This is a genomic window from Pseudonocardia humida (assembly GCF_023898865.1).
In the GTDB taxonomy this organism is placed as follows: domain Bacteria; phylum Actinomycetota; class Actinomycetes; order Mycobacteriales; family Pseudonocardiaceae; genus Pseudonocardia; species Pseudonocardia humida.
In genome coordinates this window covers 1-55,743 of record NZ_JAGSOV010000086.1, presented here as the reverse complement: position 1 = coordinate 55,743, position 55,743 = coordinate 1, and the positions used below count along the sequence as shown (strand labels likewise).

Here is a 55,743-nt window from a genome sequence, read left to right as displayed (position 1 = left end):
TCGCCTCCTACGCCGTCCTGGAGGGCGTCGCGGCCATCTCCTTCGGGTTGCGCGCCCGCGGCAGCCACCCGCACTGGGGCTGGTCGGTCGTCGAGGGCGTGATCTCCGTCCTGGCCGGGGTCGTCGCGCTGTTCTGGCCCGGCCAGACCGCGCTCACCCTGCTGGTCGTCGTGGCGCTGTGGGCGATCGTGCTGGGCGTGGCCGGGGTCGGCGAGGCGTTCGCGGCCCGCGGGCGCGGCGACCGCAGCTGGGGCTGGACGCTGGTCGGCGCCGCGCTGAACATCGTCGTCGGCATCCTGCTGCTGGTCTGGCCCGGCAGCGGGATCCTGACGCTGCTCTGGCTGGTCGGGGCGTTCGCGCTGGCGTCCGGGCTGGCCGGGATCGGCCGCGCGTTCCGGGTCCGCGCCGCGGGCACCGCCGGCTGACCGGGCCCACCGGCTAGGGACCGGTCGCCGCGGGCACCTCCGACGCCGCGCCCGCCCACGCCACGTGCCCGTCCGGGCGGACCAGCACCGCCTCGACCCCGGTCCACTCCGGGCGCCCACCCGTGGACTCCACGCGGCGCACCGGGTGGCCACGGCCGTCGCGGACCTCGCCGGTCAGGTCGAGCAGCCGGAACCCGCCCGAGCGCAGCGCGGCGAGCACCCGGTCGCCGCCGGTCAGCGCCAGGTCGGGGACGCGGGCGCCGACCAGCGGGTGCGCGTCCGGCGGGGCGGGGTAGCGCACGCGTAGCCCGGAGAGCCGCTCGGCCAGGCCGGTGGCCAGGCCCGGGTCCTCCCGGATCAGCTCGGTCAGCAGGGCGCGCAGCTCGCGGCCGTCGGGCGAGAAGTCGGTCATCAGCGCGGTCTGGGCCTGGGTGCTGCGCAGCAGGTCGCGCCCGACCGGCCAGCGCTCGGCGTGGTAGGTGTCGAGCAGCTCCTCCGGGGCCGTCCCGCCGACCACCGCACCGAGCTTCCACCCGAGGTTCATCGCGTCCTGGATGCCGACGTTCATGCCCACCCCGCCGGCGGGCATGTGCTGGTGGGCGGCGTCCCCGGCGAGCAGCACGCGGCCGGCGCGGTACCGCTCGGCCTGCCGCGCGGCGTTGCCGAAGCGCGACAGCCAGGCCGGTGAGTGCGCCCCCCAGTCGCGGCCGGCGACGGCGGTGGTCTTCGCCCGGACCTCGTCGAGGGTGAGCTCGTCCGGCCGGTCCCGCCGCACGTCGTCGGGGGCGATGCCGACCAGCCGGTGGTGGCCGTCGGGCAGCGGCACGCCCAGCAACTGGCCCCCGGCGCCCCAGGAGCTGAAGACCGGCGGGTCGGGGCGCTCGGCGAGCCGGACGTCGGCCAACCAGCCCACGCAGGTCTGCTCGGTGCCGGGGAAGCCGATCCCGGCGGCCGCCCGGACCGTGCTGCGCACCCCGTCGCAGCCGACGACCCGGGCGGCCGCCCGCGATCCCCCGTCGGCGGTCCGCACCACGACCGCGTCCTCGCCGACCTCCAGGTCGGTCACCCGCACGCCGCGGCGGACGTCGGCGCCGAGGTCGCGGGCGTGCTCCTCGAGCAGCTCCTCGGTGCGCCCCTGCAGCAGCGCGAGGGTGAACGGGTAGGGCGTGTCGAGCGCGGCGAAGTCGAGCCGGCTGTCGAGCACGGCGAAGTGCCCGCTGGGCACGCGCATCCCCTCGCGCAGCAGCACGTCGGCCGCGCCGCGCGAGTCGAGCACCTCGATGGTGCGCGGGTGCACGGTGAGCGCCTTGGAGTGCGGGTCGCGCTCGGTGCGCTCCTCCAGGACGGTGACCGCGGCCCCGGCCACGCGCAGCTCCGCGGCGAGCCACAGCCCCACCGGGCCGGCACCGATCACGACGACGTCGGTGGTCCCGAACGTGGTCATCTCACTCCTCCAGCAGGTCGGGCTGGGCGTGCACGATGTCGTCCCAGAGGACCTCGAAGCTGAAGCGGGCCAGCCGCGGGCTGCCGAACTGCGCGTGCGCGATGCGGGCCTGCTCGTCGTCGAGGTAGGCCGGGGTGCCGGCCGCCTCGGCCAGCAGCTGGACCTGGGCGGAGCGGTCGAAGCTGACGAACCAGTAGGCCGCCTCCTCGATGCTGGCGCCGACGGTGATGATCCCGTGGTTCGCCAGCACGACGGCCCGGTGCTCGCCGAGCGCCTCGGCCATCCGCCTGCCCTCGTCCTCCTCCAGCGCCAGGCCGTTGTACTCGGTGTAGCGGCCCTGGTCCTCGAAGAAGGCGCAGGCCTCCTGCACGACCGGGCGCAGCGGCGCGCCGAGGGCGGCCAGCGCCCGGCCGTGGATGGAGTGCGCGTGGGCGGCGGCGGCGACGTCGGGGCGCCGGTCGTGGATCGCGCCGTGGATGACGAAGGCGCCGCGGTTGACCGACCGGGTGCCGGTGACGACCTCGCCGTGGCGGTCGACCAGGACGAGGTCGCGCACGCTGATCCGGCCGAACGACACGCCGAACGGGTTGACCCAGAACGTGTCCGGGTCGCCCGGGTCGCGCACCGTGATGTGCCCGGCGACGCCCTCGTCGTAGCCGAGCCGCCCGAAGATCCGCAGCGCGCCGGCCAGCCGCTGCTTGCGGTGGCGCCGCTCGTCCTCGACGGAGTCGAACGTGGGCGCGGGCGGGACGCCCAGCGCGCGGCCCGTGGTCCCGGTCATCCGGTTCCTCCCTGGTCTCCTCGTCCGCCGAGCGCCAGCAGCAGCTCGGCGGTGCGCTGCGGGAACTGCAGCGGCAGGTGGTGGCCGGCGTCCTCCCACCGCAGGACGGTCGCGCCGGCGGCGGCCGCTTCGTCCGCGGTGGCGGCGAACAGCGGCAGCGCCGCGCCCAGCACGTAGGTCGTCGGGACCTCGACCGGGGCGGACGGTGGTGGGAGCGGCTCGGTGTGCGTCGCGGTGGGCATCGGCGTGGCCCGCCGGAGCAGCCAGTCGACCTCGTCCGGGGCGGTGGTCCCGAGCAGCGCCGGGTCGAGCGGGCCCCACCCCCACGGGTGCTCGGCGGGTGGCTCGCCGAACAGCCGCGGCAGGTCGGGCAGCACGTCGAACGCCGACTGGCCCGGCTCCGGCCGGAACGCGTCGAGGTAGACCAGGTGCGCGAGGCGCTGCGGGAGCCGCCCGGCGACCCCGGTGATCACCATGCCGCCGTAGCTGTGCCCGACGAGCACGACCTCGTCGAGGGCCTCCCACGTCAGCAGCCGCACGATGTCCTCGATGTGGGTGCCGAGCCCGACGTCGGGGCCGGCGAGGTGGCCGCGATCGGCCAGGCCGGTCAGGCTCGGGGCCAGGACCCGGTGCCCGGCCGACTCCAGCGCCGGCCGCACCGCCTCCCAGCTCCAGCCACCCAGCCAGGAGCCGTGGACGAGCACGTAGTCGGTCATGTCGCTCTCCTGTCCGTCGGCGGGTCCGGCTCAGCCGGCGACCGCGAGCGCGTCGATCTCGATCAGCCACTCGGGCAGGCCCAGCGCGGCCACCCCGAGCCAGGTGCTCGGCACGAGCGGGAACTCCTCGCCGAACACCCGCCGTGCGGCGGCGAAGACCGGCTCGATCAGCGCGGGCGAGCTGTCGACGACGTGGATCGTGTACTTGAGCAGGTCGGCCGGGCGGCAGCCGGCGCCTTCGAGCGCGCGGCGGAGGTTGGCGAAGGCCTGCTCGGCCTGCGCGGCGTGGTCGCCGGGACCGACGAGGACGCCGTCGCGGTCGAGCGCGACCTGCCCCGCGACGGCGACCACGCGCCCGCCGGGCGGGCCGATGGCGAGGTGGGCGTAGAGGTCCTGCACGGGTGGGGCGAGGGTGGGCGGGTTGAGGCGCTGCACGGTCACGAGGGCTCCTGTTCGCCGGTCCCCGGAGTGCCGGGGCAGCCGCGGCGCGGCGACGGCGGTCAGTGTTGGGCGCCGATCCGCCCCGCGTCAACCCCACAGACAACTTCTTTTGCCTATTAGACAACGTACGTCGGACTACAGCCCAGCTCAGCTGCCTGTGTGTTGCCCATGAGACGAAGCTGTTCGCCTCAGGGATCGAGCCTCGGCGTGTACGGTGGGCGCGTGCCCGCCGATGCCGACATCGACCTGCGCGTCGCCCAGCGCCTGCGCGAGCTGCGCACCGAGCGCAGCGCCACGCTGAGCTCGGTCGCCGAGCTCACCGGGATCTCGACCGCCCACCTGTCGCGCCTGGAGAAGGGCGAGCGCCAGCCCTCGATCGGGACGCTGCTGCAGCTGGCCCGCGTCTACGGGACCACCGTGGGCGACCTCGTCGAGGACGTCCAGGCCCGCGGCCACCACCTCGTCCGAGCCGGCGAGGCGGCCGTCACCCGGGGCCGCGAGGGCGAGTACGCCGTGCTCAGCGGCCCCCGCACCAACATCCTCGCGGTGAGCGTGCGCATCGGCGCCGGGCAGTCCACCCTCGACGCCCGCCACCCCGGCGAGGAATGGCTGCGCGTGCTCACCGGACGCGCGGCGCTGCGCCTGGACGGCGAGGACATCGCGCTCTTCCCCGGCGACTGCGTGCACTTCGACGCGGCGCGCCCGCACCGGCTCTCCGCGCCGACCGACGACGCCACCGAGATCCTGGTGGTCTCGGCCGCCGGACGGGTGCCCGCGCACCACCCGCTCCCCCGGCCACCGCGCCACTAGGGAGCGACCTCAGCGCCGCCCCCGCGCGCGACCAGGTCGATCACACCCGGCGTGGGCGCCGCGGTCGGGCGGGCGCGGTCACGCTGCGACCCGCAGCACCGACAGGGTGCGCGAGCCGTGGCTGGTGACGTAGACGTGCGCCCCGTCGAGGGTCCGGAGGATGAACCGCGTGCTGTCCCCGACCCGGACGGGTGCTTCCGTCCGGCCGGTGGCGGCGTCCACTGTGGTCACCGTGCCCTCCAGCACGTTCACCACGTACAGGTACCGGCCGTCGACCGACCAGGTCAGGTTCTGCGGGTGCGGGCCGGCCGGGAAGGTCCGGGCGACGGTGTTGTCGTCGGTCGAGATGATCGACACCGTGGCGGCGTCGTAATTGACGCTGGCGACCTCGCGACCGTCCGGCGAGACCGCCACGCTGTGCGGGGCGGCGTCGACCGCGACGGAGACGACCACCTCCCCGCTGGTGGTGTCGATCACCGACACCTTGTTCGACTCGTGGTTGGCGGAGTAGGCGATGTCCCCCGCCGGGGAGAACGCGACCGCGTGCGGGTTCGGCGGCACCCTGACCTCGGTGAGGACGGTCAGATCGTCCGGATTCAGCACCGAGATCTTCGCCTCCCCGTGGATGGGCACCCACAGCCGCCCGTCCGGGGCGGTGACCAGGGCGTACGGCTTCGGTCCGGTGGGCGTGAACCCCACGGGGGTCCCCGACGGCATGGCGAACGCCGCGACACCGCTGCCGGAGCCGTCGTCGTCGAACACCGCCACGAACACCCGCCCGCCGTCCCGGGAGACGGCCACGTACCGGGGCACCCCCGGCACCTCGACGGTCTGGCGCTCGACAGGAGTGGCACCGCCGGTGTCGAGCACGACCAGTGTGCGGGAGGTGGAGTCGGCCACGTAGAGGGATCGCCCGTCGGGCGCCAGCGCGGCACCCTGCGGTCCGCCGGCCAACGGCACCGCCGTCTCGATCGTCGGCGTCGCCGTGGCCACCAAGGCGGTCGGGGTCGGCGGCGCCGGCGGGGTCGTGGTGGCGGCGGTCGGCCCGGGCGGCGCCGCCTCGTCGGTCTCCCAGCGCGGCAGCGCCACGACCAGGAAGCAGACGAGGGCGACGGCCAGCGCGCCGACGACGGCGGCGATGATCCGGGATCGTCCCGACCGCGGCTCCTCGGGACCGCCGTCCGGGGACGAGGTGGTGACGCCGGTCGGAGCGGCGAGGACCTCCTCGGCGCGGGCGCGCTCCACCCCGGGCAGGGGGACGGAGGACCAGGCCACGTCGATGTCGGCCGTCTCGTCCGCCGGCCCGCGGTCGCCGCTGCGGGCGGGCGTCGGGTCCTCGATCCCGGCCTCCGGCACCGCGCCGTCGCCGGTCTCGGCGGTCTCGCCGATCTCGCCGGTGTCATCGGTCTCAGCGGTCTCAGCGGTCTCAGCGGTCTCAGCGGTCTCAGCGGTCTCAGCGGTCTCAGCGGTCTCAGCGGTCTCAGCGGTCTCAGCGGTCTCGCCGGCGGACAGCGCGGCGGCCGACTTCTCGAGCGGCACGGTCGCCGGCTCGTCGACGTCCTCCGCCGCAGGCTCCTCGGCCGGGCGTGCGGCCGGCTCATCGTTCGAGCTCGCGGCGAACTCCTCGGTCGGCACGTCGACGCGCCCGTCCGCCGATCCCCCGACATCCTCCGCAGCGGGCTCGGGGGAGGCCACCTCGTTCTCGTCGGTGTCCGGCTCCTCCCGCAGCTCGTGGCGGGACTTCGCGAGCTCGCGCTGCTGCTGCTCCCGGTGGCGCAGGACGAGCGTGAGCTCCTCGGTCCGGGCGTCGGTCCGGGCGTCGTCGTCGGTGGTGACCGCACCGGCCACGATCGCACCCCCGGGCCCCGCCGTGACCAGGACGGCCCGTGCGGCCCTGGCGAGCTCGACGGTCGAGGCGAAGCGCTCCTCCATGCGCTTGGCCATGCCCCGCCGGATCACCTCGTCGAACTCCTCCGGCAGCTCCGGGCGCAGGTCGGTGGGCGAAGGCGGCGGGATGTGCAGGTGCGCGTGCATCAGCGCCGGCAGGTTGCTGCCGCGGTAGGGCTTGTGGCCGGTCAGGAGCTCGAACAGGACGCAGGTCAACGAGTAGATGTCCACCCGCGGATCGGTGACCCCGTCGAACTGCTCGGGAGCCATGTAGTCCAGGCTGCCCATCACCGCACCGCTGCGGGTCAGGGTGTGGCTGCGCGTCGAGGTGGTCGAGCGGCTGATCCCGAAGTCGGCCAGGTACACGAACCCGTCGGCCAGGTCCGCCGACTCCCGGTCGATCAGCAGGTTCGACGGCTTGACGTCGCGGTGGACCAGCCCGGCCGCGTGCGCGGTCGCCAGCGCGCTCGCCGCCTGCTCCACGATGGACACCGCCCGGCCGGGGTCGACGGCGCCGATCGCGTCGATCAGGTCGCCGGCGTCGAACCCCTCCACGTAGCGCATGTCGATGTAGAGGTGACCGTCGATCTCCCCGTACCGGTGGATCGGGATGACGTGCGGGTTGCGCAGCCGCGCGGCCAGCCGCGCCTCCCTGCGGAAGCGCTCCTGGAACTCCTCGTCGTCGGCGAGGTGGGCGTTCAACCGCTTGACCGCCACCAGCCTGTGGTGCTCGGTGTCGAACGCGCGGAAGACCTCACCCATCCCACCGCGACCGAGCAACCGCTCCAACCGGTAGGGGCCGAACTCCTCCGGCACGGGCCCTCCCGAGGAGCTCGGGTCCCGGCCGTTCTCCCGATCGGCGACCATCAGGCGCCCACGACCCTGCGTCGAGCGGAGTACGGCAGAGGAGGCCGAGCAGCTCTGGGCCCGGCACCCGACCGGTGCGCCGTGCGGCGGATCACCTCGTGCTCCGCGACGAGGTTCCGAGGCCGATCGAGGTCATGCCGCTGACCTCGCGGCTGCGGGCGGCGCTGTTACCGAGGATGACGAACCGGCCCCGTTCGGCGACGGTGCTCCGGCGCGGCAGTAGGCCCGATCGTGTCGGCTGCCGGCCCCCGCAGCCGCCGCGCCACCCGGCTCACCGCCGCCTCGTTCGTCCTGGCCGCCGGCATCGCCGTCGCCGCCGCCCAACCCGCCGCGGCGCAGGTCATGGTCGTCGTACCGCCCGGGTGCGGCAGCGCATCGGGCACGCTGGTCCCGGCCAACAGGCTCGACGACCACAGCGGCGACGCCGGTCCGCTCGGGACCGCCGCGGCGCCCTACGTGGCCGACCCGACCTTCGACATGATCACCGTCGGCACCGCCTTCAACGACCACGTCCAGGGCAACAACGGCGGGAACGACACCCTCTGCGGCCTGGCCGGCGGCGACCACCTCTACGGCGAAGGCGGTCTCGACAACGTCTTCGGCGGCAACGGGGCCGACGTCATCGAAGGCGACGCCGATGCCGACAACCTGCACGGCGGGAAGGGCACCGACGCCATCTACGGCGACAACGCCACCGACTCCAACGGCGCCCTCGACGGTGCCGACCTGATCGCGGGCGGGGACGACGGCGACACGCTGCGCGGCGGCGCGCGCACCGACGACATCCGCGGCGGCGCCGGCTTCGACTTCGCCGAGGCCCAGGGCGGCGGCGGCACCTGCGTCGACGTCGAGGGCGTCGACCCGACGGCGGCGGTGGCCGCACCGGCCAACCCGCCCGCCTGCTGACCGGCGTGGAGCCGACCCGACGAGGTCGGCTCCACCGGCACGGGGGGGGCGTGCGGGTGGGTCGGCATCCGCCACCAGCGCCACCAGCCGATGGGCACCACTAGCCGACCCCGTGGTCACTCACTGTCCTGAGAACCTCTTCGCGAGATCCCGGAGTCGTTGCACAGCCTCGGCCAACTGATCGCCGGTGATGTTCGCGCCAGGCATCGGGTCCAGGCGCTCGAACTGGTCGGCGAAGCGCAGGTACTCCCGGTGAGCGTGTTCCCGGCAGGCGAGGCAGGTCACGCTTTCCGGACGGGGCGAGGTCATGGCGTAGGTCACCCGAAGGCCGCAACCGGTGGTGACGACGCTCGGCGCGTCGGTGACGCGGCCCAGCATCGACGAGATCAGGTTGCGGACAGTGGGGCCGGCCTCCAGCACCTTCTGCTCGACGTGGATGTGCGGATCGGTCTCGCTCATCTGCCCGCACCTCCATCGGGGTCGTTCCCGCACCAGGCTACTGTCCGGCATGCCGCCGACCCGGTGAACGTTCGTGGGTCACCGCACTAGTGGTCGCGGTCGGAGGTTCGTCTGGGGTATCGGGGATGCAGCTTCTCGCTGGGCGTGCCGGCGGGCAGCCCTCGTACCTGGTCGTACTCGGGTTGTCCGCCGGTGCGTCCAGCGAGAAGCCGGGCCGCCGTGACCTCGGGCGAACCTCCGATCGGGGCCACTAACTCGCGGCCCGGGCGGTGAACGGCGCGTAGCGCTCGTCGACGGGCAGGTGCAGCCCCGCGCGCACCTGACGCGCGGTCTCGTCGGCGAGGACCTCCGACGCGCCCGCCTCCAGGCCGTCCAGCACCTGCCGGACGACGTCCGCGGGCGCGGACTTGGGTGCGTCGACCCCGCTCGCCATGTCGGTGTCGACGTAGCCCATGTAGACCCCGACCACCTGGACGCCGCGCGGGGCGAGGTCGACGCGCATCGAGTCGGTGGCGCTCCACAGCGCCGCCTTGGCCACGCCGTAGCTGGCGCCGATCCCGATCCAGGACAGGACCGAGGCCAGGTTGACCACCGCACCGGAGCGCTCGGCGAGCCGGTCGGCGAAGGCCGAGGTGACCGCGAGCGGACCGAACAGGTTGACCTCCAGCTCCCGGCGCAGGTTCGTCGTGTCGGCGCTGAGCACCGGGGTCGGGGTCGACAGGCCGGCGTTGTTGATCACGATGTCGACATCGTGGGCGGCCTCGGCGGACCGGGCGACGGAGTCGGGGTCGGTGACGTCGAGCTGCAGCGCGACGACCCGCGGATCGTCGCCGGCGATGGTCGCGGGGTTGCGCGCGGCGGCGTACACCTTCGCGGCGCCGCGACCCAGCAGCTGCGCGACGAACTCGCGACCCAGCCCGCGGTTCGCTCCGGTGACCAGGACGGTCCGGCCGGTCAGTGCGGTCATGACTGTTCTCCTCGGGTGGGTGTCATCGGGACGACCTCGCCCTCGACCCGGCCGGAGGGCCGTGGTCCGGAGCGTGCGCCGATCCCCGGTCCGTCGCGGACCCGCGCAGGCCGAGCTGCGCCAGCGCGATGTCCGCACCGCGCTCCAGGAGCTCGTCCGAGAGCCGCCGGTCGGTGATGGCCCGGGCCGTCTGCAGCGTCCCGAACATCCCGGTGAGCACCGCGAGCACCTGGACCCGGACCGAGGCGGGATCACCCGGCTCGAGCCGGGCGGCGATGGCGTCGACGACCCCGAGCAGCCCCGCGGTGTACGCCTGCCGGACGGTCTCGCCGCTGTGCGCGATCTCGCTGAGCAGCGCCGCCGACGTGCAGCCCTCGGCCGGGTGATCGCGGTGCTCGGCCGACAGGTAGGCCCGCACCACCCGCTCGATGTCCGCATCGGCGATGCGGTCGCGCTGCGCACCCAGCTGGTCGGCGATCACGCCGGCGACGAGGTCGTCCTTCGAGGCGAAGTGCCCGTAGAAGGCGCCGTTGGTGAGCCCGGCGTCGGCCATCAGCGCCGCCACGCCGGAACCGGCCAGCCCACCGGCCTTGAACCGCCGCCCCGACGTCTCCACGATCCGCCGGCGCGTGCGCTCCTTGTGCTCCGCCCCGTACCGGGCCACGACCCGCCTCCCCCGTCGATCCGCAATTACATTACGACCATACTCCAATCCGGCGGACGCGGTGGCCCCGATCGGTGAGAAGCGCACCGGTAGTTCGCGCCGAGGTGCAGCGTCGGGTCCCCGATCTCGTCGGGCACCCGGCCTACGGCGTGCTCACGGGCGGCGGCCGATCCACACCGACCGGGTCGCGCGGACGACGAGGTCGTCGCGGTCGCCCACGGTGGTCGCGAGCGCGTCGAGCGCCGCGACGTCGTCGGAGCTGAGGCGGTCGGCGAGGCCGTGGCGGACGCGTTGCAGGCTGACCTGTGCGTAGCGGGCGGCCCGCGGGGGCAGCGGGGGACGCAGCTCGATGTCGAACCGCCGCTCGCCCTTCACCTCGAACCCTGCGGCCGTCAGGCGGACCCCCCAGTCCTCGCCCATGTGCATGCCGTGCTCGTGCCGCATGCGGGCGAGCTCGGCGTGGAAGCGGTCCTCGAGCGCGGCACCGGCCGGGTCGGGGAGGAACCGCGGGAACGAGTCCAGCTCGACGATCACGAGGAAGCCGCCGGCGCGCAGCGCGGTGCGCACCTCGGCGAGCGTGCGGGCCGGGTCGGCCAGGTGGTGCATCGAGGCGGACGCCCACACGAGATCGGCCGGGGCGCCGAGATCCGGCCAGGCGAGATCGAGATCGGCGCGGACCGTGCGGACGCGGTCGGCGACGCCGGCCGCGACGGCTCGTTCGCGCAGGTGTTCGAGGAGGTCCTCGTCCTTGTCCAGTGCGGTCACCCGGGCGTCGGGCAGGTGCCGGGCCAGGGCCAGCGTGCCGGTTCCGCTACCGGCTCCGAGGTCGACGATGCGCGGCCGGTCCGGGGCGAGCGAACCGGCCCAGTTGATCACGTCGCGGTGGAAGTCGTGCAGGACGTCGGCGTCGAGATCGAGCATCTCGGCCATGTGATCGTGCGGCATGACGCGAAGCTACCCGCGGATGTGCACTATTGGCATATCATCTTGCGCATGACGCAAGACGGAGAACTGGACGCGCTGGTCCGCCAACGCATCCGCGGCCTGCGGGTCGCGCGCGGATGGTCGCTGGACGAGCTCGCGACCCGCAGCCACCTGAGCCCGTCCACCCTGAGCCGGATCGAGACGGGCCACCGGCGCATCGCCCTGGACCAGCTGGCCCCGATCGCCCGGGCCCTGGGCACCACGCTGGACCAGCTGGTCGAGTCGGGCCGGGACGAGGACGTGGTCATCCGTCCCCACCACGACGACGAGCGCGGCACCACCACCTGGCTGCTCTCGCACGAGCACGGCACGGCGGGCACGACGGTGGCCAAGATCCGCCTGAGCCGCCGGGCCCCCACCGACCTGCGCGTGCACCCCGGCCGCGACTGGTTCACCGTGCTGTCCGGCACGGCGGTGCTGCGACTGGCCGAACGCACCATCATGGTCCGCACCGGAGAGGCCGCCGCGTTCTCCACGATGGTGCCGCACGCGTTCGGCTCGACCGGCGGGCCGGCCGAGATCCTCTGCATCCTCGACCACGACGGCCGGCGCACGCACCTGGGACCGCGGTGACGATCCGTCCGGCGTGAACTCCGCATCCCGCATCCCGACCGCACCGACCCCACCGTCCGCACTCGCACGCTCAGCGCCCGCACGCTCACGCTCGGCGCGTACTGCCACCCCCGTGGGTGAACCCGGGTCTGGTGTGGCCGCACCGGCAAGGGCGTGGATGGTGCGGCCGGACGGATCACTTCGTCGCGCGGAAAGAGTGGGCCGACGTGACCGACCCGTCTGCCGACCCCCTGACCGGAACCGGGGTCGACAGCTCCGTTCCGCACTCGGCGCGGATCTGGAACCACTGGCTCGGCGGCAAGGACACCACCCGGTCGACCGGGAGGCCGGCGACGCGTGGGCCGCCACCCAGCCCGACATCGTCAAGATCACCCGGCCGGTCGCGCGTTCCTCGACCGGGCGGTCACCCACCTGGCCGGCGAGGTCGGCATCCGCCAGTTCCTCGACGTCGGTACCGGTCTGCCGACCGCGAACAACACCCACGAGGTCGCCCAGAGCGTCGCCCCGACGCGCGCATCCTCTACGTCGACAACGACCCGCCAGTGCTCGCGCACGCCCGCGCCCTGCTGACGAGCACCCCGAGGGCGCCACGCTCTACCTCGACGCCGACATGAACGACAGCGAGAAGCTCGTCCACGACGCCTCGAAGGTCCTGGACTTCACCGCGCCGGTCGCGGTGTTCCTCATGGGCGTGCTCGGCCACATCGCCGACCTGTCCCAGGCCCACGCCCTGGTGTGGCGGCTGATGGAGCGGGTGCCGTCGGGCAGCCACTTCGGCGGCGTCGCGCGCGAGGCGTAGGGACCCGCGCAGCGCGGTCGAGCGGCGGGCTACCGTCCGTCGCGTGCGGTTCGGGTTGCTGCTGCTGTCGGCCCAGTTCCCCGGCCGGTCCCACTCCGCCGTGCTCGACGCGACGGTGGCCACCGCGGTGGCCGCCGAGGAGGCGGGCTTCGACGACGTGTGGGTGGCCGAGCACCACTTCATGTCCTACGGCGTGTGCCCGTCGGCGCTGACCCTGGCCGGCTACCTCCTCGGCGCCACCCGCCGGATCACCGTCGGCACCGCGGTCACCGTGCTCAGCACCCAGCACCCGGTCGCCGTGGCCGAGCAGGCGCTGCTGCTCGACCAGGTCTCCGGCGGGCGCTTCCGGCTCGGCGTCGGGCGCGGCGGCCCCTGGGTCGACCTGCTCGTGTTCGGCTCCGGCCCGGAGCGCCGCGGCTCGGGCTTCCCCGAGTCGCTCGACCTGCTGCTGGCCGCGCTGCACGGCGGGCCGGTCCGCGGCGCCGGCCCGCTGTTCACCTTCCCCGAGGTCGACGTGGTGCCCCGGCCGCGCAGCGGGCCGCGACCCGACGTCGTCGTCGCGGCCACGACCACCGCGACGGTGCGGCTGGCGGCGCGGCGCGGGCTGCCGCTGCTGCTGGGCATGCACGCCGACGACGCCGAGAAGGCCGCGGCGGTCGCCGACTGGGAGCGGATCGCGGGCCCGGCCGCGGGGCACGTCAGCGTCGGGATCGCCCACGTCGCCGACACCGACGCCGACGCGGGCGCCGAGCTGTGCGAGACCCTGCCGCGCTGGCTCGGGCCCGGCCTGGCCGGCTACCGCCGCGCCGACGGCGCCCCGCACCGCACCCGCGACCCGCACGCCTACGCCGAGCACCTGTGCCGCATCCACCCCGTCGGCTCCCCCGCGACCTGCCGCGAACGCCTCACCCGTACGGCGGCCGCCACCGGCGTCGACCACGTCGTGCTCATGGTCGAGGGCACGGGCGAGCCGGACCGCACCGCCGAGACCATCCGCCGGCTCGGCGCGGAGGTGCTGCCCCACCTGGGGGTCACCCCGACCGGCTGACCACGCTGACGTGACCCGGCACCGTCCCGGTTCGAGCCGAAGCGCTGCCGCGATCACGGCACCGCCGCCGCCGTGCTGGGCTGGGCACCGGGCTGGGCACCGACGTCCGGCCACCCGCGCAGAGTCAGTTGCGGGCCGCGGCGCCCTGCAGCGCGGTCAGCCGGGCCGGCAGCGCGGCGGGGTCGAAGCGGCCCGCGCGCAGCCAGTCCCGCACCGCGGCGACGTCCTCGGCGGTGCGCACCGGGCCGATCCGCACCGCGGCCCCCGACGGCCGGCGGTCCGCGTCGCAGGGCTGCACCACGACGACCGGCCCGGCCGGGCGCAGGCGGCACCCGGTCGGGCCCATCGTGCACCCGGCCACCACCAGCACGCCCATGGCGCTGCCGACGACGCAGTCGCGCAGGACGGCGCGCAGGACGTCGGCCGGCTCGCCGCGGCACGGGACCGCCGCGCACGCGACGACGGTGTAGCCGGCCACCGCGGGCGCGCTCACCGCGGTACCGCGCCGTCACACCCGCTCTCCGCGGGCTCGCGGCCGGTCAGCCGGCAGCGGCGCGACATCAGCGCTCCTCGCGGAACTCGACGTGGCGGCGCAGCACCGGGTCGTACTTGCGCAGCACCATCCGGTCCGGGTCGCTGCGCCGGTTCTTGCGGGTCACGTAGGTGGTCCCGGTCCCGGCGGTCGATCGCAGCCGCACGATCGGCCGCAGCTCGTTCCTGGCCATCGACACCCCTCGCCATAGTGAAAATGATTGTCATTTACCGCTACGAGCGTACCAAGTGACGCAAGGGGCGGATGACCGACGCGGAGCGGACCGAGCTGGTCGCCGATCGGCCTCGACGGCCGCCGGCACCTGGTCCCCCCGGCGCTTCGTGCGGGCCCACCAGCGCGGCTACCCGCCCCCGCCGCTACGGCGGCGGTCAGAACTCGTAGGGGTCGGCCGGGGCCGGTACGGCCCGGGCCTCGCCGACGACCACGGTCGGCACCACGTCCGCCCGGCCGGCCGCCGAACCCGGTTCGACCGTGCCGCGCACCTCCAACCACGTGTCCGGGGGCAGTGCGGCCAGTGCGGTGGCCGGGGCGCCGGTCAGCTCCACGACGTTGACCCGGGCATCGGCGGCGCAGCAGAAGATGCTCAACCGCGCCAGCTCCACCCCGCCCGCCTCGCCGGGCACGGTGAACCCCACCAGCACGACCTCCCGCCCGTCCATCGAGCCCCGCTCCCACACGGCCCGCTTGACCAGCTCCGCCACCGACATCGTCGCCGGCCCGTCGGGCAGCGGCTCCAGCCCGGGGACGCCTCCGGCCGGGGGGCTCGCCGGCGCGCTCACCCCGCCCTGGGCCACCGCGTCCGCGCCCAGCGCCGGTGGCGCCACCAGGGCCAGCACCAGCACCGGCGCCAGCAGCAGCCACGGGACGTGCCGCTCCACGGCGCCGTGAGCGTGCCCGTCGCCGTGCCCGTGCGCGTCGGGCGAGGAGCGGACGTCGCGGAGCACCGCCACCGCGGCCAGCACCACCATCACCGCTCCGGCGCCGATCAGCAGCCAGCGGTGCCCGGGGCGGACGTAGCGCAGGTAGGTGTCGTCGGCCGCGATGCGCAGCAGGGCCGCGCCGAGCAGGAACAGCAGCGCGTGCTGCGTCGTGCGGCCCATCACCGCGCCCCGATCACGAGCAGCCCCGCGCCCACCGCGCACAGCACCGCCACGACGAAGGTCGCCGGGGCGAACCGGGCGGCGAACCCCCGCCCGAACGCCCCCGCCTGCAGGGCGATCAGCTTGACGTCCACCGCCGGCCCGACGACCAGGAACACCAGCCGGGGCAGCAGCGGCAGCACCGAAAGCGAGGCCGCCACGAACGCGTCGGCCTCGCTGCACAGCGCGAGCAGCACCGCCAGCACGGCCAGCACCAGCACGGCCAGGACCAGCTGCCCGGCCAGCGCGTCCAGCCACGCCGGCGGCACCAGCACCGAGAGGACCGCCGCCACCAGTGCTCCGACGACGAGGAACCCGCCCGCGGAGACCAGGTCGTGCCGGGCGGTCTCGGCCAGCACGGCCCACCGCCCACCGCCCACGGCCGGCTCGACCGCGCGCCGGGCCCGGTCCGCGATCCACTCCGCCCGTCCGACCCGCTGCCACAGCCAGCCCATCACGCACGCCGTGGCCAACGACCCCAGCCCCCGCGCCACCACCATCCCCGGCTCGCCCGGGAACGCCACCGCCGTCGCCACCAGCACCACCGGGTTGACCGCCGGCGCAGCCAGCAGGAACGTCAGCGCGACCGCGTCCGGCACGCCCTGCCCGATCAGGCGCCGGGCCACCGGCACCGACGCGCACTCGCAGCCCGGCAGCGCCATGCCCGCCACCCCCGCGACCGGCACCGCCCGGCCGGGACGGTCCGGCAGCACCCGGCGCAGCACCGCGGGCGAGACGAACGCCGCGATCGCCCCGGACAGCAGCACCCCGAGCACCAGGAACGGCAGCGCCTGCACGCACACCGCCACGAACACCGTCGCCGCCGTGCGCACCACCGGCGCCAGCAGCACCTGCTCCAACCACGGCCGGGCCAGGATCGCGACCACCAGCACCAGGCAGAAGACGTGCAGCGACGTCACCCCGGTGCGGCGCACGACTGTGGTCACGGGCGCGGATCCTGCCACCGCACCCGGCCCCGCCGGGCCCGAACCGCGCAACAGGGCGGTGGGAGCACGACCACCGGACGACGGGCGTTCACGGGCTTCTCCGGGGAGTCGGGCAGGACGTCCTGCTGCACAAACGACAACCGTTATCGTTGCAGCCTAGCCCGCGGACCTTCCCATGCCGCGCGGCGCCACCCGTCGTGCCGACCCGGGGGCGTCAGGCGATCTGCGGGAGGACGACGACCTTCCCGGACAGCGCGCCCGCCGCGGCCTCCTCGTGCACCCCCGGGCAGCTCGGCCAGTGGCACCCGTCGACCGACGTCGACGCGCAGCTCACCGCGGTCGACCATCGCCACCAGGTGGGACAGCTGCTCGGGGTCGCTGCGGACGAAGACGTCGACGCCGCGCACCCCGCGCTCCTCGTCGGCGGGCGCGGGCATCCAGACCGTCGTGTTCACCACGACACCGCCCGGGCGGACCAGGGCGGCCAACGCCGTCAGGTCCGCCCGATCGACGGGGCGAGATTGAGCACGACATCGACCGGCTCGGTCACCGCCGCGGCGACCGAGGTGGTGGCGTGGTCGACGACCGCGTCGGCACCGGCCGACCTGGCGCGCTCGCTGCTGCGCGGACCGGCCGTGGCGATCACGTACGCACCGGCCCCCTTGGCCAGCTGCACGGCGTACCCGCCGACCCCTCCGCCCGCGCCGTTGATCAGCACGCGCTGCCCGGCCGTCAGCTTCGCGTCGGGCTGCTCCACATCCTCGTAGCGCAGGACGCGCGGATCGCCGTACTCGTGGAAACGCACTGCCTTCATCGGGGCCTCGTCATCGGTAGGGTCCGGTGCTGCACAGAAGTGCTTCGAAGTCGAAGCAAGGAGACCTCGGTCATGCACCACCCACCGGAGTCGGTCGACCCCGTCCGGCTCGGCGCCTACTTCGCCCTCATCGAGGTGACCAGCCTGCTGCGCCACGCGATCGAGCAGCAGCTGCGCGAGGCGGCCGACCTCAGCTTCGTCCAGTTCCAGATCCTGGCCCGCCTCGATCTGCACTCGCCGACGGGCAGCCACCGGATGACCGACCTGGCCGACGCCATCGTCCACAGCCGCAGCGGCCTGACCTACCAGGCCGGCCTGCTCGAGAAGGCGGGGCTGGTCACGCGCACCCCGACCCCGGACGACGAGCGCGGCACGACGGTCACCATCACCGACGCCGGACGCGCGCTGCTCGCGGAGATCATGCCCGGGCACACCGAGGTCGTCAGCCGCCTGCTCTTCGAGCCGCTCTCGCACACCGACGCCGAGACCCTCGCCGCCCTGCTGGCGCCGGTGCGCGACCACATGCGCTCGACGCCGCCGCGCTCAGCGGCGCCTCGTCGGCGCAGAGGCGCGCGCCCGAGCAGGTGACACCCGCCACGCTCATCCGCCTTCCAGGAGTGCGCTGATCCGGCGGATGACGTCCCGCTGAGCCGGGTTGTAGAGCTCCTGGATGGCGGCGACCGCCGTCTCGGTGACGAACCGCGGGCCGCGCGGGGCGGTGGTGTCCGGCGCCATCAGGTCCGGGTGCGCGGCCCGCATCCGGCGGACGTGCGGGGCCATGCGTTCGGCCAGGTCCTGGCGCACCCCGTCGTCGGCGTCGGCGGGCAGGGAGTCGAACACGTCGTCGGTCGGGTCGCTCGGCGCGGTGCGCAGCATCTCGGCGTAGGCGCCGACGTGCTCGGGCCCCATCACCCGGATCATGACGGCCACGAGCGACCGGTCGGCCTCCGACAGCCCCCGCCGCGCCGGCCACCGCAACGATGTCGGGTGGCAGATCGGCCGGCGCGTGGTGGCGCAGGATCAGACCGAGCTCGACGCGCGCCCGCCGCAACCGCTCGATGCCATCTGGCCATCCCACACCGTGCCGCAACGGCATGGTCAAGGATCGGTGGTCGCCGAGCGGGAGCACCCCGCGGTCAGCGCCGCTCGCGCAGCCGGACGAGCACGACCATGCCGATGGTGACGGCGACGAGGATCAGCAGGGACGCGTCGCCGGTGTCGGTGGAGCGGTCGAGCGGGAAGGCCCCGCCCCCCGCCATCAGCGTGTTGACGGTCGTCGTCAGGACGTTGTTGGCGATGTGGAACGCGACCGGCGCCTCGACGCCGCGGCTGATGATGGCCATCAGCCCGGTGCAGACGCCGATCACGACGTAGTACCCGAACAGCCACGGGTCGGTCGAGCCGTGGACCACGGCGAAGGCCAGGCTGGAGACCACGAGCCCGACGGCCAGGGCCGGGCGGACCGCCCGCACCCAGGACGCGGCGGCCGGCAGCACGGCGCTGCGGAACATCAGCTCCTCCCCGGCGGCCTGGATCGGGGTGGTCAGGATGATGATCACCAGCATCGCGATCGTCGTGCCGGTGACGGCGAAGGTGGTCCAGCCGGGGGACTCGGGTGCGACCAGCGCCACGGCACCGATCCCGGCGCCCACCAGCAGCGCCGCGCCGAGCAGGTACCGCGCCAGGCGGCGGGCGTCGAACGCCCGTGGTGAGCTGATCAGGCTGCGCCACGGCGCCCCGGTCGTCCACGCCAGGAGCAGGATCGCCAGCACGCCCGCCGCGCCCACGCTCAGGTTGACGGCCAGGAACTTCAACGGGGTGAAGGTGGCCGCCAGCGGGTCGTCGCTGCCCTCGACGACGGCGACCACGTGGTAGAGCAGGATCTGCAGGCCCACCATCACCAGCGCCGGCCCGGCGATGACCACCAGTGGCGTCCACCAGCTCATGCGGAGGTGGGCGCCGAAAGGCCGGGAGCCGTCGACGGCCGAGCGGGGGCGTCGCCGCACCAGGGTGCTCGGGCTGCGCGGAGCCGGGGGGGTCGGGGGGATCGTCGCGTCTCGGGGATCGTCGGGTCCTGGGGGAGGCATCGGGAGGTTCCTCTCGACTCGGATCGGTTGCTGCGCCTCCGAGCGGACACCATGCCCCCGCGGCACCCTCAAGTCGCCGCGGCTCCTGACCGGTCCCGACGCTCCCGCGTCTGCTTGACCGTGCCGCGACGGCACGGTGTGGGGTGGACCCATGACCGCCGCCCCGCCGCACGCACCGACGCCGGAGATGATCGACGTCGAGGAGTTCTTCGCCGACCCGCGGTTCTCCAACCCGTCGCTCTCCCCCGACGGCACCCGGATCGCCTACCTCGCCCCGCACCGGGGACGGCGCAACATCTGGGTCCGCGGGGTCGACGAGGACCACGACGACGCCGTCCCGGTCACCCACGACGCCCGCCGCGGCATCACCACGTACCACTGGACCGACGACCCCCGCTGGCTGCTCTACCTGCAGGACACCGACGGCGACGAGGACTGGCACCTCCACCGGGTCGACCTCGACGCCCCCGACGCGCCCGCCGTCGACCTCACCCCGATGGGCCCGGGGGCGCGCGTGGTGGGCGTGGAACCGCTGCCGTCGGCGCCGGGCGACGTGCTGGTCACGATGAACCGGCGCCCGACGTTCTTCGACGTGTTCCGGGTCGAGGTCGCCACCGGCGGGACGACCCTGCACCGGGAGCAGGACGACCCGACCGCCGCCGTGCTGACCGACCGCCGGGGCGAGCCCGTCTTCCGGACCGCGCTCGCCCCGGACGGTGCCGTCGAGGTCTCCGCGATCGACCCGGGCACCGGGCGAGAGCGGCTGCTGCGCCGCCTCGGCGGCGCCGAACACCCGATGGGCGTCCATCCCCAGCAGGTCACCGCCGACGGCCGGCGGCTGCTCGTCGGGTCCTACCAGGGCGGCGACGACCTGCGGCTGGTCCGCATCGACCACGAGACCGGCGAGGAGACGGTGGTCGCCGCCGTCGACGGCCACGACCTCGAGATCTCCGGCGCCATGCTGCCCGGGGTGCTGCCACCCCCCGTCTACACCGACCGGCGCACCGGGAAGGTGCTCGCCGCCCGCTTCGTCGACGACCGCCCGCACATCGAGGTCGTAGACCCCGGCTTCGCCGAGGTCTACGCCGAACTGGCGAAGCTCTCCGACGGCGTGCTGGGCACCCTGTCCTCCGACGAGTCCGGCCGGCGCTGGATCGCCACCTTCGGCCACGACCGCGACCCCGGCGCCTCCTGGTTCTACGACCACGCCACCGGGCGGAGCCGGCTGCTGTTCCGCGCGTTCCCGGACCGGGACCCGAACGCGCTGGCCCCCATGCGGCCCGTCGGTTTCCCCGCCCGCGACGGGCTGCCCCTGCACGGCTTCCTCACCCTCCCGGTCGGCGTCGCGGCGCGGAACCTCCCGCTGGTGCTGCTGGTGCACGGCGGCCCGTGGTACCACGACAGCTGGGGCTACAGCAGCGACGTGCAGTTCCTGGCCAACCGGGGCTACGCGGTGCTGCAGGTGAACTTCCGCGGCTCGCTGGGCTACGGCCGCCGCCACGTCACCGCCGCGATCGGCGAGTTCGCCCGCGCGATGCACGACGACCTCATCGACGCCGTCGACTGGGCCGTCGCCCGGGGCTACGCCGACCCCGGCCGGATCGGCATCTACGGCGGCTCCTACGGCGGCTACGCCGCGCTCCTCGGCGTCACCACCACACCCGACCGCTTCGCCGCCGCCGTCGACTACGTCGGCGTGTCCGACCTCGCCCACTTCCTGCGCACCCTGCCCCCGTTCACCCGGGCGTTGAACGTGAACAACTGGTACCGCTACCTCGGTGACCCGGAGGTCCCCGAGCAGGAAGCCGACATGCTCGCCCGCTCGCCGATCACCATGGTCGACCGCATCACCACCCCCCTGCTGGTCGCCCAGGGCGCCAACGACGTCCGCGTGGTCAAGGCCGAGTCCGACAACATCGTCGCCGCACTGCGCGAGCGCGGCGTCCCGGTCGAGTACCTCGTCGCCGAGGACGAGGGCCACGGCTTCGCCAACCCGGAGAACCGCGTCCGGCTCTACCGCGCCATCGAACGCCACTTCGCCGAACACCTCGGGGGACGTCGCACCGAGGAGAACTCCTGACGTCCACCGGCACCCAGGCCACCCGCCGGGCACGCGCGCCGCTGTGAACGGGAGCACCCGCCCTTGCGTGTGCCGCAGCGGCACGGTGTTGCGTGGGGTCCACGCCCGGGGCGACCGCGCCCCGACCCGATCGGAGGACCGATGACCACCGCAGCGAGCCGCAGACCGATCCCCGACCTGGTCGACGTCGAGGAGCTGTTCGCCGATCCGGAGTTCGCGGACCCCTCGATCTCGCCCGACGGCACCCGCATCGCCTACCTCGCCCCGCACCGCGGGCGGCGCAACGTCTGGGTCCGCGGCATCGACCAGGACCACGACGCCGCCGTCCCGGTCACCCACGACACCCGCCGCGGGATCACCGGCTACTACTGGACCGACGACCCCCGCTTCCTGCTCTACCGGCAGGACACCGACGGCGACGAGGACTGGCACCTCTACCGGGTCGACCTGGCGGACCCACAGCTCCCCGCCGTCGACCTGACGCCGCTGGACCCGGGGTCGCGCGTGTTCGCCGTCGACCCGGAGACCACGGTGCCCGGCACCGTGATCGCCTGGATGAACCCCCGCCCGCTGTTCGTCGACGTGTTCCGGATCGACGTCACCACCGGCGAGACCACCCCGCTCGTGGAGCGGACCGACCCGACCGAGACGTTCTACGTGGACCGGACCGGCCGCGCGACCTGGTTCCTGTCGCGGGACGCGGACGGCACCCACGAGATCTCCGCCGCCGATCCCGACACCGGCACCAGGCGCCGGCTGCACCGCGTCGGCGGTCCGGAGCACCCGTTGGGGATGCTCCTGGTGCCCCTGCCCGACGGCAGCGCGCTGCTCGGCGACTACCAGCACCCGGACGGCTTGATCGGCGACGACCTGCAGCTGGTGCGGCTCGACCGGGAGACCGGCGAGCGGACCGTGGTCGCCGCCGTGGAGGGCCACAGCCTGGACACCCTCAGCGCGGCGGTGGACACCCTGCCGCCCACCTACTTCGCCGACCGCCGCACCGGCGAGCCCATCGCCGCCCGCTTCACCGGCGACCGGCCCGTCATCGTGCCGCTCGACCCCCGGTTCGCCGAGGTCCAGGCCGCCCTGGAGAAGCTCTCCGACGGCGTGCTCGGCTGGGTGCAATCGGACCTGGCCGGGCGGCGCTGGATCGCCACGTTCGTCCACGACCGCGACCCGGGCACGACCTGGCTCTACGACCACGTCTCCGGCGAGGCCCGCCTGCTGTTCGGTGGCCGGCCGCAGCCCGACCCGGCCGATCTCGCACCGATGACCCCGGTCGGGTTCCCCGCCCGCGACGGCCTGCCGCTGCACGGCTTCCTGACCCTGCCCGTCGGCGTCGAGCCCGCGGGCCTGCCGCTGGTGCTGCTGGTGCACGGCGGACCGTGGATGCACGACACCTGGGGCTACAACAAGGCCGTGCAGTTCCTGGCCAACCGCGGCTACGCCGTGCTCCAGGTCAACTTCCGCGGCTCCACCGGCTACGGGCGCCGCCACCTCACCGCGGCGATCGGTGAGTTCGCCGGCGCGATGCACGACGACCTCATCGACGCCGTCGACTGGGCGATCGCCCGGGGCTACGCCGACCCCGACCGGATCGCCATCGTCGGCGGCTCCTACGGCGGCTACGCCGCGCTCGTCGGCGTGACCGTCACCCCGGACCGGTTCGCCGCCGCCGTCGACTACGTCGGCATCTCCGACCTGGCGAACTTCCTGGCCACGCTGCCACCGTTCGTCCGCGCGAACATGACCAACAACTGGATCGCCTACGTCGGCGACCCCGACGACCCCGCCCAGCTGGCCGACATGCGGCGCCGCTCCCCGATCACCATGGTCGACCGGATCCGCACCCCGCTGCTCGTGGCCCAGGGCGCCAACGACGTCCGCGTCGTGCAGGCCGAGTCCGACAACATCGTCGCCCCGCTCCGCGAGCGCGGGGTGCCGGTCGAGTACATCGTCGCCGAGGACGAGGGCCACGGCTTCGAGAACCCGGAGAACCAGGTCGCGCTGTTCCGGGCGATCGAACGGCACCTGGCCGAGCACCTCGGCGGGCGCCGGGCGTGACGGCCGCCAGGCGGAGCCGGCGCAGTTCCACGACCGGCGCATCGCCCGCCGCGCCCCCTGAAGGAGAACCGTGTTCACGAAGTACAAGCGGCGCCGGCAGCTGTCGAAGGTCAAGCCCGGCGACGGGAGCGCGCTGCCGCGGTACCGCCTCTGGCAGCTGTTCTCGCGCTCGCTGTTCGCCCTCGAACTCGCCGCCCCGTCCGGGCGCCACCTCTTCGCGGTCGACGTCCGCCACGGGCGGGACAGCTCGTCCAGCAAGCGGCCCGCCGCGCTCTACCGTGACGGCCGCCAGGTGCACGTCGCCAACCTCCCGGTGACGTTCCCGGTACCCGGCGGCGTCATCGAGGTGGCCACCAGCCTGTACGGGGTCAAGCGCATGCACTACGTCGGTGACGACGGCCGCGAACAGGTGCTGAGCCCGCACCCGCGTTCCGCGGAGGGTCTGCGGGCCCGGTTCGACCGGCGGTTCCCCCGCACGAGCGCGGTCATCGGCGCCGTGGGCCTCGTCGTGCTGCTGGTGGGACTCGCGGTCACGTTGTCGGTGGCCGTGGAGCAGATCACCCGGATCGAGGTCGTCGCCGCGCACCTCGGCACGTTCACCTCGCCGGTCCAGCTGCCCGGGTGGGCGCAGTTCGCCCTGCCCGCCGCCGGGGCCCTCGCGGCCGTCGACCGCGCGCTCCGGCTCAAGAGCACGTGGATGGCCGACTGACCGGCGGCCCGCGACGCGCGGCCGCCGCCGGGGCGGAGGCGAACCCCGCCTCGCCCTCGACGCGTCGGTGGGGAGTCCGGTCGGAACCGTTCGGCTACCGCCCCACTCGTTGCTCCAGGGCGGCGAGCGCGGTGCCGCACCCGTCCTCGGCCGCCATCGCCCGTGCGGCGGCGCGCACCGCCGCGGGATCGGGCAGCGTGCCGAGCGCGGTGCCGAGGCGGGCGGCGGTGAGCCGGCGGACGGGCACGGGAGCGGCGCTGAAGCCGCGCCGGTGCAGCAACGCGCCCCAGAACGGCTGGTCGGCCAGGAAGGGCACGCACACCGACACGACGCCCGCGCGCACCGCGGCGTGCACCGTCCCGGCCCCGCCGTGGTGCACCGCGGCCACGCAGCGCTCCAGCACCTCGGCGTGCGGCACCGCCTCGCGCACCAGCACGTCCTCGCCCACCAGGTCGGGCGGGACCCGCAGACCGCCCCAGCCGGTGACGGCCAGGAGCCGGCGCCCCGATGCGCGGACCGCGGCGGCCACCGCGGCGCCTCGCGCCGAGGCGTCGCCGAGCGCCATCGAGCCGAATCCCGCGTAGACGACCTCACCGGACCCGAGGAACGCGTCGAGATCGGCGTCCAGGACCGCGCTCCCGGCGCCCACCGGCTCGAGCCAGGCGCCGGTGATCTGCGTGGTGCCCGGCCAGTCCCCGGGTCGGGGCAGCAGGGTCGGGCTCACCGGGACCAGCGTCAGCGCCGGTCCGGGGACCTCACCCCGGACCGGTAGCCCGAGATCGGCGCGGATCTCCCGCAGGGGTCCGGCGAACATCGCGCCGGCGCCGGCCACGAAGCGGTAGGTGAGCGGGTTGAGCCGGCCGAGGTCGCGACCGGTGACGCCGGCGGCCGGGAACTGCCGGGTCGGGGTGATGGTCGGGACGATCTCGACGAGCACGTGCGGGATCCCGAGCCGGGCGGCCGCGAGCGGCGCCGAGAGCACCTTCGGGTGGTGCACCAGCACGTCGGGCCGGTAGCTCAGCGCGGCGTCGGCGGCCGACCGCAGGAACCCGGCCATCATCGGCCGGATCACCGTGCGGAAGGACCGCATCGCCGCCCACGCCGACGCCCCTTGCGCCCCGACGAGCGCGGAGTAGTCGCCGTCCAGGCCGGCCACGTCCAGTCCGGCGGCCTGGACGTGGCCGACGAAGTCGCCCGTCACCGCCACCCGGACCTCGTGCCCGGCCGACTGCGCCCGCCGGGCGAGCGCGATGAACGGGTCGACGTCGCCCCGGCTGCCCGCGGTCATGAACATCATCCGCATCGCGGACCTCCGTCGGTCGGTCGGGCTCCGCCGGTGACGGGGCCGAGAGGTGGTCGTCGTTCCGCCCGAGCACGGCCGGGCGGGTTCACCGGCTCGCCCCGTCGGGGACGAGCCGTTCCAGCTGCGTCACGGCGGCGCCCACGCCGTCCTCCTCACGGATCCGGTGCCCGAGCTCGGTGGCCGCCGCGCCGACCGCGGTGTCGGACAGGGCGAGGCGGAGGGCGGCGGCGAGCCGCTCGGCGCTCAGCCGCCGCTGCGGGACCGGCGGCGGGGCCACGCCGAGGTCGTGCATGCGCCGGCCCCAGAACGGCTGGTCGGCCACGAACGGGCAGATCACCTGCGGGCGCCCGGCGGCCGCGGCGGCGCCGGTGGTTCCGGCCCCGCCGTGGTGCACCACCGCGGCAACGTGCGGGAGCAGCAGGTCGTGGGGCACCTGCTCGACCGCGATGACCCCCTCAGGCAGTCGGTCGGGTCGCAGCCCGCCCCAGCCGGTCGCCAGGATCGCGCGCACGCCCAGCCCGGCGACCGCGGCCAGCACGACGGCGGCCGTGCCGGCCGGGTCCGGGCCGGCCATGCTGCCGAACCCGACCAGGACCGGCGGTTCGCCGGCGGCGAGGAAGGCGGCGAGCTCGGCCGGCAGGTCGGTGGCGGCGGGCAGGAACCAGTAGCCGGTGGTGGTCACGCTCGGCGGCCAGTCGGCCGGCGGGCGCACCACGTGCCGGCTGACCGCGTTCAGCACCGGCGCCGGCCGCCCCTGCGGGGTGCGCAGCGGATCGTGGCGGCCGCGCCGGCGCGCCAGCCCCAGCGCCTGCTCGCGCCACCGGTCCACCACCCGGCCGAACATCACCTCGGGGGCCTTCATACCGCGGAACGACGCCCGGTTCAGCACCCCGGGCAGCCCGACCGGCAGGGACAGCCCTGGCCAGGGGAACTCCCTGGTCGGCACGTACATCGGCAGGGTGAGGGCGAGCACGGCGGGAACCCCGAGCAGCTCGGCCAGGTGCGGCGCGGCCATGATCTGCCCGTTGTGCACCACCACGCCGGCGCCGGCGCCGGGACCGGTCGTCGCGATGGCGGTGGCGTCGTCGAAGATGCGGGCGAACGCCGCGGGCATGGACCGGGCAAGCGCGAGCCTCGCCCGGAGGCCGCCGCTCATCGCGCCCCCGTCCCCGCGCGCGGCGTCCATCGACCGCAGCGGGCCGTCGTCCACCGGGGCCAGCGCCACGCCGTGCTCCGCGGCGAGTCCGGCGAACCGCCGCGGTGCGGCCAGCACCGGCTCGTGCCCCCGCCCCCGCAGTTCACGAGCCAGCGCCACGAACGGCTGGACGTCGCCACGGGTGCCGAACGTCATGATCAGGACTTTCACTCCGAGCCTCCAGGGCAGCGGCGAACGGTCGTGCCGACCAGGCTTCCCGGCTCCCCACCCACTCCGTCGCTGCGGAGTGGGACGACTGAAGCTAGCATGCCTTCAGAGAATTCTGAACATTTGGAGGCGGCGAAGGATGGCGACCCCGAGCGACTCCCCGCAGGCTGCGACCGGCCTGCCCGAGGCGGGCGAGCACCTGGCCCTGGCGCTGACCCAGGCCGGGATGCAGCGCATGATCGCCCGGACGCTGGCCGCCTTCCTGTTCAGCGACCGCGAGTCGGTCACCGCCGGCGAGCTGGGACGCCAACTCGGCGCGAGCGCGGGCTCGATCTCCGGCGCGATCACCATGCTGCGCACCGTCGGGCTGATCGAGCAGGTGCCCGCGCCGTCGAGCCGCCGCGACCACTACCGGATGCGCCCCGATGCCTGGGCCACCCTCATGACGAGCAAGAACGCCATGATCGGCCTGATGCGGGAGATCGCCGACGCCGGCCTGAGCACCGTCCCGAGCGACGGCCCCGCCGCGGCACGCCTGCGCCGGATGCGCGACTTCTACGCCTACATGCTCGCCGAGCTCCCCGCCCTGATCGAGCGGTGGTACGCGACGCAGCCACCCGACGACCAGGCCCAGCGCCCCTGACGACCCTCCGGATCCGCGCCGGCGAGACGTCCGCGAACGGACAGATCCGCACCGCCTCCGCGGCCATAGCGTGGCCCCGTGCGCATTCTGATCACCGGCGGAGCCGGGTTCATCGGCTCCCACGTCGCCGACCGGCTGCTCGCCGACGGCCACCAGGTCGTGCTGCTCGACGCGCTGCTGCCGCAGGCGCACGGCGCGGACCCGGCGGAACCGGTGCTCGGCCACGAGCTGGTCCGGGGCGACGTGCGCGACGCCGACCTGCTGGCCCGGCTGCTGCGGGGCGTGGACGCGGTGTGCCACCACGCCGCGATGGTCGGCCACGGCCTCGACCCCGCCGACGCGCCGGACTACGCCACGCACAACGACCTCGGCACCGCGGTCCTGCTGGCCGGCATGCACGCCGCCGGGGTGCGCCGGCTGGTGCTGGCCGGGTCGATGGTGGTCTACGGCGAGGGCCGCTACCACTGCCCCGAGCACGGGCCGGTACGACCCGGGCCGCGGGCGGCGACCGACCTCGACGCCGGCCGCTTCGAGCCCCGCTGCCCGACCTGCCGCGGCGAGCTCGTCCCGGGGCTGGTCGGCGAGGACGCCCCGATCGACCCGCGCAGCACCTACGCCGCGACCAAGGCCGCGCAGGAGTTCCTGGCCGCGGCCTGGGCCCGCCAGACCGGCGGCACGGCCTGGTCGCTGCGCTACCACAACGTCTACGGGCCGCGGATGCCCCGCGACACCCCCTACGCCGGGGTGGCGTCGATCTTCCGGTCCGCCCTGGAGCGGGGGGAGCCGCCGCGGCTGCTGGAGGACGGCCGGCAGCGCCGCGACTTCGTGCACGTCACCGACGTCGCCGTGGCGAACGCCCGCGCGCTGGCCACCGATCCGCCGGCCGGGGCGCTCACCGCGGTCAACGTCTGCTCCGGCGAGCCGCACACCGTCGGCGACCTGGCCCGCGAGCTCGCCGCGGCGAGCGGCGGGCCGGAGCCGGTCGTGGTCGGCGGCGCCCGCCCCGGCGACGTCCGGCACGTCGTGGCCGATCCGTCGCGCGCCGCCGAGCTGCTCGGCTTCCGGGCCACCACCGGGTTCGCCGCCGGGATGCGCCGGTTCTCGACCGACCCGCTGCGGGCGCCCGCCGCCGGGTCGAACGTCAGAGTTCGGTAAGCCCGCGGCACCGCCGTCCGGGCCGGTCGCGGCCGAGGATCGACGGCATGGACAACCCCCCACTGATCGTCCTGCCGTGCCTCGACGAGGCCGACGCGCTGCCCGCGACCCTCGCCGCCCTGCCCGTCGGATGGCCGGTCCTGGTCGTCGACAACGGCTCCACCGACGACACCGCCGGGGTCGCCCGCGCGGCGGGCGCCCAGGTCGTCCGGGAGCCGCGCCGCGGCTACGGCGCGGCCGTCCACACCGGACTGATGGCGGCCACGACCGAGCTCGTCGCGGTCCTGGACGGCGACGGCTCGCTGGACGCCGCCGCCCTGCCCGCCATGGCCGCCGCGGTCGCCGACGGCCGCGCCGACCTGGCCGTCGGGCGGCGGGTGCCCGTCTCGGCCGGGGTCTGGCCGTGGCACGCGAGGGCGGGCAACGCCGCCCTCGCGGCCCTGCTGCGCCGCCGCGGGCTGCCGGTGCACGACATCGCCCCCATCCGAGTGGCCGGCCGGCGGGCCCTGGTCGAGCTGGGCGTGCTCGACCGCGCCTTCGGCTACCCGCTCGAACTGCTGCTGCGGGCGGGCGCGGCGGGGTGGCGGATCGCCGAGACCCCGGTCGCCTACCGGGCCAGGGCCGGTGGACGGTCGAAGGTGTCCGGGTCCGTCCGCGGCACGCTGCGGGCCACCCGCGACATGGCCGGGCTGCTGCGATGACCGCGCTGGCCGATGAGCCGCTCGCCGGACGCGCGGCCACCGGGCCCGCGGCGGCACCGAGCACGGTGGTGGTGCTGGCCAAGGCCCCGGAGCCGGGGAAGGTCAAGACCAGGCTGTGTCCGCCGGCCACGCCGGCGCAGGCCGCCGACCTCGCCGCCGCCGCCCTGCTGGACACCCTCGACGCGGTCCGGGCCGTGCCCGGCGGGCGGGTCGTCGTCGCGCTGTCGGGCCACCGCCGGGCCGCCGCGCGCGCCACCGCCGTCGCCGGGGCCCTGGCCGGGGTGGCGGTCGTCCCCCAGCGGGGCACCGACCTGGGCCACCGCATCGCGGCGGCCCACCTGGACGCGGTCGCGCTGCGGCCCGGGACGCCGGTGGTGCTGGTCGGCATGGACACCCCGCAACTGCGTCCGGAGCTCCTGGTCGAGGCCGCCGAGCACCTGCGCGGGGACGCCGACGCGGTGCTCGGGCCGGCGGCGGACGGCGGCTGGTGGGTGCTCGGGCTGCGCGACCCGCGCCGCGCCGCGCTCGTCCGCGCGGTTCCGACCTCACGGGCCGACACCGGTGAGCGCACCCTGCGCGTGCTGCGCGGCGCCGGTCTCCGGGTGGCGCTGCTGGCCGAGCTGCGCGACGTGGACACCGCCGCGGACGCCGTGGCGGTGGCCGCCGAGGCCCCCGGCACCAGGTTCGCGGCCGCGGTCGCCGGGGTCGCGGCGCTGCACGCCGCCCGGCCGTGGTGACCGCCCTCGGCGCAGCGCCCGCCTTCGACCCGGCGCTGGACGGCGCTCCGGCGCACATCCTGCGCAGCGACGGGGCGGTGGTGGAGCTGGCGGTCGCCCGCTGGCACGACGCCGCCACCGTCGAGGACGGGTGGCTGCTGGACCGCTGCACCGGGCCCGTGGTCGACCTGGGCTGCGGGCCCGGCCGGCTGGTCGCCGCGCTGGTCGCGCGCGGCGTCCCGGTGCTGGGCGTGGACCAGTCGGCGGCCGCTCAGCGGCAGTGCCGGCGGCGGCGGGCCCCGATGGTGCGCCGCGACCTGTTCTCCCGGCTGCCCGCCGAGGGCTGCTGGGACCACGTGCTGCTAGCCGACGGCAACATCGGCATCGGCGGCGACCCGGTCCGCCTGCTGCGCCGCGCGGCGCGGCTGCTGGCGCCCGGCGGCACCGTGCTCGTCGAGACCGACCCGCGGCCGGACCTGCTGTGGTCGGGCACCGCCCGGATCCGGACGTCCGCCGGCACCGGTCGTCCGGTGCCCTGGGCGTGCGTCGGCGCCGACGCGCTGGCCGGCCTGGCCGGCGCCGCCGGTCTGGTCCGCACCGCCCGGCACGAGGGGCCGCGCAGCTTCGCCGAGCTCGGCGCCGCGCCACCCGCCGGACGCCCGCCCGGCCGCCGGACGGCGGGGAGGCCCACATGACCCGTCCCGACGCCGGGTACGGCCGCCCCGCCCGGTTGTGGCGGGCGCTGGACCGCGCCCGGCCACCGCTGCCCCGCTTCCGCAGTCCCCTGCGCGGTCCGTGGCTGACCTCGCTGCTCGGGCTGGTGCTGCTCGTCGGGCTGCCGATCGTGGTCGTCACCGGGCTGCTCGACCGGGTCGCGTACGGCGCCGCGCCGATCCCGGCCGACGTCGGGTTCCTGCAGCTGCCGCCGTTCGACTGGCCGACCTCCCCGGCGTGGTTGTTCCGGCTCACCCAGGGCACGCACGTGCTGCTGGGGTTGGTCCTGGTACCGATCGTGCTGGCCAAGCTGTGGTCGGTGGCGCCGAAGCTGGTGGTGTGGCCGCCGGCCCGCTCGGTCACCGACGCCCTGGAACGCGCCACGGTGCTGCTGCTGGTGGGCAGCATCCTGTTCGAGGTCGTCACCGGGGTGCTGAACATCCAGTACGACTACGTGTTCGGCTTCGGCTTCTACGCCGCGCACTACGTCGGGGCGTGGGTGTTCACCGGGGCGCTCGTCGCGCACGTGGTGCTCAAGCTGCCCCTCATGGTCCGCGGCCTGCGCTCCCGCTCGCTGCGCGCCGAGCTGCGGACCCCGACGAGCGGGTCGGAGGACGATCCGGACTCCGACCTCGTCGCCACCGACCCGCGGCCGGCGACGATCAGCCGGCGCGGAGCGCTCGCTCTGATCGGTGGCGGGTCGTTGCTGGTCGCGGGCCTGTCGGTGGGGCAGGTGCTGGACGGACCGCTGCGCGGGACGGCGCTGCTGCTGCCCCGTGGGCGCACCACCGCGGCCGCCGACGGGGGCCCGAACGACTTCCCGGTCAACCGCACCTTCGTCGCGTCCGGGATCGACCCGGCCGCGACCGGGTCGGCCTGGCGGTTGGAGCTCTCCGGCGCCGGCGCGGTGCGGCTGGACCGGGCCGCGCTCGCCGCGCTCGCGCAGCACACGGTGGCGCTGCCGATCGCCTGCGTGGAGGGCTGGTCGACCGAGCAGAGCTGGACCGGGGTGCGGCTGCGCGACCTGGCCGCGCTGGCCGGGGTGCCCGAACCGGTGGCCGCGGTGGTCGGCTCGATCGAGCAGGGCCCGTTCGCGCGGGCCGAGCTGCACGCCGGCCAGGTGCTGCACCCCGACTCGCTGCTCGCGCTGCGGGTCAACGGCGCCGACCTGTCCCCCGACCACGGGTTCCCGGCCCGCGTCGTCGTGCCGGCCCTGCCCGGGGTGCGGTGCACGAAGTGGGTCCGCACCATCGAGTTCCGGAGCGTGCGATGAGGCTGGTGCGCCCCGCCGTACTGCTGCTGTGCCTCGCCGTGGCCGGGTACGCCGCGACGATCGTGCTCGACGACCCGGGGCTGCCCCGGATGCTGGTGTGGTTCCTGGCCGCCGTCGTCCTGCACGACGGCGGGCTGGTGCCGCTGTACTCCGGCGCGGACCGGGCCCTGCTGGCGCTGGCCCCGCGCACCCGGGTACCGCTGGTCAACCACGTCCGGGTGCCCGCGCTCGGCGCCGGTCTCACCCTGCTGCTGTTCCTGCCCGGGATCATCGGCCAGGGCGGCGACGCGCACCTGGGCGCCACCGGCCTCGACCAGCAGCCCTACCTGGGCCGCTGGCTCCTGCTGGTCGCGGCCATGGCCGCGGTGTCGGCGGCGGTGTACGCCGTGCGGCTGCTGCGGGCACGCAGCGCCGTCACCACACGGTGAGCAGCAGGTGGTTGACCAGCAGCGCGAGCCCGGCCTGGGCGGCCAGCCACCGCCGCGCCCGGGGCAGCAGGGCGCACGGGACGGCCAGCCACACCACGAAGGGCAGCCAGATCCGCTCGACCTCCGCCTTCGACAGCCCGGACAGGTCGGCGAGCAGCACCGCGGCCAGGCCGCCCGCCGTGAGGAGCAGGACACCGACCGGCACGGCGCGCGGCGCGGCCAGGAGCCGGCGCACACCGGCGCACACCGCCGGCCCGGCGGCGAACGCCACCGCGGCCAGGTTCGCCCACACGAAGTAGGCGTACGGGCGGGCCGCCGCCGCGCTGGCCGCGTAGATCACCCCGGTGCGCTGCAGCCCGGTGAACCACCAGAACCCGGCCGCGGTGAAGGCGGCCACCACCGCGACCGCGCCGAGCACGGCGAGCCCGGCGGCCGACCAGCGCCGGGTGGCGACCACAACGGCCGACGCGATCAGTCCGCCGAGGACCAGCCCGTAGGACAGGTGCACCGCGACGCCGAGCAGGAGGCCGCCCGCAGCGGCCCAGCCGAGCCGACCGATCGCCCCGACGGCCAGCAGCGCGACGCCCCAGGCCAGCACCGCGGCGAACATCCCGTCCGCGGACACCCCGGCCCACACCGCGCCCGGGAGCAGCACGCCGAACGGCAGCACCCGGCGCGCGAGGTCCTCCCCGGCGAGCGCGCGGACCGCGACCGCTACCGCGACGCACGCCGAGGCTCCGACCAGGACCGTCACGATCCCGGCGGGGCCGCCCGCGCCGAGGCCGAGCCGGTCCAGCCCGACGTAGAACAGGAACGCCCCCGGTGGGTGCGCTGCGACGTGGGTGGTCCAGTGGCCCGGCTGGTCGGCGGTGACGACGAAGTCGGTGAACGTGCGCAGCATCGCCCCGACGTCGCTGACCCGCCCGACGTCGTTCAGGTACTCGTCGGCGCTGCTCAGCCGCGCGACCACACCGCGCTGCCAGCCGTCGACCAGCGCCAGCGACAGCGTCCAGGCCACCGCGGCCGCGTACCCGGCCGCGAGCAGGCCGCGCCAGCGCATCCGGCGCGCGAGCCCGGGCCCGAACACCACCACCAGCACCGAGGTCACGACCGCCGCCGGGGTGCCGGGTCCGACGTGCGGCAGCCACTGCGCCAGCAGCGGCGGCCAGCCGAGGTAGACCTCGTGACCGCCGCCGTAGGACAGCCTGCCCACCACCGCGGCCAGCACCACGAGGACGACCCCCGCGGCCACCACCGAGAGGTCCGCGACCACCCCGCGACGAGCGGCGGGCGGAGCGGGAGGCGGCGGCGTGCCGCGCAACGAGGTGGCCATGCGGCCACGCTAGGTACGGACGGTGCCGGGCCGGCTTACCGAGCGGTGACGTTCCGTCCACTCGCGCAGGTCCACGGGCTGGTCGACGAACCGGGCACGGCGCCGGCCCGCCTCGGGGAGCGGCTGATCGCCGTCGGCGCACCCGGTGGCGGACTCCACGGGGCGTCAGCCGGGCTCCCTGACCAGCACCGCGCGGACGGTGACCTCGATCCACCGGCCGATCAGGACCCGGGGAGCGCGCACGCCCAGGTCCCGGCGGTCGAGCCGGGTCGTGCCGACGGCGGTCGCGTCGCCGGCGTCGAGCAGGTCGGGACGGTCCGCGTCGGCGACGGTGAGCGTGACCGGAACCTCCCGCCCGCGGACCGAGAGCGTGCCGACGAGCACCCACCCACCGTCGGTCCCGCGGACGTCGTCCGCGACGAACCGGAGCCGCGGGTGCCGGTCGAGGTCGAGCAGACCGGGCTTGCCCAGGTCGCGGTCGCGGCGGGGGTTGCCGGTGTCGAGCGCGGACAGGTCGAGCTCGGCCTCGACCCGGACGCCCGCGCCGTCCACGCGCACCGCGCCCGCGGTCACCGGCACCGTGCCGTGGACCGTGCCCGGCCCGTTGCGGACGGCGAACGAGGCGGTGGTCCGGGTGGGGTCGAGCACCCACTCGCCGGTCGGCAGGGCGGTTGGGATGGTGGTCATGGGATGCACTCCTCCGGGACGTCGGGGCGGGTCAGGCGCGCGACGGCGCCGCGGCGCGGTGGGCGGCCACCCGGTGCAGGTCGATCCGGTCCGGACCGGTGAGCGCGGCCGGGTCCTCCCACGGCAGCAGGGCGGTGGTCGTGATCAGCCGCTGGGCGGCGTCGACGGCCTCGACGGTGGCGGCCAGGTTCACCACGAGGTGCGCGTTGCCGTCGCCGACGAGGCTCAGGGACCGCACAGCGCCGGGCACGTCGCGCACCGCGGGCCAGATCCGCTCCCGGCCCGCCCGCAGCATCGCGGCGGACCAGTCGTCGGTGCGCGGGGCGTCGAAGTGGACGAGCTGGGCGACGGCGGGCTCCCGCTCGGCCGCGGTCCCGGCCATGTCGGCCGCGACCCGGTAGATCGCGTCGCCGTCCAGCGCCACCGGGCGGGGTCCGCTGACGGCCGCGGTGCGCTCGGACGCCAGCTCGGCGTCCTCGCGGGTCCGCCAGAGAGTGAGCAGGCCACCCGCGCCCGCGGTGATCGCGGGCAGCAGCCAGGCCCCGGCGAACCCGGGGTGGGTGCCGATCAGGTCCACCAACTCCTCGACCCGCCCGGCGAGGTCCGGTGGGGGCTCGGTGCGGGTGGTCTGGAACCGGGCGTGCATGGCGTCCTCCGGGGTCGGACCGGCGGGCTCACCGGTACCCGGAGCCTGCGGCGACCGGCCCCGGCCCGGATCAGTGCCAGTACGCAGGGCACCACGCAATCGCCCTTCCGGACGTGGGCGATGGCGCAGATACTCGCGCCGTGAGCCTGTTCGGACGCGAGCACGAGCTCGCGGTGCTGCGCGGCGCGCTCGTCGACGCCACCGGCGGCGCGGGTCGGCTCGTGCTGCTGTCCGGCGAGGCGGGGGCCGGCAAGTCGCGGCTGATCGAGGAGCTGCTGTCGCACGCCGGGGGCGTGCCCGTCGCGCGGGGCCACGCCGTCGACGACGCGGGCGCTCCGGCACTGTGGCCGTGGACCCGGCTGCTGCGCGCCCTGCCCGCGGTGGCCGAGGTGGCCGCGCACGCCACCGACGCGGTGCTCTCCGGCGCCGCGCAGCGCTTCCGGCTCTTCGCCGAGCTCGCCGACGCGATGGTGGCGGCCGCCGAACCGGGCGGGCTCGTGCTCGTGCTGGAGGACGTGCACTGGGCCGACCGGTCCTCGCTGCTGCTGCTGCGCCAGGTCTGCGGGGAACTCGCCGCATCCCGGCTGCTCGTGGTGGCGAGCCACCGGCCGGCGCTGGACGGGCCGCTGGCGGAGCTGGAACCGGACCTGCTGCGCAGCCCGGCGGCCGTCGTCCTGCCGCTGGGCGGCCTGCGGGTGGACGACGTCTCGGCCTGGCTCGCCGAGCTGCGCGGCCCGCGCCGCGCCGAGCCCGGCCTGGCCGCGCTGCTGCACGAGCGCACCGGGGGCAACGCGCTGTTCGTGCGGCTGCTGGCCGAGGCGCTCCCGCACGACGGTCCGGCCGACGCCGCGGGTCTGCGCCGGGTGGTCGCCGCCCGCCCGCAGCTGCGCCGGTTGATCACCGCCCGCACGGCGGCGCTGTCCCCGGCAGCGCAGCACCTCGTCGCCGTCGCGGCGGTCCTCGGGGAGCGCGTCCCGCACGGCCTGCTGCCCGCGGCCAGCGGGCTCGCGCCGCCCGACGTCGCGACGGCCGTCGACGAGGCGTGCCGGGCCGGGGTGCTCGGCGAGTCGTCGGAGCACCCCGGCGCGTGGGTGTTCCCCCACGCCCTGGTCCGCGACGCGGTCTACGACGACCTCCCGGCGCCGCGGCGCGCGCGGCTGCACCGGCAGGCGGCACTGGCGATCGAGGCGGACGCCTCCCTCGGGCAGCGGGCCGGGCGGATCGCCACCCAGTGGCGCCGGGCCGGCGGGGAGGACGACCTGCGCCGCTGCGCCCGCTGGGCGGGCGCGGCCGCGGACGACGCCGCGGCCTCGTTCGCCGTCGACGAGGCGGCGGCGTTCGCCGAGATGGCCCTGCACGCCGCCACGGCGGGCGGGGCGGGCGCCGGGGACCGGGCCGAGCTCATGCTGCGGCTCGCCGACGCCCGCTACGCCGCGGGGAGCCTGGCGGAGGCGATGCGGCTCTGCGTCGACACGGCGGCCGCGGCCGAGTCGGCGGGGCGCCCCGATCTGGCGGCCCAGGCGGCGCTGGTCGTCCGCGGCGTCGGCGACCCGCAGGTCGTGCAGGACACGATGCGGCTCGCGCGCCAGGCGCTGGAGCGCCTCGGCGAGGGCGAGGACGAGGTCACCCGGTGCCGCCTGCTGGCCCAGCTGGCGACCGCGGAGACCCACCTCGGCCACCTCGACGCCGCGCAGGACCACTCGGCGCAGGCTATCGCCACCGCCGAGGCCACCGGCGACCCCGACGCCGTCCTCGACGCGATCCGGGCCCGCCACCTCGCACTCGCCGTCCCGGAACGGGTCGCCGAGCGGCTCGCGCTGGGCAGCCGCGCGGTCGAGGTGGGCGGCACGGCGAGACAACCCGTCGCCGAGCTCTGGGGACACCTGTGGCGCGCGGACGCGGCCATGCAGCTGGGCAGCCTGGCGGTTTTCGACGAGGAGACCGGCCAGGTGGAGCGGGTCGCGACGCGGCACCGCTCGACGCTGGCCCGCTGGCACCTCCTGCGGCTGCGGGCGGTGCGCACCGCGCTCGTCGGCGAGTTCGCCGCGGCCAGGGAGCTGAACGCCGAGGCGGGGGCGGTCGGGGTCCGGATGGGCGACTTCTCGGCCGAGGGCATGTCGCAGGCCTTCCAGCCTGCAGCTGGCGCTCGTCACCGGCGACCCGGCCGAGGTCGGTGAGCCCTCGGAGCTCCTCGCCCGGGCGCCGATCGGTATGCCCCTGGTCCGGGTCAGCATCCCGTTGATGCACCTCCTGCGCGGCGAGACCGACTGCGCCGCGGCGACGTTCGAGGAGTTCCGCGAGCTGCCGGCGACGTTCCCGTACGGCGTGCGGTGGGCCGTCACCCTCAGCCAGACCGGGCTGGCCGCCGTCGGCCTCGACGACCGCGAGGTCGCCGGGGCCGTCTACCGCAGGCTGCTGCCGACGGCGCCCTACTACAGCGGCGACGGGTCGGGGGCGGTGTTCAGCTCCGGGGCCAACGCCCGGCTCCTGGGCGAGCTGGCCACCACGACCGGGCGGCTCGACGAGGCCGCGGCGCACCACCGCGACGCGATGGCCATGAACGCCCGCATCGGCGCCCGGCCGTTCGTCGCGCTGAGCAGGCTCGGGCTGGGCCGCGCCCTGCACCGGCGCGGCCGCACCGCCGACCGGCCGGAGGCGCGGGAGGAGGTGGTGCGCGCCGCCGCCGAGTTCCGCCGGCTCGGCATGCCCGGTCCGCTGCGCGACGCCGACACCCTGCTCGCCGGGATCGACGCGGCCCGCCGCTCCGACGACCCGCTGTCGGTGCGCGAGCGGGAGATCGCGGTCCTCATCACCGCCGGGCTCAGCAACCGCGACATCGCCGACCGGCTGGTGCTCTCCGAGCGCACGGTGGAGACGCACGTCCGCAACAGCCTGGCCAAGCTCGGCTGCACCAACCGCACCGAGATCGCCGCCTGGGCCGTTCGCTCGGGCCTGGGGTGACACCGGGCGCAGGCGTGCGGAGCGCAGCAGGGCGTGAACGCCCGCCTCCGCCTGCCCTCAGGCGGCGAGCAGGGTGCCGAACAGCCGGTTCTGCAGGCACCGGTCCAGGTACGGGACGCCCTCGGTGCGGCCCGATCCCGCGGCGGCGCCGAGCATCCGCGCGGCCAGCCCGCGGTGGGCGGCCTTCCAGCGCTGGTGGCGGGCCTCCAGGTCGGCGATGGCGGCGTCGAGGGAGTCCCAGCCGGGTGCGCCGGGTCGGCGGGTCTCGAGCACGGCCCGGCTGAGGTCGTCCTGGCCGGCGAGCACCTCGGCCCGCACGACCGGGACGCCGGCGAACGCGTCCGCGGACAACCGCGCCCGGTCCGGGGCGCCGCAGGCCGCCTCGAACCGCTTGTACTGGTCGGACTGGATCGCGCTGGCGCCCTGGGTGAACTCGCGGAACTCGTGGAAGGTCGCCGCCCGCATCGTGGCCACGACCCGGAACAGCACCGCGGCCCGGGCGAACACCCCGCTCGCGTGCCGCAGGTGCGCCGCCGCGGCGCCCGGCGCGCCCGCCCGCACGGCCCGGGTGGCCACGCGGACGTCCGCGACCAGCACGGTGAAGGTCAGCTCGTGGCACTGCAGGGCGCGGATGAAGAAGTACTCGTCGTGCAGGACGTGCACCGGCTGGACCGTCGCGTCGAGCCAGTCCGCCACGGCTCCCACCGGCTCGGCACCACCCGTGCCGCCGGCGGAGCAGAGCTCCACGAAGCGCCTGGCGTGCCGGAGCCGGGTGCCCAGGGTGCGGTCGTCGGGACGGTCGTCGGGACGGTGCGGCCGGGTCGCCGCGGCCAGCTCGAACCGGACGACGTCGGACATCAGGATCGCCGCCAGGCGGTCGGGGGTCATCCCGGTGGCGGGGTCGTCGAGCATCGCCTCCAGCAGCGGGAGCGCGAGGTACGTGCGGTTCCGGAAGCGCCCGTCGTACTTGTCGAGGACGCAGTCGAGGAACGCCGCGAAGTAGGGACCGGCGGTTCCGGCCCGGTGGCGCAAGCAGTCCAGCCGCACGAGCAGCGGCGCGGGCAGGAAGTGCTTCCCGGTCCGCCGGAGCACGCCGAGCACGCTGCGCGCCAACCCCACCGGGTCGGGTACCGCGGGGCCGGCCGGCGGGGTCGCGGCGTGGCGGCCGCGCACCGGCGCCGGCGCCGTCGCCGTGCTGGTGGAGGTGCCGGCGAACGGGCAGCCGCGCGGCCCGGCGGTGGGTGTCGGTGCGTTCATCTCGGCCTCCCGGCTCGCGCGCCACGGCGCGATCAGCACGACCGATGGTGCGCGGGGGGCCGGCTCCGGCGGGATCTGCGGCACGGGGGCATTCCGCTCACCGGACGGCACGGTTTCCTTGCCGTCCGGTGAGCACGTCCGGCTCAACCGGGGTGAACCGTCCTGCGTCCGGCTCCGCGGAGGGCACCCTCGCCGCGCGCCCGGCTCCCCCGAGGGCGAGGTTGCCGCCGCCGGTGTGGGCGACTTCGCCGGTGCCGGCGTCAGAATCGGGTCCGGTGAGGTCGGCGCACCGAACCCGTCCGGCCGCCGGCACCAGGCCGAGTGAGCAGAGAGGCTTTCGATGGCACTGAGCAACCCGTTCTACACACCCGAGGTCCAGGGCGCCTACGAGCTGCACAGCCTGGGCGAGTTCCGGCTGGAGGAGGGCGGGGTCATCCCCGACCTGCAGCTGGCGGTCGCCACCCACGGCACGCTGAACGCGGCCAAGGACAACGCGATCTGCATCCCGACCTGGTTCTCCGGGACCCAGCAGACCTGGGAGCTGGTCTACATCGGACCGGGCCGGGCGCTCGACCCGGAGAAGTACTTCATCGTCGTGGTCAACCAGATCGGCAATGGGCTGTCGACCGCCCCGCACAACGCCGACGGCCCCAACAGCGCGATCGCGATGTCGAAGTTCCCGAAGGTGCGCATCGGCGACGACGTGCGCGCCCAGGAACAGCTGCTGCGGGAGAAGTTCGGCATCGAGCGGCTGCACGCCGTCGTCGGCGGCTCGATGGGCGCCCAGCAGGTCTGGGAGTGGGCGGTCCGGTTCCCGGAGAAGGTGGCCCGCGCGGCCCCGATCGCCGGGACCGCCCGCAACACCCCCCACGACTTCCTGTTCACCCAGACCCTGCTCGACGTGATCACCGACGACCCGGGCTGGAACGGCGGCGAGTACGCGTCGAACGCCGACGTCGCGCGCGGGCTCGAGCGGCACGCCGACCTGTGGGCGGTCATGGGCCTGTCCACCGAGTTCTGGAAGACCGAGTTCTGGCGCAACGTCGAGCTGCCCGACGTCACCTGGGACGACGAGATCGAGTTCAAGGACCGGTTCATCCGCGCGGTGTTCAGCGCGATGGACCCGAACTCGCTGCTGGTCCAGGGCTGGAAGTGGCAGCGCGGCGACGTCTCCCGCCACACCGGCGGCGACCTCGCCGCGGCGCTGGGGCGGGTCACGGCCAAGACGTTCGTCATGCCCATCGACGAGGACATGTTCTTCCCGGTCCGCGACGCCCGCGCCGAGCAGGAGCTGACGCCCAACAGCGAGCTGCGGGTGCTGCACTCGATCGCCGGTCACTTCGGCCTGTTCGGCTTCGAGCAGACCTACCTCAAGGAGGTCGACGACCACCTGACCGAGCTGCTGACCTCTCCGGTCTGAACCGCGTCGCACCAGCCGGAGACGGCGGTCGGGAGCGTGTGACGACCCGAGCGGCTCGATCCCGGTGACGAGGACCTCCCGCGGCGGAGTGGACCTGACCGACGGCGTCCACGCACGACCCCCGGGAGGTCCTCGTCCGGGCCGATCACCCGGGGTCCGCGACCCGACCCGACCGCCTGGCTACGGCGTCGCGGTCGCCCGCGCCAGGTAGATCGTGTTCGTGGCGGCCCGCTCCTGCAGCGGGTTGTCGAAGCTCACCACGTCGGCCCGCACCTGCGTGAACACCTGCCCGAGCACGCCGAGGAACGCGTCGTCGGGCGGGTCGTTCGACCAGAGCGCGAACACCCCACCCGGCCGCAGGCGGTCGCCGACGCGGCGGAGCCCGGCCGGTTCGTAGAAGTCGGCGTGCCCGGGGTGCAGCAGGTGGCGCGGCGAGTGGTCGATGTCGACGAGCACGGCGTCGAAGCGGCGACCGGGATCGGCGGGATCGAGCCCGGACCCCGACCGCAGCATCGCGAAGAAGTCGCCGTGCACGAGGGTGCACCGCGGGTCCGCGGTCAGCTCGCGGCCGGCGGGGATGAGGCCGCGGGCGTGCCACTCGATGACCTCGCCGAGCGCCTCCACCACCAGCAGGGAGCGCACGTCCGCGCTCTTCAGGGAGGTCAGCGCGGTGCAGCCCAGGCCGAGGCCGCCGACGACCACGTCCAGTCCGTCGCCGGCCAGCTCCGCGAGGGCCAGCGCGGCCAGCTCCACCTCGGCCACGGTGAACAGGCTCGACATCAGGAACTCGTCGTTCAGCTTGATCTCGTGGACCTCCCGGTCGAAGTACGGGTCCCAGCGGCGGCGCAGCACCAGCTCGCCCAGCGGCGTCGCCCGCCAGTCCAGCTCCTGGAATCGCGCGCTCATCCGGTGGTCCTCGCTTCGTCCATGGCGGCGACGGTAGACATCCGGCTCGGCGGTCCGACCACCGCCGTGCCCGACCGCCGGTCCCCGGGCCGTGGTCGCGATGTGGCTGCTCGACGCGAGGGAGGGATCCGAAGCCTCGCCGTAGGCTGCCCGCACCGCGACAGGCAGGAGACCGGGGTGGCCGAGACGACGGCTGAGGTGCAGGTGTCCGAGGTGCTCGCCGAACTGGCCGCGCTGGAGGACGCCAGGACCCGCGAGGTGAACGAGAAGCACGGCGACGATCACGGGGTGAACCTCGGCGAGCTGCGCGCGCTCGCCAAGCGGCTCAAGACGCAGCAGGGACTCGCCCGGCAGCTCTGGGCCACCGGCGACACCGCGGCGCGGCTGCTGGCCCTGCTGATCTGCCGCCCGAAGGCGTTCGAGCGCGACGAGCTCGACATCATGGTGCGCCAGGCGCGCACCCCCAAGGTGCACGACTGGCTGGTGAACTACGTGGTGAAGAAGAGCCCGCACGCCGAAGACCTGCGCCTGGCCTGGTCCGTGGACCCGGATCCCGTGGTCGCGAGCGCGGGCTGGGCGTTGACCACCGAGCGGGTGGCGAAGCGGCCCGACGGTCTCGACCTCGCCGGGCTGCTCGACGTCATCGAGGCGGAGATGAAGGACGCTCCGGACCGGCTGCAGTGGGCGATGAACCACTGCCTGGCCCAGATCGGGATCGAGCACGCCGAGCACCGCGCCCGCGCGGTCGACATCGGTGAGCGCCTCGAGGTGCTCAAGGACTACCCGACGCCCCCGAACTGCACGTCACCGTTCGCGCCCGTATGGATCGCCGAGATGGTCCGCCGCCACCACGGGTGAGCTGTTCCACCCCAGCGGACGACGTGTGCCGGAGGAGACGGCGACGATCGTGCGGATGACCCGCGGCGGCGTCGTGCCAGGGTCTGCGCGCACCGCACTGATGGATCCGGACGCTCTGTGATGGAGGGCGGTTCACAGTCCGTGCGCCCCTGCCAGCGTCGACATCACTCGGCCGCACCAGCGGCTGCCGGACGTGACGGTAGAGGAGACGCAGAAGATCGTGGACCGATGGATGGCGGGCGTCGCGCCGTCCGGTGGCTGTGACAGCGATTTCGTCGCCATCGGTCAGTACCCATAACACTCGGCAGGGCCGGGGCGAGGTGTATCACGCGTCCATCGCCATGCCTCTCCTTCCGGAGGCCAGAGCAAACCGGGAGCTGTTAAGCGCAATGCCGATCTTCATGAGCTACTCGCGGGATGACGAGGCGAGCGTGAAGGTCCTCGCGCGAGGGTTCGAGAAGGTCCACCGAGAGGTGTGGTACGACCACGACCTCGAGGGCGGCGAGATCTGGTGGGACGCCATCCTCCGGCAGATCCGCGCTGCGGACGTGTTCTTGTTCGTGCTGTCGGACCGCTCGCTGGAGTCCCAGGCCTGCCTGGCGGAGCTGGACTACGCGAGAGCGTGCAAGCGCGAGATCCTGCCGGTGCAGATCGGTCCGCTCACTTCCGAGCGGTCGAACCTGCTCGCGGGCCTGCAGAACATCGTCTTCCGCCCCGACGACATCACTACCGCCTTCGCGGTTCTCCACGAGGCGGACCGTGCGGCGAAACGCGCAGGCCCCTTGCCCGATCCCCTGCCCACCGAGCCCGCCATCCCCTTCGCCTACCTCGGCGAGATTCGCAGGCTGATCGAGGACGGGAACCTCGGCAACACCGCGCAACTCGAGGTGGTCGACAAGCTGCACCGCTCACTGAGCGAGGAGACCGACGCCTCGGCGCGGACCGACATCGTGGCGTTGCTCAAGAAGATGCTGCGCAGCCCTTGGCGGACGGTGGCGGCCGAGAAGGCGATCCGCTACGTGATGCTGGCCCACGAGGTGTTCGAGGACGTTATGGCCGGGCGACCCCCTCGTGAACCCCCGATCCCGGAAGACGTCCGGGATCCCGCGCCCGATTCCTGGTCCGAGGATAAAGCGCGCACGGAGTTCCTCACCCGGATCAGCGAGCTGGTCGGCGAAATGCAGGAAGGCCGCGCTCGACAGGAAGCGCGTCAGACCGGCGAACCCGTTGCTGATCGATCGTGTTCCCTGCCGCATCCGAGGCTTTTCCTGGGCATCGGCCGTGGCACAAAGGACGGTGGCGATCCAGGGGCACCCACGGCGGAACGTGAGCACCAGTCCGATCTGGGAGCGCCGACCGCGCAGTTCGCGGGAATCGGGTGGTCGGCGACGACCGACGATCCCCCCGAGACGTCGGACGCAGCGAGAACCCCTACCCCCGGGGAGTCACGCAGCTCGGAACAGGAGACGAGGAGGACCGCGCCGGAGACGGCCGTCGAGGACACCCCGATCGAATCCCTGGGGACGTTCCCAGCCGTCGTGACGTACTCCCGTGCGCTGGCCATCGCAGCGCTCGTCGTGGACCTCGCGTTTGCGGTGCTCGTCGTCAGCGTGGGGCGGGGCCCGACCGTGGCGATCTTCACCCTGCCACTGGGCGCGGGACTGGTGGCCGCGGTGTTCTCGACCGCGGCGGTGAGACGGACAGCCAAGGGCGACGTGGCGGGCGCTCGGTGGTCCTCTGTCCTCGGGATCGTCTGGGGGGTGGTGAGCGTCGCCATCGCGGTCGTCACGCTGGCCGTCATCCTCAACAGCCCGACGCCGATCTGAGGAATGCTGACGATGAGGGTCGGTGGCGCCGCACAGACCGTGACGTTGGTCGCGTCCTTCGGCATCGTATTCGGGCTCGGCAGGCTGATCGACGCTGAACCCACCACCGTGCCGCCGCCACCCCCATCCACGATGGTGCCGACAACCGAGCCCGCATTCCCCAAGGATTACCCCAAGGACCTCCCCAGGATGCCGTGGCCCGAGGAAACACCGGCGGAGTCCGATGAACCCGAGTCGCTACCGGAGGACGTCCCGTGAGGTCGCGCGACCGCCGCACGGCAGACTTCCTGCAGCTGGTCACCGTCACCGCGGCCGCGCTGGTGGGCGGTCTGCTCGGCATGTTCGCGCTCGCGATCGGCTACGGGCTGCCGAGGCCGGGTCTCATGCTGTTCGTGGTCATGGTGGTGACGGTGCTCGCGGCACTCACCATCGGCTCGCTGCAGACTAGCCCCAGTCGACGCCTGCGCGGGCCCGTCCAGCCGCCACCGTCGTCACCACCCCCGCCCGGCCGCCGGACGCCTCCACGGCCGTGGCCCCCTGTGTTCGGCCTGGACACCTCCCGCCCGCAGGACACGCCCTGGTACGACGACGAACCGGCGGCCTCCCGGCGCCCGGACACCACGACGAGGACGCCGAGGTTCGCGCCAATCCGGTCGCCGCAGCCACCTCCAGATATCCGCCCACCCGCCCACCAGGCCTACGCCGTACCCAATGCGGCTCGAACCTCCCGGCCGCCGGTGCGCCGCATTGTGCAGTGCGCCGAATGCGGGGACTTCGACGTCGACGTCCGCCGGGGCGCAGGCGACGAGCTGATCTTCACCTGCCTGCGGCGCCATCACGAGTGGACGTGGGCGCGGGGCAGGCCGTGGCCCGCGACCGTCGTCCGCCCGGCCGCCGCACCCGTCGACGGCACCGACACCGCCTGACCGCTCACTGCCCGAGGAGACCCGCTTGTACAGCCAGACCTTCTCTCGTCAGAACCCCGGCTGCATCATCTTCCTGGTCGACCGCTCGGACTCCATGCGCGCGTCATGGGGCGGCTCGAACCTCACGCTCGCTCAGGGCGCGGCGCAGGCTATCAACAAGATGCTCTTCGAGCTGTGCGTCAAGTCGACGAAGGTGCACGACGCGCCGATGTACCTGTACTTCTACGTCGGCATCTACGGATACGGGCTGTGCCCGCGCCGCAGCGGCGAAGGCGTGGAGTCGGCGCTTCCCGTCGCGCTCGCCGACCGATTCATCGTCCCACTGCCTGAGCTGGCCGATCACCCGCTTCGCGTGCAGGACGGCGGTCCGGGCGCCCGGCCCGGCCTTCCGGTTTGGTACGAGCCCGCCCACGGCTACAGCACGCCCGCCTGCGCGGCCTTCGAGATGGTCGGCTCCCATGTCAAGGAGTGGGTCGCGGCCTTTCCGAGCTCTTTTCCCCCCATCGTCTGCCACATGACCGACGGCCTGGTCACCGATAGCCCCTACAAGGACGTCGACCTCGCCGGCTGGGCACGGCGACTGACCCAGATCAGCACAGACCACGGCACGACGCTGCTGCTCAACGCGTTCCTCTCGCCGAGCGACGCGACGATGACGCTCTTCCCCGACAACGCGCGGGGGCTGCCTGCGCCCGGCCCGGGCTTGTTCGAGATGAGCAGCCCCCTGCCCGAGCCGATGGTCCACAACGCGGCGGCTGCCGACATCCCAGTTGGCTCAGGCGCCCGTGGCTTCGTCTTCAATGCCGACTTCGCGACGCTGGTCAAGTTCCTCGCGGTGGGTACCCAGTTCAACGTCCACGATGAGACTTATGCCTGAGCTCTCCCTGCAGACGGTGGTCTTCCACGAGCCGAAGCCCGGCGCGCCGGACAGCGAGTGGGAGGACGGCGCAGGGTACCGCGCTGCGGACCCCGGCCTGGGCAGGCCGGACCGGCTGGTCGTCCTCGACGGGGCGACGACGGCCTACGACGCGGTGCATTGGGTAGCCCAGCTTGTCGGGTCGTTCGTCGGGCCGGACGGGCCAGCCGCGTTGACCCGCGACGATCTCGACGGCTGGTTCGGCAGGATGCAGGAGCGCTGGGCCGCGCAGCCGCGGGAATTCCACAACATCTACGCGGAGCACAAGCTCCAGGCGGAGGGATCGTTTGCAACGTTCCTGGGCTGCGATGTCCACCTGCTCGATCGGGAAGGGCCGCATTGGCGCGGCGCCGCCCTCGGCGATGCGGTCCTGTTCCACATCCAGGGCGGGCAGCTGGTTGCGCAACTACCCACCATCACGGCCGATGGGTTCGGCTACAACCCGGACGGCGTGTTCACCCGGCCTTCGGAGCGGGACCGGATGCGCAGCCGCCTGGCGTTCGAGGGCCACAGGCTGCAGGTCGGCGACGTCCTCTACCTCGTGACCGATGCCCTGGCCCACTGGCTGCTGTGCGCCGCTGCCACGGGCACGGACTGCTGGCAGGAGGTCGCGGAGATCCAGCATCCGCGGGCGTTCCGCCGTTGGGTCGCAGAGCAGCGTGACAACGGGATGAAGCACGACGACGTCACGATGCTGCGCGCCGAGGTGGCCGCGGGCGACGTCGAGGTGCTAGTGCTGTGCCGGTGACCGAATAGAGGCAGACGATGACCGACTTTCCCGACAGCAGCGCCTACGTCGATGCCTTGTGTGATCCCCAGAAGGCGTTCTCGGACCCACTGCTGCAGCGGGCGGATTTCACATTGCACCCGAGGTGGGGAACTCCCTTGCCGGTCTCGGGCAACGCGGCGGTCGTTTTCCGGGCAAAGGTTGGTGATTGCGACCAGGCGCTTCGCTTCTTCATCCAGAAAAACGTGTCGGAAAAGCCGCGCTACACGGCACTTGATCGCCACTTCGTCGCGCACCGCATGCAGGACTGGGTGTCTCGCACAGCCTGGGTGGATAACGCCGTCGCGGTAAAAGGGCGGCGATGGCCAATGGTCCTGATGGACTGGATCGAAGGCGCTCGCCTCGACCAGCACGTCGGCGCCCTGACGAGCCGGGACTCCACCGCGCTGCAGTCGCTCGCAGCGGGCTGGCGCGCACGAGTCCACCAGGTGCAGACCTCCGATTTCGCGCACGGCGACCTGCAACATGGCAACGTGCTCGTCGAGCCCTCGGGGTCACTGCGGCTCGTCGACTTCGACGGGTCCTGGATAGCCGCCTTCGACGCTGGGGACTTCCGCAGGCCGAAGGAGACGGGCCACCCCAACTACCAGCACGTGGGCCGCACCTGGGGCCGGTGGATGGACACCTTTCCCTCGCTGGTCATCTACACCGGGTTGCTGGCGCTCTCGCAGCGGCCGGACGCCTGGCGCAATAACGAGGGTATCCTATTCACCCGCAAGGATCTCGAGAACCCCGGTGATACGCCGACCTGGGACCTGCTCGACGAGATCCGTGAACCGGCGATCGAACACGCTGTCCGACGGCTGCGCACGGCCTGCCACCCCGAGTGGAAGCCCGACGGCGACCTGGAGGCGTTCCTGCGTCCAGAGCGCGTCACCGCGACAACGCGCCACATCTTCACACTGTCGGCCAACCCTGATCTCAGGTTCTACGACGACGAGGCCGTGCGCCCCACCGACGCAGCCGAAGAGAAGACGTTCGCAGGCGTGCGCGAGAAGAAACCGGCCGCCGATCCGGAGCAGAAGGCCGGGCCGGCGACCCCGGCGACTGCCACGCCGTCCACACTGGACAAGCCCGTCAGCGCAGCCGCCGTGGCGTTGGCCGGGGTGGTCGCGCTGGCGTTCGCACTGCTTCTTGAGGTCATCGTCGCCGCGAACCGAGGGCCGACTGGGCCCGTGGGGGTGATCACCGCAATCGTCGTCTTCGCCTGTGCGTTACCGGTGCTGCGCCGCAAGCTATGACGCCCCGTAGCCCACTTGCTTCAGAGCGGCGGGCAGGTCCGCGATCATCGCGCTCGTACGTCCGGTACTCCTCGACGGCTCCTTCCACGGCTCCATGTGCGGGGGCAGGGAGCGGCCGGTGTACGCGCGCAAACCTGACCGCCAGCCGCTGAGCAGACGCTGGCGTTGAAGCGGCCGTGCTCCACCTCCGCCAGTAGCTCACCGGTGCCGGATATCTGGTCAAACGGCCGCAGGGCCGATCGTCCGGAGGCCACAGGAGTGCCAGCCGCCGCACGGAGGGCGTCGTGTAGCACCGCTACACAGGTGCGCTCCTCGGGCCGAACCCGACCACTGCGACAGCAGAGGTTCGCTCGCATGGACGCCCGATCGACGGCAGCTCGACGATGCCGCTCCGCCGCCGAGCAAAATGCGCTCGGGACCTGACCAGTCATCAGGTGTCCGGGGGCCCGAGCTCAACCGGAGCCCACCTCGCTCATGTCACGCGGTTTGCGGCGTTGTGCCACGGTCTACGGCGCACTGTCGACGACGAGATCGACCGCACCGAACTCGTGCTCGACGGCATGCAGGCTGAGCTGTGGTTCACGCGAGGGCGGCGGCTTCCTCCGGTACCAGCGTGGCCCCGTGCGCGTAGGCGGCGGTGAAGGTGGGCTCGCCCAGCGCGCGACGGGCACGCGCGGCGATCCGGTCGATCTCGACGCGCTCGGCGGGCCCGGCCGGGACCGAGATCGCCCGGCGGACGGCGTCGGCGGCGCCGAGCAGGCGGGCCGACGTCCGGTGCCGCCGCGCCGCCCCGGCCAGGCCCTCCAGCGCGATCGCCACCCCGCGGTCGCCGAGCGCGCGGGCGGCGGCGAACGCGTCCAGGTGCCGGCGCCTGGCCTCGGCCCACCGGCCGCGCTGCTCGGCGAGGAAGCCGAGCTCGGTCAGCACCAGGGACAGGTGCAGCGGCGGGGGCGCGCCCGGCGGCCGCGGCCCGGCGGCCTGCAGGAGCCCGGTCAGGTGCTGCGCTGCGCGGTCGAGGTCGCCGCGGCGGCGGCTGGCGAACGCCAGGCAGATCTCGGCGAGGGTGGCGACGATCCGGTACCCCTGCTCGTCGGCCAGGCGGTGGGCCCGCTGGGCCAGGTCGCACGCCTGGTCGTAGTCCTGCTGCTGCACCGCGATCCACGCCAGCCCGGCCAGCCGGGCCGCGACGTCGGGCCACAGCCCGAGCTCCTCGGCCATCCGCAGCCCGTCGCGCAGCAGCCGGCTCGCCTGGTCGTAGTCGCCGCGCTCCTCGGCCAGCCCGCCGAGCCGCGCGCTCGCCTGCAGCTGGCCCCACCGCTCGCCGAGGTCCCGGAACAGCGCGGCGCTGCGCTCGCCGTCCCGCTCGATGGCCGCCAGGTCGTCGACGACGTGCCCGATCCGCGCGCGGGTGCTCAGCACCGCCGCGACCCCCCAGCGGTCCCCGGCGTCCTCGCACGCGGCCAGGGCGCGGTCGAGGCGCTTCTCGACGGCGAGGACGTCGCCGAAGTCGATCTCGGCGTGGGCCACGAACCACTCGGCCCGCCCCCGCGCGGCCGGGTCGTCGAGCTGTTCCCACAGCGGGACGGTCGCCGGGTCGGGCCGCTCGCCCAGCAGGAGCCGCACACCCGCCCGCCAAGCGGCCGCCCGGGCCCGCAGGGCCGCCGGCGCTGCCGTGTCGAAGCCAGCCGCGTCGAGCTCGGTGGCGGCGCCGAGCCGGTCGGCGGCCTCGACGAGCCGACCCCGCAGGAACCAGTACCAGGTCAGGGCGACGACGAGGCGGAGGGCCAGCTCCCCGTCACCGCCCGCGGTGGCGCGGTCGAGCGCGCCGCGCAGGTTGGCCGTCTCGGCGTCCAGGCGGTGCAGCCACCGCCGCTGGTCGGGTCCGTACAGGCCCTGCTCGGCCCGCTCGGCCAGCTGCGCGTAGTAGCGGCCGTGCCGGTCGCGGACCCGCTCGGTCTCCGCCGCGTCGGCGAGCCGGTCGAGGCAGTAGGCGGCCACCGACTCCAGCAGCCGGTAGCGCGGACCGTCGGCGCCGGGCACGACGGCGACGAGCGAGCGGTCGACGAGGCGCACCAGCACGCCGGCGACGTCCACGCCGCCCTCGGTGTCGTCCGCTGCGCTCACCTGCTCGGCGGCCTCGAGGGTGCACCCGTCGGCGTGCACCGCCAGCCGCCGCAGCACGATACGCTCGGGCCCGGTGAGCAGCTCCCAGCTCCACCCGATCACCGCGTGCAGGGTCCGCTGGCGGGCGGGGGCGTCCCGGTGACCGGCCGCCAGCAGCCGGAACCGGTCGTCCAGGCGGTCGACCAGCTGGTGGACCCCCAGCGCCCGGACGCGTGTGGCGGCCAGCTCCAACGCCAGCGGCAGCCCGTCGAGCCGGCGGCAGAGCGCCGCCACCGCCTCGGCGGTGCCGCGGTCGAGGACGAAGTCCGGTGCCGCGGCCGACGCCCTGGCCACGAACAGCTGCACCGCCGGCACCTGGGCGAGCGCCGCCGGATCGGCCGCCGCGAGGGCCGCGGGCACCTCCAGCGGAGCGACGCCGCACACCACCTCGCCCCGCAGCCCGAGCGGCTCCCGGCTGGTCGCCAGGATCCGCAGCCGCGGCGCCGCCCGCAGCAGCCGCGCGGCGAGCTCGGCCACCTCGTCGACGACGTGCTCGCAGTTGTCGAGCACCAGCAGCAGCTGCCTGGTGCGCAGCGCGTCGGCGAGCCGTTGGGCCGGGGGCACGCCCGCCACGTCCCGGACGTCGAGGGCCGCGGACACCACCTTGGCCGCGCCCCCGGCCGACCCCGGCGACAGCGAGCCCAGCTCGGCGAGCCGGACGCCGTCGTCGAACCCGTCGACCAGGCCCTCGGCCGCGGCCACCGCCAGCCGCGTCTTGCCCACCCCGCCCGGGCCGGTCAGCGTGACCAGCCGGGCGGACGCCAGCCGCGCCCGCACCCCGCGCACGTCCTCGTCGCGGCCGACCAGGTCGGTGATCGGGGCGGGCAGGTTGCTGCGCGGGCGGCTGGGCGGGGCGGGATCGGGGGCGGGGTTCCCGGCGAGGATCGCGCGGTGCAGGGCCGCCAGGTCGGGGCCCGGGTCGACGCCGAGCTCGGCAACCAGTCGGGCGCGCACCGCCGCGTAGTTGGCCAGCGCCTCGGGTGAGCGCCCGGACAGGTGCAGGGCGCGCATGTGCAGCCCGTGCAGCCGCTCCCGCAGCGGGTGCGCGGCCACCAGCTCGGCCAGCTCGGCGACCAGCTCCCGGTGCTCGCCCGCGCCCAGCCGCGCCTCGGCGTGGTCCTCCAGCGCGGTCACCCGCTCCTCGTCCAGCCGGGCCGCGGCGACCTGGACGGACGGCTCGCCTGCGAAGTCGGCGAAGGCCGGGCCCCGCCACAGCGCGAGCGCGTCGGACAGCAGCGCGGCCCTGGACCGCGGGTCCGCGGTCCCGCGGGCTCGCGCGGTCAGCGCCCGGAAGCGGTGGGCGTCCAGCGCGTCGGCGTCGAGCAGCAGGCGGTAGCCGGGGGGCGGGGACGCCACCAGGCGCCTCGCCCCGGGCTGCGCCGCGGCCAGCGCCCGGCGCAGCTGGCTGACCTTCCCCGACAGCGAGCCAGCCGGGTTGGCGGGCAGCTCCTCGCCCCACAGGTCGTCGACCAGGCGGTCCGCGCCCACCGCCCGTCCCTCGTGCACGAGCAGCGCGGCGAGCAGCGCGCGGACCTTGCGGCCGGGGACCGGGACCGGGTCGCCGTCGGCCGTCCACACCGCCACGGGGCCCAGCACCCCGAAGAGCATGCGGCACGATAGCCCGCCCGCGGCGCGGACCGTCAACAAACCGTCAACGCTCCCCGGCACGGTGTGCCCGGCTGATCCGCCACACCGCACCGACCCGGGGGGAACACCATGGGCAAGATCATCAACTCCACCTTCGTCAGCGTCGACGGGGTCATCAACCACATGCCGGCCTGGCACTTCGACTACGTCGACGACGAGCACGACCGGATCTCCGACGAGCAGCTGCAGGCCGCGGAGGCCCTGCTGATGGGCCGCACGACCTACGAGATCTACGCCGGCGCCTGGCCGCAGCGCACCGGCCGGTACGCCGACAAGATCAACTCAATGCGGAAGTACGTCGCCTCCACCACCCTGCGCACCGCCGACTGGGCCAACACGCGGATCATCGCCGACGACCTGGTCGAGGCGGTCGCGAAGCTGCGGGCGGAGTCCGGCGACGTCCTGATGCACGGGTTCGGACCGGTGTCCCACACGCTGATCAACCACGGCCTGCTCGACGAGCTGCACCTGTGGGTGAACCCGCAGTTCGCCGGCGTGGGCGCGCTCGGCGACACGCTGCTCAGCGAGGGCACGAACACGCGCCTGGAGCTCCTCGGCACGCGGACCCTCGGCTCAGGGGTGGTCCTGCTCTCCTACCGGCCGCGCGTGGCCGACCAGCCCGGGTGACCGCGCTCGGACGTCGGAGACCTCCATGGACCGGGCGCGCGGGCCTGTGCCCGGTAACCGGTCGACAGGCTCCCCCGTCGACGACACGGTGACGGAGTGACCGACGCAGTGACCGACCACCCCCCGACCCGCAACCCGCTGTTCTGCGGCACCGCCCTCGCCCAGCGCATCGAGCGGGCCGAGACCGACCTCATGTCCACCAGCGCCACCGCGGCGCGCGACCACCGCGGTGAGCGGACCGCGTTCGCCATCCCGATCGGGGGCGGCACCGCCACCTACGCGGGGCCGGGTTCACCGTTCAACAAGATCGCCGGCCTCGGCTTCGACGGCACACCCGACGACGCCGCACTCACCGAGGTCGAGCGCGCTTTCGCCGAGCGCGGCGCGCCCGTCCAGGTCGAGCTGTCCACCCTCGCCGATCCCGAGATCGGCGCCCGACTGACCGCCCGCGGCTACCACCTGGTGTCGTTCGAGAACGTCCTGGGCCGCGAGCTCACCGGCGGCCTCGACGGCGCCGCGACACCGGGGATCGAGGTCGAGCGCAGCTCCGACGCCGAGTTCGAGGCGTGGCTCGACATCGTCGTGGACGCCTTCGCCCACCCCGACACCGAGGGCGTCCCCTCCCACGAGGAGTTCCCGCGCCAGGCGATCGCCGACGCCATGCGCGACGTCGCCGCCGCCGGCGTCGTGCGCTACCTGGCCCGTCGCGACGGCGTCGTCGCCGGCGGCGCCAGCGCCCGCGCCGCCGGCGGCATCGCCCAGCTCAACGGCGCCGCCACCACCCCGGCCCACCGCCGTCGCGGCGTGCAGACCGCCCTGCTCTCCGCCCGGCTGGCCGACCTCGCCGCCGCGGGCTGCGACGTCGCCGTGGTCACCACGCAACCCGGCTCCAGGTCGCAGCGCAACGTGCAGCGCCACGGCTTCGACCTGCTCTACACCCGCGCGGTGCTGACCCACGAACCATGAGCACGACCATCACCACGGCGACGGCGAGGACGATGCTCACGTCGGGCGGGCTCATCGAGACGGCTCCGGCGAGCATGGCGAGAACGCCCCGACGAACGGTCCGGACTCGGGGACCAGCAGCCCCAGCACCAGGAGGCGGACGACCGGTCCCGGGTACGCGAGCAGATCGGGCATCCGCGCCTAGCTCCCATCGCCGTCGCGGATCGGCCGCGGCGTGAACCTCACCGGCAGCGACCGCAGCGTCGGGGACAGGCCCGGCTCCCACACCAGGTCCTCGGGCGAGCAGGCGAGCCGGACGTCGTCGAGGCCCGTGATCACGGCCCGCATCGCGGCGCGCGCCTCCCACCGGGCCAGCCCCGCCCCCAGGCAGTGGTGCGTCCCGTGGCCGAAGGAGAGGTGGCCGGCGGACGCGGCGGGGCTCCACCGGTCGGGATCGGGGAAGCGGTCCGGGTCGCGGTTCGCCGCGGCGATGTCGGCGATGACGGCTTCGCCGGACCCGATCCGCACCCCCCCGAGGTCCATCTCCTGGGTCGCATAGCGGGCCTGCACCTGCGGGAACGGCGCCACCTGCCGCAGGCACTCCTCGACGGTCGCGTCGAGCGCCTCCGGCTCGCGGCGCAACCGCTGGTAGCGGGCCGGCTCGGCGAGCAGCAGCGCGAGGCCGCCCGAGATCAGGACGGCCGTGCTCTCGTACCCGCCCACCAGCAGGTCCCGACCGAACGCGACCAGCTCGTCCTCGGTCAACCCCGGCTCCGACGGCGACGGGTCCGACGACGCGCGCGGGCGCCCCACCAGCTCCGCGAGCTCGGCGAGGACGCCGGTGACCGACCCATCGGCGATCCGTTCGTCCAGGTACCGGTCGATCGCGGCGATCGCCTCGACGATCCGCTGCCCCGCCTCCGCGCCGCCTTCGATCCGGTGGACCGTCCGCACCCAGGTCCCGAACCGGGTGTGATCCCCCGACGGCAGCCCGGCGACCCGGCACAGCACCCCCACGGCCAACGGGACCGCGAGGTCGCACACCAGGTCCGCGCGCCCCGAGCCGGCGCACCTGCCCACCAGGGTCGTCGCCGACGCGTCGATCATCGATCGGTGCCCCTCGGTGCGGCGGGCCGAGAACAGCGGGCTCACCCCCCGCCGGATCCGGGTGTGCTCGGGCGGATCCAGGTGCAGCAGCGTCTCCCCCCGCGCCACCCGCCCCCCGCCGCCGGAGACCGGGCCCAGGCCCGCGCCCGACCGCAGCCGGGCCACCCGCACCGGGTCGCGCACGAAGCGCGGGTCCGACAGCACGGCCCGGACATCGGCGTAGCGGGTGACGACCCAGCCCTCGATGCCCTCCGGCAGCATCGTCCGACGCGGCGGACCGCACCGGGATGGCGTGGCGACCACAGCGTCCTCCTCGGCTCAACTGCTACAGAACGTAGCACTACTACTTGTAGTAGGTGGAGATAGCACCGGGCGGGCCGATCCCAGGGCCCTGCGGGCGGGATCAGCGAGTGCTCGACCGCGCCCGTCGGGCCCCGATCCAGGCCACGGCCGTGGCCGCCATCCGGATCGCGTTCAGCGCGTACCAGCGGCGCAGCAGCGCCTCGCGCTCCTCGGCCGAGGGAGGTTCGGCGGCGAAGAAGAGCCGGACGTTGATCGCGCGGACGATGTAGGCGGTGCTGAGCCCGGCGGTGAGCGTGCCCGCGACCGAGGCGGTCGACCACCGCCGCTGCGCCGCAGCGCCGTTCCACCCGACACCCAGCGCGGCGACCGCCGCGCCGACGGTGACCGGGGCGAGCGGGAGGTAGAAGCGGACCGGGCTGCCGGGGCGCAGCATGGACCCGACGGTCACGGGTTCGCCCGGGGGCACGGCCAGATCGCGCCGGTGCGCCAGCCGGTCCGGGATCTGCACCACCGCCTCGTACAGGTTCCCGAAGAACCACTGCGCCTGGCCGAACTGGGCCGCCGCGAGCAGTGCACCGGCGAGCCGCGGGGGGCGGAGCGACGGACGCCTGGGCATGCCGGAGTTCACCATCGTCGGGCCTTTCGCCGGTTCGGGTCCGGGTCGGGGGGGCCCGGGGGCGGCCCCCCCCCGGGGCGGTGTCACACCTGGTTCGCGCTAGAACCGAGG

Annotated in this window: 53 protein-coding genes and 2 pseudogenes (1 of these 55 only partly in view); 28 read left to right on the top strand and 27 right to left on the bottom strand. The window is 74.7% G+C overall.

Annotated elements, in window-relative coordinates; translation table 11 throughout:
- Window positions 1-425: the 3' portion of an HdeD family acid-resistance protein gene (locus KDL28_RS36950; protein ID WP_252446142.1), read on the top strand. Its footprint begins 133 nt before the window's first position; only the last 425 of its 558 coding nucleotides appear in the window; its start codon lies beyond the left edge, outside the window; it ends in the stop codon at window positions 423-425.
- 13 nt (window positions 426-438) lie between these two features.
- Here the strand turns inward: KDL28_RS36950 and KDL28_RS36945 are convergent, their stop codons facing one another.
- The 4 genes from KDL28_RS36945 to KDL28_RS36930 are packed head-to-tail and all read right to left on the bottom strand — an operon-like array spanning window position 439 to window position 3,807.
- A complete protein-coding gene (locus KDL28_RS36945; protein ID WP_252446141.1) occupies window positions 439-1,869 on the bottom strand; it encodes an FAD-dependent monooxygenase in 1,431 nt (476 codons plus the stop codon).
- 1 nt (window position 1,870) lies between these two features.
- Entirely contained in the window at window positions 1,871-2,650 is a 780-nt protein-coding gene (locus KDL28_RS36940) for a class II aldolase/adducin family protein (protein ID WP_252446140.1), read from the bottom strand.
- Window positions 2,647-3,366 carry an alpha/beta fold hydrolase gene (locus tag KDL28_RS36935; RefSeq protein ID WP_252446139.1) on the bottom strand — a complete coding sequence of 240 codons (720 nt, stop codon included), beginning with the start codon at window positions 3,364-3,366 and terminating at the stop codon, window positions 2,647-2,649. Before KDL28_RS36935 ends, KDL28_RS36940 begins: the two co-directional genes overlap by 4 nt.
- Before the next feature lie 30 nt (window positions 3,367-3,396).
- Entirely contained in the window at window positions 3,397-3,807 is a 411-nt protein-coding gene (locus tag KDL28_RS36930) for a RidA family protein (protein ID WP_252446138.1), read from the bottom strand.
- A 222-nt stretch (window positions 3,808-4,029) separates the two neighbouring features.
- Here KDL28_RS36930 and KDL28_RS36925 point away from each other — a divergent pair, with 222 nt between their 5' ends.
- Window positions 4,030-4,617, top strand: a complete 588-nt coding sequence (locus KDL28_RS36925; protein ID WP_252446137.1) for a helix-turn-helix domain-containing protein — start codon at window positions 4,030-4,032, stop codon at window positions 4,615-4,617.
- Window positions 4,618-4,695: 78 nt separating this feature from the next.
- Here KDL28_RS36925 and KDL28_RS36920 read toward each other — a convergent pair whose 3' ends face one another.
- Entirely contained in the window at window positions 4,696-7,320 is a 2,625-nt protein-coding gene (locus tag KDL28_RS36920) for a serine/threonine-protein kinase (RefSeq protein WP_252446136.1), read from the bottom strand.
- Window positions 7,321-7,602: 282 nt separating this feature from the next.
- On the opposite strand from KDL28_RS36920, the gene KDL28_RS41925 reads away from it, so the two are divergent.
- Complete coding sequence (locus tag KDL28_RS41925; RefSeq protein ID WP_252446134.1) at window positions 7,603-8,277, top strand: calcium-binding protein; 675 nt, start codon at window positions 7,603-7,605, stop codon at window positions 8,275-8,277.
- A 120-nt stretch (window positions 8,278-8,397) separates the two neighbouring features.
- On the opposite strand, the gene KDL28_RS36910 is transcribed toward KDL28_RS41925, so the two are convergent.
- From KDL28_RS36910 to KDL28_RS36895, 4 genes are all read right to left on the bottom strand, one after another.
- On the bottom strand, window positions 8,398-8,736 hold the full coding sequence (locus KDL28_RS36910) for a hypothetical protein (protein WP_252446132.1): 339 nt from the start codon (window positions 8,734-8,736) through the stop codon (window positions 8,398-8,400).
- 250 nt (window positions 8,737-8,986) lie between these two features.
- Window positions 8,987-9,703: an SDR family oxidoreductase gene (locus KDL28_RS36905; protein ID WP_252446130.1), complete on the bottom strand. Its 717-nt coding sequence runs from the start codon at window positions 9,701-9,703 to the stop codon at window positions 8,987-8,989.
- A gap of 22 nt (window positions 9,704-9,725) precedes the next feature.
- Complete coding sequence (locus KDL28_RS36900) at window positions 9,726-10,367, bottom strand: TetR/AcrR family transcriptional regulator (protein WP_252446128.1); 642 nt, start codon at window positions 10,365-10,367, stop codon at window positions 9,726-9,728.
- A 153-nt stretch (window positions 10,368-10,520) separates the two neighbouring features.
- Complete coding sequence (locus KDL28_RS36895) at window positions 10,521-11,312, bottom strand: class I SAM-dependent methyltransferase (protein WP_252446127.1); 792 nt, start codon at window positions 11,310-11,312, stop codon at window positions 10,521-10,523.
- Between the two features lie 48 nt (window positions 11,313-11,360).
- Between KDL28_RS36895 and KDL28_RS36890 the strand changes: the two genes are divergently transcribed.
- From KDL28_RS36890 to KDL28_RS36870, 3 genes and pseudogenes are all read left to right on the top strand, one after another.
- On the top strand, window positions 11,361-11,924 hold the full coding sequence (locus tag KDL28_RS36890; RefSeq protein ID WP_252446126.1) for a helix-turn-helix domain-containing protein: 564 nt from the start codon (window positions 11,361-11,363) through the stop codon (window positions 11,922-11,924).
- 336 nt (window positions 11,925-12,260) lie between these two features.
- A pseudogene (locus tag KDL28_RS42330) lies at window positions 12,261-12,723 on the top strand (SAM-dependent methyltransferase).
- 43 nt (window positions 12,724-12,766) lie between these two features.
- A complete protein-coding gene (locus KDL28_RS36870; protein ID WP_252446123.1) occupies window positions 12,767-13,771 on the top strand; it encodes an LLM class flavin-dependent oxidoreductase in 1,005 nt (334 codons plus the stop codon).
- Between the two features lie 124 nt (window positions 13,772-13,895).
- On the opposite strand, the gene KDL28_RS36865 is transcribed toward KDL28_RS36870, so the two are convergent.
- The 5 genes and pseudogenes from KDL28_RS36865 to KDL28_RS42325 all read right to left on the bottom strand — a co-directional run.
- On the bottom strand, window positions 13,896-14,264 hold the full coding sequence (locus tag KDL28_RS36865) for a hypothetical protein (protein ID WP_252446122.1): 369 nt from the start codon (window positions 14,262-14,264) through the stop codon (window positions 13,896-13,898).
- Window positions 14,265-14,331: 67 nt separating this feature from the next.
- Window positions 14,332-14,496 (bottom strand): 50S ribosomal protein L33, encoded by a 165-nt coding sequence (gene rpmG, locus KDL28_RS36860; RefSeq protein WP_252446121.1) that lies wholly within the window; start codon window positions 14,494-14,496, stop codon window positions 14,332-14,334.
- 196 nt (window positions 14,497-14,692) lie between these two features.
- Window positions 14,693-15,424 carry a TIGR03943 family putative permease subunit gene (locus KDL28_RS36855; protein WP_252446120.1) on the bottom strand — a complete coding sequence of 244 codons (732 nt, stop codon included), beginning with the start codon at window positions 15,422-15,424 and terminating at the stop codon, window positions 14,693-14,695.
- Window positions 15,424-16,410: a permease gene (locus KDL28_RS36850; protein ID WP_252446119.1), complete on the bottom strand. Its 987-nt coding sequence runs from the start codon at window positions 16,408-16,410 to the stop codon at window positions 15,424-15,426. Before KDL28_RS36850 ends, KDL28_RS36855 begins: the two co-directional genes overlap by 1 nt.
- 214 nt (window positions 16,411-16,624) lie before the next feature.
- Window positions 16,625-17,149 (bottom strand): annotated as a pseudogene (locus tag KDL28_RS42325) (zinc-binding dehydrogenase); the annotation flags it as partial.
- 147 nt (window positions 17,150-17,296) lie between these two features.
- Here KDL28_RS42325 and KDL28_RS36835 point away from each other — a divergent pair.
- Window positions 17,297-17,812 (top strand): MarR family winged helix-turn-helix transcriptional regulator, encoded by a 516-nt coding sequence (locus KDL28_RS36835; RefSeq protein ID WP_252446117.1) that lies wholly within the window; start codon window positions 17,297-17,299, stop codon window positions 17,810-17,812.
- Window positions 17,813-17,824: 12 nt separating this feature from the next.
- On the opposite strand, the gene KDL28_RS36830 is transcribed toward KDL28_RS36835, so the two are convergent.
- A complete protein-coding gene (locus tag KDL28_RS36830; protein WP_252446116.1) occupies window positions 17,825-18,133 on the bottom strand; it encodes a hypothetical protein in 309 nt (102 codons plus the stop codon).
- A gap of 227 nt (window positions 18,134-18,360) precedes the next feature.
- Window positions 18,361-19,170: a CPBP family intramembrane glutamic endopeptidase gene (locus tag KDL28_RS36825; RefSeq protein ID WP_252446115.1), complete on the bottom strand. Its 810-nt coding sequence runs from the start codon at window positions 19,168-19,170 to the stop codon at window positions 18,361-18,363.
- Between the two features lie 292 nt (window positions 19,171-19,462).
- On the opposite strand from KDL28_RS36825, the gene KDL28_RS36820 reads away from it, so the two are divergent.
- The 3 genes from KDL28_RS36820 to KDL28_RS36810 all read left to right on the top strand — a co-directional run bounded on the left by KDL28_RS36820 (window position 19,463) and on the right by KDL28_RS36810 (window position 24,164).
- Window positions 19,463-21,391 carry a S9 family peptidase gene (locus KDL28_RS36820; protein WP_252446114.1) on the top strand — a complete coding sequence of 643 codons (1,929 nt, stop codon included), beginning with the start codon at window positions 19,463-19,465 and terminating at the stop codon, window positions 21,389-21,391.
- A 141-nt stretch (window positions 21,392-21,532) separates the two neighbouring features.
- Complete coding sequence (locus KDL28_RS36815; RefSeq protein WP_252446113.1) at window positions 21,533-23,455, top strand: S9 family peptidase; 1,923 nt, start codon at window positions 21,533-21,535, stop codon at window positions 23,453-23,455.
- A 70-nt stretch (window positions 23,456-23,525) separates the two neighbouring features.
- Window positions 23,526-24,164: a hypothetical protein gene (locus KDL28_RS36810; RefSeq protein WP_252446112.1), complete on the top strand. Its 639-nt coding sequence runs from the start codon at window positions 23,526-23,528 to the stop codon at window positions 24,162-24,164.
- A gap of 94 nt (window positions 24,165-24,258) precedes the next feature.
- On the opposite strand, the gene KDL28_RS36805 is transcribed toward KDL28_RS36810, so the two are convergent.
- A complete protein-coding gene (locus KDL28_RS36805; protein WP_252446111.1) occupies window positions 24,259-25,467 on the bottom strand; it encodes a glycosyltransferase in 1,209 nt (402 codons plus the stop codon).
- 85 nt (window positions 25,468-25,552) lie between these two features.
- Window positions 25,553-26,818: a glycosyltransferase gene (locus KDL28_RS36800; RefSeq protein WP_252446110.1), complete on the bottom strand. Its 1,266-nt coding sequence runs from the start codon at window positions 26,816-26,818 to the stop codon at window positions 25,553-25,555.
- A gap of 151 nt (window positions 26,819-26,969) precedes the next feature.
- Here KDL28_RS36800 and KDL28_RS36795 point away from each other — a divergent pair, with 151 nt between their 5' ends.
- The 7 genes from KDL28_RS36795 to KDL28_RS36765 all read left to right on the top strand — a co-directional run bounded on the left by KDL28_RS36795 (window position 26,970) and on the right by KDL28_RS36765 (window position 32,460).
- Window positions 26,970-27,473, top strand: a complete 504-nt coding sequence (locus KDL28_RS36795; protein WP_252446109.1) for a GbsR/MarR family transcriptional regulator — start codon at window positions 26,970-26,972, stop codon at window positions 27,471-27,473.
- A gap of 78 nt (window positions 27,474-27,551) precedes the next feature.
- Window positions 27,552-28,628 (top strand): NAD-dependent epimerase/dehydratase family protein, encoded by a 1,077-nt coding sequence (locus tag KDL28_RS36790; protein WP_252446107.1) that lies wholly within the window; start codon window positions 27,552-27,554, stop codon window positions 28,626-28,628.
- Between the two features lie 47 nt (window positions 28,629-28,675).
- Window positions 28,676-29,329, top strand: coding sequence for a glycosyltransferase family 2 protein (locus KDL28_RS36785; RefSeq protein WP_252446105.1), 654 nt, complete (start codon window positions 28,676-28,678; stop codon window positions 29,327-29,329).
- Entirely contained in the window at window positions 29,326-30,066 is a 741-nt protein-coding gene (locus KDL28_RS36780; RefSeq protein ID WP_252446103.1) for a TIGR04282 family arsenosugar biosynthesis glycosyltransferase, read from the top strand. The genes KDL28_RS36785 and KDL28_RS36780 overlap by 4 nt, the downstream gene beginning before the upstream one ends.
- Complete coding sequence (locus KDL28_RS36775) at window positions 30,060-30,740, top strand: methyltransferase domain-containing protein (RefSeq protein ID WP_252446102.1); 681 nt, start codon at window positions 30,060-30,062, stop codon at window positions 30,738-30,740. The genes KDL28_RS36780 and KDL28_RS36775 overlap by 7 nt, the downstream gene beginning before the upstream one ends.
- Complete coding sequence (locus KDL28_RS36770) at window positions 30,737-32,032, top strand: molybdopterin-dependent oxidoreductase (RefSeq protein ID WP_252446101.1); 1,296 nt, start codon at window positions 30,737-30,739, stop codon at window positions 32,030-32,032. Before KDL28_RS36775 ends, KDL28_RS36770 begins: the two co-directional genes overlap by 4 nt.
- Complete coding sequence (locus tag KDL28_RS36765; RefSeq protein WP_252446100.1) at window positions 32,029-32,460, top strand: hypothetical protein; 432 nt, start codon at window positions 32,029-32,031, stop codon at window positions 32,458-32,460. The genes KDL28_RS36770 and KDL28_RS36765 overlap by 4 nt, the downstream gene beginning before the upstream one ends.
- On the opposite strand, the gene KDL28_RS36760 is transcribed toward KDL28_RS36765, so the two are convergent.
- From KDL28_RS36760 to KDL28_RS36750, 3 genes are all read right to left on the bottom strand, one after another.
- Window positions 32,447-33,793, bottom strand: coding sequence for a hypothetical protein (locus KDL28_RS36760; protein ID WP_252446099.1), 1,347 nt, complete (start codon window positions 33,791-33,793; stop codon window positions 32,447-32,449). The genes KDL28_RS36765 and KDL28_RS36760 overlap by 14 nt on opposite strands.
- Window positions 33,794-33,958: 165 nt before the next feature.
- Window positions 33,959-34,480, bottom strand: a complete 522-nt coding sequence (locus KDL28_RS36755; RefSeq protein WP_252446098.1) for a YceI family protein — start codon at window positions 34,478-34,480, stop codon at window positions 33,959-33,961.
- A gap of 31 nt (window positions 34,481-34,511) precedes the next feature.
- Entirely contained in the window at window positions 34,512-35,126 is a 615-nt protein-coding gene (locus KDL28_RS36750) for a hypothetical protein (RefSeq protein WP_252446097.1), read from the bottom strand.
- Window positions 35,127-35,266: 140 nt separating this feature from the next.
- Between KDL28_RS36750 and KDL28_RS36745 the strand changes: the two genes are divergently transcribed.
- The gene (locus KDL28_RS36745; protein ID WP_252446096.1) at window positions 35,267-37,303 is read left to right on the top strand and encodes an ATP-binding protein; all 2,037 of its coding nucleotides are present in this window, start codon (window positions 35,267-35,269) and stop codon (window positions 37,301-37,303) included.
- Between the two features lie 64 nt (window positions 37,304-37,367).
- A complete protein-coding gene (locus KDL28_RS36740) occupies window positions 37,368-38,087 on the top strand; it encodes a LuxR C-terminal-related transcriptional regulator (RefSeq protein WP_252446095.1) in 720 nt (239 codons plus the stop codon).
- Between the two features lie 57 nt (window positions 38,088-38,144).
- On the opposite strand, the gene KDL28_RS36735 is transcribed toward KDL28_RS36740, so the two are convergent.
- A complete protein-coding gene (locus tag KDL28_RS36735) occupies window positions 38,145-39,344 on the bottom strand; it encodes a tryptophan 2,3-dioxygenase family protein (RefSeq protein ID WP_252446093.1) in 1,200 nt (399 codons plus the stop codon).
- Between the two features lie 340 nt (window positions 39,345-39,684).
- Here KDL28_RS36735 and KDL28_RS36730 point away from each other — a divergent pair, with 340 nt between their 5' ends.
- Window positions 39,685-40,764, top strand: coding sequence for an alpha/beta fold hydrolase (locus tag KDL28_RS36730; protein ID WP_252446092.1), 1,080 nt, complete (start codon window positions 39,685-39,687; stop codon window positions 40,762-40,764).
- A 180-nt stretch (window positions 40,765-40,944) separates the two neighbouring features.
- Here KDL28_RS36730 and KDL28_RS36725 read toward each other — a convergent pair whose 3' ends face one another.
- Window positions 40,945-41,670: a polyamine aminopropyltransferase gene (locus KDL28_RS36725; protein WP_252446091.1), complete on the bottom strand. Its 726-nt coding sequence runs from the start codon at window positions 41,668-41,670 to the stop codon at window positions 40,945-40,947.
- A 177-nt stretch (window positions 41,671-41,847) separates the two neighbouring features.
- Between KDL28_RS36725 and KDL28_RS36720 the strand changes: the two genes are divergently transcribed.
- The 6 genes from KDL28_RS36720 to KDL28_RS36695 all read left to right on the top strand — a co-directional run bounded on the left by KDL28_RS36720 (window position 41,848) and on the right by KDL28_RS36695 (window position 48,224).
- On the top strand, window positions 41,848-42,528 hold the full coding sequence (locus KDL28_RS36720; protein ID WP_252446090.1) for a DNA alkylation repair protein: 681 nt from the start codon (window positions 41,848-41,850) through the stop codon (window positions 42,526-42,528).
- A gap of 389 nt (window positions 42,529-42,917) precedes the next feature.
- The gene (locus KDL28_RS36715) at window positions 42,918-44,354 is read left to right on the top strand and encodes a TIR domain-containing protein (RefSeq protein WP_252446089.1); all 1,437 of its coding nucleotides are present in this window, start codon (window positions 42,918-42,920) and stop codon (window positions 44,352-44,354) included.
- Between the two features lie 254 nt (window positions 44,355-44,608).
- Window positions 44,609-45,280 carry a hypothetical protein gene (locus KDL28_RS36710; protein WP_252446088.1) on the top strand — a complete coding sequence of 224 codons (672 nt, stop codon included), beginning with the start codon at window positions 44,609-44,611 and terminating at the stop codon, window positions 45,278-45,280.
- 25 nt (window positions 45,281-45,305) lie between these two features.
- On the top strand, window positions 45,306-46,157 hold the full coding sequence (locus KDL28_RS36705; protein WP_252446087.1) for a hypothetical protein: 852 nt from the start codon (window positions 45,306-45,308) through the stop codon (window positions 46,155-46,157).
- Entirely contained in the window at window positions 46,150-46,944 is a 795-nt protein-coding gene (locus KDL28_RS36700; protein ID WP_252446086.1) for a hypothetical protein, read from the top strand. Before KDL28_RS36705 ends, KDL28_RS36700 begins: the two co-directional genes overlap by 8 nt.
- Window positions 46,945-46,961: 17 nt before the next feature.
- Complete coding sequence (locus KDL28_RS36695; protein ID WP_252446085.1) at window positions 46,962-48,224, top strand: protein kinase family protein; 1,263 nt, start codon at window positions 46,962-46,964, stop codon at window positions 48,222-48,224.
- A gap of 579 nt (window positions 48,225-48,803) precedes the next feature.
- Here the strand turns inward: KDL28_RS36695 and KDL28_RS36690 are convergent.
- Window positions 48,804-51,995: an AfsR/SARP family transcriptional regulator gene (locus tag KDL28_RS36690; protein ID WP_252446083.1), complete on the bottom strand. Its 3,192-nt coding sequence runs from the start codon at window positions 51,993-51,995 to the stop codon at window positions 48,804-48,806.
- A 108-nt stretch (window positions 51,996-52,103) separates the two neighbouring features.
- Here KDL28_RS36690 and KDL28_RS36685 point away from each other — a divergent pair, with 108 nt between their 5' ends.
- Window positions 52,104-52,661 carry a dihydrofolate reductase family protein gene (locus KDL28_RS36685; protein ID WP_252446082.1) on the top strand — a complete coding sequence of 186 codons (558 nt, stop codon included), beginning with the start codon at window positions 52,104-52,106 and terminating at the stop codon, window positions 52,659-52,661.
- Between the two features lie 96 nt (window positions 52,662-52,757).
- Window positions 52,758-53,627, top strand: coding sequence for a GNAT family N-acetyltransferase (locus KDL28_RS36680; protein ID WP_252446081.1), 870 nt, complete (start codon window positions 52,758-52,760; stop codon window positions 53,625-53,627).
- A 51-nt stretch (window positions 53,628-53,678) separates the two neighbouring features.
- Here KDL28_RS36680 and KDL28_RS40935 read toward each other — a convergent pair whose 3' ends face one another.
- From KDL28_RS40935 to KDL28_RS36670, 3 genes are all read right to left on the bottom strand, one after another.
- Window positions 53,679-53,801: a hypothetical protein gene (locus KDL28_RS40935; RefSeq protein WP_256503464.1), complete on the bottom strand. Its 123-nt coding sequence runs from the start codon at window positions 53,799-53,801 to the stop codon at window positions 53,679-53,681.
- A gap of 6 nt (window positions 53,802-53,807) precedes the next feature.
- Window positions 53,808-54,974 carry a cytochrome P450 gene (locus KDL28_RS36675; RefSeq protein WP_252446080.1) on the bottom strand — a complete coding sequence of 389 codons (1,167 nt, stop codon included), beginning with the start codon at window positions 54,972-54,974 and terminating at the stop codon, window positions 53,808-53,810.
- Window positions 54,975-55,116: 142 nt separating this feature from the next.
- On the bottom strand, window positions 55,117-55,632 hold the full coding sequence (locus KDL28_RS36670) for an anthrone oxygenase family protein (protein ID WP_252446079.1): 516 nt from the start codon (window positions 55,630-55,632) through the stop codon (window positions 55,117-55,119).
- Window positions 55,633-55,743: the final 111 nt, after the last annotated feature.

Coding starts and splice junctions, on each gene's coding strand:
- KDL28_RS36905 (WP_252446130.1), bottom strand. CDS start 9,703: ATGACCGCACTGACCGGCCGGACCGTCCTGGTCACCGGAGCGAACCGC.
- KDL28_RS36740 (WP_252446095.1), top strand. CDS start 37,368: ATGCACCTCCTGCGCGGCGAGACCGACTGCGCCGCGGCGACGTTCGAG.
- KDL28_RS36940 (WP_252446140.1), bottom strand. CDS start 2,650: ATGACCGGGACCACGGGCCGCGCGCTGGGCGTCCCGCCCGCGCCCACG.
- KDL28_RS36785 (WP_252446105.1), top strand. CDS start 28,676: ATGGACAACCCCCCACTGATCGTCCTGCCGTGCCTCGACGAGGCCGAC.
- KDL28_RS36780 (WP_252446103.1), top strand. CDS start 29,326: ATGACCGCGCTGGCCGATGAGCCGCTCGCCGGACGCGCGGCCACCGGG.
- KDL28_RS36795 (WP_252446109.1), top strand. CDS start 26,970: ATGGCGACCCCGAGCGACTCCCCGCAGGCTGCGACCGGCCTGCCCGAG.
- KDL28_RS36715 (WP_252446089.1), top strand. CDS start 42,918: ATGCCGATCTTCATGAGCTACTCGCGGGATGACGAGGCGAGCGTGAAG.
- KDL28_RS36825 (WP_252446115.1), bottom strand. CDS start 19,170: ATGAGCTGGTGGACGCCACTGGTGGTCATCGCCGGGCCGGCGCTGGTG.
- KDL28_RS36945 (WP_252446141.1), bottom strand. CDS start 1,869: ATGACCACGTTCGGGACCACCGACGTCGTCGTGATCGGTGCCGGCCCG.
- KDL28_RS36730 (WP_252446092.1), top strand. CDS start 39,685: ATGGCACTGAGCAACCCGTTCTACACACCCGAGGTCCAGGGCGCCTAC.
- KDL28_RS36690 (WP_252446083.1), bottom strand. CDS start 51,995: ATGCTCTTCGGGGTGCTGGGCCCCGTGGCGGTGTGGACGGCCGACGGC.
- KDL28_RS36935 (WP_252446139.1), bottom strand. CDS start 3,366: ATGACCGACTACGTGCTCGTCCACGGCTCCTGGCTGGGTGGCTGGAGC.
- KDL28_RS36835 (WP_252446117.1), top strand. CDS start 17,297: ATGCACCACCCACCGGAGTCGGTCGACCCCGTCCGGCTCGGCGCCTAC.
- rpmG (WP_252446121.1), bottom strand. CDS start 14,496: ATGGCCAGGAACGAGCTGCGGCCGATCGTGCGGCTGCGATCGACCGCC.
- KDL28_RS36820 (WP_252446114.1), top strand. CDS start 19,463: ATGACCGCCGCCCCGCCGCACGCACCGACGCCGGAGATGATCGACGTC.
- KDL28_RS36735 (WP_252446093.1), bottom strand. CDS start 39,344: ATGAACGCACCGACACCCACCGCCGGGCCGCGCGGCTGCCCGTTCGCC.
- KDL28_RS36910 (WP_252446132.1), bottom strand. CDS start 8,736: ATGAGCGAGACCGATCCGCACATCCACGTCGAGCAGAAGGTGCTGGAG.
- KDL28_RS36725 (WP_252446091.1), bottom strand. CDS start 41,670: ATGAGCGCGCGATTCCAGGAGCTGGACTGGCGGGCGACGCCGCTGGGC.
- KDL28_RS36770 (WP_252446101.1), top strand. CDS start 30,737: ATGACCCGTCCCGACGCCGGGTACGGCCGCCCCGCCCGGTTGTGGCGG.
- KDL28_RS36695 (WP_252446085.1), top strand. CDS start 46,962: ATGACCGACTTTCCCGACAGCAGCGCCTACGTCGATGCCTTGTGTGAT.
- KDL28_RS40935 (WP_256503464.1), bottom strand. CDS start 53,801: ATGCCCGATCTGCTCGCGTACCCGGGACCGGTCGTCCGCCTCCTGGTG.
- KDL28_RS36890 (WP_252446126.1), top strand. CDS start 11,361: ATGACGCAAGACGGAGAACTGGACGCGCTGGTCCGCCAACGCATCCGC.
- KDL28_RS36755 (WP_252446098.1), bottom strand. CDS start 34,480: ATGACCACCATCCCAACCGCCCTGCCGACCGGCGAGTGGGTGCTCGAC.
- KDL28_RS36670 (WP_252446079.1), bottom strand. CDS start 55,632: ATGCCCAGGCGTCCGTCGCTCCGCCCCCCGCGGCTCGCCGGTGCACTG.
- KDL28_RS36675 (WP_252446080.1), bottom strand. CDS start 54,974: ATGCTGCCGGAGGGCATCGAGGGCTGGGTCGTCACCCGCTACGCCGAT.
- KDL28_RS36700 (WP_252446086.1), top strand. CDS start 46,150: ATGCCTGAGCTCTCCCTGCAGACGGTGGTCTTCCACGAGCCGAAGCCC.
- KDL28_RS36895 (WP_252446127.1), bottom strand. CDS start 11,312: ATGCCGCACGATCACATGGCCGAGATGCTCGATCTCGACGCCGACGTC.
- KDL28_RS36760 (WP_252446099.1), bottom strand. CDS start 33,793: ATGGCCACCTCGTTGCGCGGCACGCCGCCGCCTCCCGCTCCGCCCGCC.
- KDL28_RS36855 (WP_252446120.1), bottom strand. CDS start 15,424: ATGGGCCGCACGACGCAGCACGCGCTGCTGTTCCTGCTCGGCGCGGCC.
- KDL28_RS36685 (WP_252446082.1), top strand. CDS start 52,104: ATGGGCAAGATCATCAACTCCACCTTCGTCAGCGTCGACGGGGTCATC.
- KDL28_RS36750 (WP_252446097.1), bottom strand. CDS start 35,126: ATGCACGCCCGGTTCCAGACCACCCGCACCGAGCCCCCACCGGACCTC.
- KDL28_RS36800 (WP_252446110.1), bottom strand. CDS start 26,818: ATGACGTTCGGCACCCGTGGCGACGTCCAGCCGTTCGTGGCGCTGGCT.
- KDL28_RS36805 (WP_252446111.1), bottom strand. CDS start 25,467: ATGCGGATGATGTTCATGACCGCGGGCAGCCGGGGCGACGTCGACCCG.
- KDL28_RS36830 (WP_252446116.1), bottom strand. CDS start 18,133: ATGGGGCCCGAGCACGTCGGCGCCTACGCCGAGATGCTGCGCACCGCG.
- KDL28_RS36765 (WP_252446100.1), top strand. CDS start 32,029: ATGAGGCTGGTGCGCCCCGCCGTACTGCTGCTGTGCCTCGCCGTGGCC.
- KDL28_RS36815 (WP_252446113.1), top strand. CDS start 21,533: ATGACCACCGCAGCGAGCCGCAGACCGATCCCCGACCTGGTCGACGTC.